The 57,201-nt window shown below is 67.1% G+C and carries 54 protein-coding genes (2 of these 54 only partly in view); 38 read left to right on the plus strand and 16 right to left on the minus strand.

Annotated features, from left to right (window positions below):
* The 5 genes from brxC to mobF all read right to left on the minus strand — a co-directional run.
* Nucleotides 1-3,202, minus strand: the 5' portion of a protein-coding gene (gene brxC, locus CF8_RS11160) for a BREX system P-loop protein BrxC (protein WP_010833228.1). 281 nt of this gene lie to the left of the window's left edge; 3,202 of the gene's 3,483 nt are visible here — the first part of the coding sequence; its start codon is at nucleotides 3,200-3,202; its stop codon lies beyond the left edge, outside the window.
* A 4-nt stretch (nucleotides 3,203-3,206) separates the two neighbouring features.
* Complete coding sequence (locus CF8_RS11165; protein WP_232211492.1) at nucleotides 3,207-3,821, minus strand: DUF1788 domain-containing protein; 615 nt, start codon at nucleotides 3,819-3,821, stop codon at nucleotides 3,207-3,209.
* Nucleotides 3,818-4,483, minus strand: coding sequence for a DUF1819 family protein (locus CF8_RS11170; protein WP_232211493.1), 666 nt, complete (start codon nucleotides 4,481-4,483; stop codon nucleotides 3,818-3,820). Before CF8_RS11170 ends, CF8_RS11165 begins: the two co-directional genes overlap by 4 nt.
* 17 nt (nucleotides 4,484-4,500) lie before the next feature.
* A complete protein-coding gene (locus CF8_RS11175) occupies nucleotides 4,501-4,701 on the minus strand; it encodes a helix-turn-helix domain-containing protein (RefSeq protein WP_036490779.1) in 201 nt (66 codons plus the stop codon).
* 559 nt (nucleotides 4,702-5,260) lie between these two features.
* Nucleotides 5,261-8,788 carry a MobF family relaxase gene (gene mobF, locus CF8_RS11185; RefSeq protein ID WP_010833232.1) on the minus strand — a complete coding sequence of 1,176 codons (3,528 nt, stop codon included), beginning with the start codon at nucleotides 8,786-8,788 and terminating at the stop codon, nucleotides 5,261-5,263.
* Between the two features lie 335 nt (nucleotides 8,789-9,123).
* Between mobF and CF8_RS11190 the strand changes: the two genes are divergently transcribed.
* The 9 genes from CF8_RS11190 (at nucleotide 9,124) to CF8_RS11230 (ending at nucleotide 16,031) form a co-directional block, all read left to right on the plus strand.
* The gene (locus tag CF8_RS11190; protein ID WP_084622854.1) at nucleotides 9,124-9,744 is read left to right on the plus strand and encodes a hypothetical protein; all 621 of its coding nucleotides are present in this window, start codon (nucleotides 9,124-9,126) and stop codon (nucleotides 9,742-9,744) included.
* Complete coding sequence (locus CF8_RS11195; RefSeq protein ID WP_036490783.1) at nucleotides 9,729-10,688, plus strand: hypothetical protein; 960 nt, start codon at nucleotides 9,729-9,731, stop codon at nucleotides 10,686-10,688. Before CF8_RS11190 ends, CF8_RS11195 begins: the two co-directional genes overlap by 16 nt.
* 145 nt (nucleotides 10,689-10,833) lie before the next feature.
* On the plus strand, nucleotides 10,834-11,391 hold the full coding sequence (locus CF8_RS11200; RefSeq protein ID WP_010833236.1) for an SAF domain-containing protein: 558 nt from the start codon (nucleotides 10,834-10,836) through the stop codon (nucleotides 11,389-11,391).
* Nucleotides 11,391-12,155: a hypothetical protein gene (locus CF8_RS11205; RefSeq protein WP_036490788.1), complete on the plus strand. Its 765-nt coding sequence runs from the start codon at nucleotides 11,391-11,393 to the stop codon at nucleotides 12,153-12,155. Before CF8_RS11200 ends, CF8_RS11205 begins: the two co-directional genes overlap by 1 nt.
* A 266-nt stretch (nucleotides 12,156-12,421) precedes the next feature.
* A complete protein-coding gene (locus CF8_RS11210; protein WP_232211494.1) occupies nucleotides 12,422-13,624 on the plus strand; it encodes a CpaF family protein in 1,203 nt (400 codons plus the stop codon).
* Nucleotides 13,621-14,478 carry a type II secretion system F family protein gene (locus tag CF8_RS11215; RefSeq protein WP_010833239.1) on the plus strand — a complete coding sequence of 286 codons (858 nt, stop codon included), beginning with the start codon at nucleotides 13,621-13,623 and terminating at the stop codon, nucleotides 14,476-14,478. The genes CF8_RS11210 and CF8_RS11215 overlap by 4 nt, the downstream gene beginning before the upstream one ends.
* Nucleotides 14,475-15,377: a type II secretion system F family protein gene (locus CF8_RS11220; protein WP_010833240.1), complete on the plus strand. Its 903-nt coding sequence runs from the start codon at nucleotides 14,475-14,477 to the stop codon at nucleotides 15,375-15,377. Before CF8_RS11215 ends, CF8_RS11220 begins: the two co-directional genes overlap by 4 nt.
* A 32-nt stretch (nucleotides 15,378-15,409) precedes the next feature.
* The gene (locus CF8_RS11225; protein WP_036490790.1) at nucleotides 15,410-15,604 is read left to right on the plus strand and encodes a hypothetical protein; all 195 of its coding nucleotides are present in this window, start codon (nucleotides 15,410-15,412) and stop codon (nucleotides 15,602-15,604) included.
* Nucleotides 15,573-16,031, plus strand: a complete 459-nt coding sequence (locus CF8_RS11230) for a TadE family protein (protein ID WP_051204199.1) — start codon at nucleotides 15,573-15,575, stop codon at nucleotides 16,029-16,031. Before CF8_RS11225 ends, CF8_RS11230 begins: the two co-directional genes overlap by 32 nt.
* Before the next feature lie 40 nt (nucleotides 16,032-16,071).
* Here the strand turns inward: CF8_RS11230 and CF8_RS11235 are convergent, their stop codons facing one another.
* The 3 genes from CF8_RS11235 to CF8_RS11245 form a co-directional block, all read right to left on the minus strand.
* Nucleotides 16,072-17,499, minus strand: coding sequence for a site-specific integrase (locus tag CF8_RS11235; protein WP_010833242.1), 1,428 nt, complete (start codon nucleotides 17,497-17,499; stop codon nucleotides 16,072-16,074).
* Nucleotides 17,500-17,855: 356 nt separating this feature from the next.
* The gene (locus CF8_RS11240; protein WP_010833243.1) at nucleotides 17,856-18,188 is read right to left on the minus strand and encodes a helix-turn-helix domain-containing protein; all 333 of its coding nucleotides are present in this window, start codon (nucleotides 18,186-18,188) and stop codon (nucleotides 17,856-17,858) included.
* A 4-nt stretch (nucleotides 18,189-18,192) separates the two neighbouring features.
* The gene (locus tag CF8_RS11245) at nucleotides 18,193-19,281 is read right to left on the minus strand and encodes a tyrosine-type recombinase/integrase (protein WP_010833244.1); all 1,089 of its coding nucleotides are present in this window, start codon (nucleotides 19,279-19,281) and stop codon (nucleotides 18,193-18,195) included.
* Between the two features lie 170 nt (nucleotides 19,282-19,451).
* On the opposite strand from CF8_RS11245, the gene CF8_RS11250 reads away from it, so the two are divergent.
* The 4 genes from CF8_RS11250 to CF8_RS11265 are packed head-to-tail and all read left to right on the plus strand — an operon-like array spanning nucleotide 19,452 to nucleotide 23,979.
* Nucleotides 19,452-19,874 (plus strand): TadE/TadG family type IV pilus assembly protein, encoded by a 423-nt coding sequence (locus CF8_RS11250; protein ID WP_010833245.1) that lies wholly within the window; start codon nucleotides 19,452-19,454, stop codon nucleotides 19,872-19,874.
* Complete coding sequence (locus CF8_RS11255; RefSeq protein WP_010833246.1) at nucleotides 19,871-20,290, plus strand: TadE/TadG family type IV pilus assembly protein; 420 nt, start codon at nucleotides 19,871-19,873, stop codon at nucleotides 20,288-20,290. Before CF8_RS11250 ends, CF8_RS11255 begins: the two co-directional genes overlap by 4 nt.
* On the plus strand, nucleotides 20,287-23,301 hold the full coding sequence (locus CF8_RS11260) for a LysM peptidoglycan-binding domain-containing protein (protein WP_084622855.1): 3,015 nt from the start codon (nucleotides 20,287-20,289) through the stop codon (nucleotides 23,299-23,301). The genes CF8_RS11255 and CF8_RS11260 overlap by 4 nt, the downstream gene beginning before the upstream one ends.
* Nucleotides 23,302-23,340: 39 nt before the next feature.
* Nucleotides 23,341-23,979 carry an endonuclease/exonuclease/phosphatase family protein gene (locus CF8_RS11265; protein ID WP_010833248.1) on the plus strand — a complete coding sequence of 213 codons (639 nt, stop codon included), beginning with the start codon at nucleotides 23,341-23,343 and terminating at the stop codon, nucleotides 23,977-23,979.
* 68 nt (nucleotides 23,980-24,047) lie between these two features.
* On the opposite strand, the gene CF8_RS23470 is transcribed toward CF8_RS11265, so the two are convergent.
* Entirely contained in the window at nucleotides 24,048-24,179 is a 132-nt protein-coding gene (locus CF8_RS23470) for a hypothetical protein (RefSeq protein WP_269634791.1), read from the minus strand.
* Nucleotides 24,180-24,184: 5 nt separating this feature from the next.
* On the minus strand, nucleotides 24,185-24,430 hold the full coding sequence (locus CF8_RS11270) for a hypothetical protein (RefSeq protein ID WP_010833249.1): 246 nt from the start codon (nucleotides 24,428-24,430) through the stop codon (nucleotides 24,185-24,187).
* A 150-nt stretch (nucleotides 24,431-24,580) separates the two neighbouring features.
* Between CF8_RS11270 and CF8_RS11275 the strand changes: the two genes are divergently transcribed.
* From CF8_RS11275 to CF8_RS11305, 6 genes are all read left to right on the plus strand, one after another.
* Nucleotides 24,581-25,489, plus strand: coding sequence for a bifunctional DNA primase/polymerase (locus CF8_RS11275; protein WP_051204200.1), 909 nt, complete (start codon nucleotides 24,581-24,583; stop codon nucleotides 25,487-25,489).
* Nucleotides 25,490-25,820: 331 nt separating this feature from the next.
* Nucleotides 25,821-26,669: a hypothetical protein gene (locus tag CF8_RS11285; RefSeq protein ID WP_010833252.1), complete on the plus strand. Its 849-nt coding sequence runs from the start codon at nucleotides 25,821-25,823 to the stop codon at nucleotides 26,667-26,669.
* Entirely contained in the window at nucleotides 26,662-27,639 is a 978-nt protein-coding gene (locus tag CF8_RS11290) for a ParB/RepB/Spo0J family partition protein (protein WP_010833253.1), read from the plus strand. Before CF8_RS11285 ends, CF8_RS11290 begins: the two co-directional genes overlap by 8 nt.
* A gap of 45 nt (nucleotides 27,640-27,684) precedes the next feature.
* Entirely contained in the window at nucleotides 27,685-28,350 is a 666-nt protein-coding gene (locus CF8_RS11295) for a hypothetical protein (RefSeq protein ID WP_010833254.1), read from the plus strand.
* Nucleotides 28,351-28,357: 7 nt separating this feature from the next.
* Complete coding sequence (locus CF8_RS20935; RefSeq protein WP_010833255.1) at nucleotides 28,358-29,476, plus strand: C40 family peptidase; 1,119 nt, start codon at nucleotides 28,358-28,360, stop codon at nucleotides 29,474-29,476.
* Nucleotides 29,477-29,561: 85 nt separating this feature from the next.
* Nucleotides 29,562-30,377 (plus strand): hypothetical protein, encoded by an 816-nt coding sequence (locus tag CF8_RS11305; RefSeq protein ID WP_010833256.1) that lies wholly within the window; start codon nucleotides 29,562-29,564, stop codon nucleotides 30,375-30,377.
* A gap of 13 nt (nucleotides 30,378-30,390) precedes the next feature.
* On the opposite strand, the gene CF8_RS22535 is transcribed toward CF8_RS11305, so the two are convergent.
* The gene (locus CF8_RS22535) at nucleotides 30,391-31,560 is read right to left on the minus strand and encodes a hypothetical protein (RefSeq protein ID WP_198016823.1); all 1,170 of its coding nucleotides are present in this window, start codon (nucleotides 31,558-31,560) and stop codon (nucleotides 30,391-30,393) included.
* Between the two features lie 94 nt (nucleotides 31,561-31,654).
* Between CF8_RS22535 and CF8_RS11315 the strand changes: the two genes are divergently transcribed.
* From CF8_RS11315 to CF8_RS11330, 4 genes are read left to right on the plus strand one after another with little or no spacing between them, the layout of a single operon-like run.
* Nucleotides 31,655-31,945 carry a DUF6112 family protein gene (locus tag CF8_RS11315; protein ID WP_198016825.1) on the plus strand — a complete coding sequence of 97 codons (291 nt, stop codon included), beginning with the start codon at nucleotides 31,655-31,657 and terminating at the stop codon, nucleotides 31,943-31,945.
* A 34-nt stretch (nucleotides 31,946-31,979) separates the two neighbouring features.
* Nucleotides 31,980-32,285: a DUF6112 family protein gene (locus tag CF8_RS11320; RefSeq protein WP_010833258.1), complete on the plus strand. Its 306-nt coding sequence runs from the start codon at nucleotides 31,980-31,982 to the stop codon at nucleotides 32,283-32,285.
* Nucleotides 32,286-32,296: 11 nt separating this feature from the next.
* Nucleotides 32,297-33,589 (plus strand): type IV secretion system protein, encoded by a 1,293-nt coding sequence (locus CF8_RS11325; protein ID WP_036492927.1) that lies wholly within the window; start codon nucleotides 32,297-32,299, stop codon nucleotides 33,587-33,589.
* A gap of 6 nt (nucleotides 33,590-33,595) precedes the next feature.
* Nucleotides 33,596-35,044 (plus strand): SCO6880 family protein, encoded by a 1,449-nt coding sequence (locus CF8_RS11330; RefSeq protein WP_010833260.1) that lies wholly within the window; start codon nucleotides 33,596-33,598, stop codon nucleotides 35,042-35,044.
* Nucleotides 35,045-35,109: 65 nt separating this feature from the next.
* On the opposite strand, the gene CF8_RS11335 is transcribed toward CF8_RS11330, so the two are convergent.
* Entirely contained in the window at nucleotides 35,110-36,405 is a 1,296-nt protein-coding gene (locus tag CF8_RS11335) for a DUF6884 domain-containing protein (RefSeq protein ID WP_198016827.1), read from the minus strand.
* Between the two features lie 91 nt (nucleotides 36,406-36,496).
* Between CF8_RS11335 and CF8_RS11340 the strand changes: the two genes are divergently transcribed.
* The 5 genes from CF8_RS11340 to CF8_RS11365 all read left to right on the plus strand — a co-directional run bounded on the left by CF8_RS11340 (nucleotide 36,497) and on the right by CF8_RS11365 (nucleotide 41,646).
* Entirely contained in the window at nucleotides 36,497-36,904 is a 408-nt protein-coding gene (locus tag CF8_RS11340) for a hypothetical protein (protein WP_010833262.1), read from the plus strand.
* Nucleotides 36,905-37,005: 101 nt separating this feature from the next.
* On the plus strand, nucleotides 37,006-38,397 hold the full coding sequence (locus tag CF8_RS11345) for an ATP-binding protein (RefSeq protein ID WP_010833263.1): 1,392 nt from the start codon (nucleotides 37,006-37,008) through the stop codon (nucleotides 38,395-38,397).
* Nucleotides 38,394-39,473: an ArdC-like ssDNA-binding domain-containing protein gene (locus tag CF8_RS22540; RefSeq protein ID WP_010833264.1), complete on the plus strand. Its 1,080-nt coding sequence runs from the start codon at nucleotides 38,394-38,396 to the stop codon at nucleotides 39,471-39,473. Before CF8_RS11345 ends, CF8_RS22540 begins: the two co-directional genes overlap by 4 nt.
* On the plus strand, nucleotides 39,470-39,934 hold the full coding sequence (locus CF8_RS20945; RefSeq protein ID WP_010833265.1) for a hypothetical protein: 465 nt from the start codon (nucleotides 39,470-39,472) through the stop codon (nucleotides 39,932-39,934). The genes CF8_RS22540 and CF8_RS20945 overlap by 4 nt, the downstream gene beginning before the upstream one ends.
* Nucleotides 39,935-39,966: 32 nt before the next feature.
* On the plus strand, nucleotides 39,967-41,646 hold the full coding sequence (locus CF8_RS11365; protein ID WP_232211496.1) for a type IV secretory system conjugative DNA transfer family protein: 1,680 nt from the start codon (nucleotides 39,967-39,969) through the stop codon (nucleotides 41,644-41,646).
* Between the two features lie 153 nt (nucleotides 41,647-41,799).
* Here the strand turns inward: CF8_RS11365 and CF8_RS11370 are convergent, their stop codons facing one another.
* Nucleotides 41,800-42,552, minus strand: a complete 753-nt coding sequence (locus CF8_RS11370) for a DUF4238 domain-containing protein (protein ID WP_156887210.1) — start codon at nucleotides 42,550-42,552, stop codon at nucleotides 41,800-41,802.
* A gap of 257 nt (nucleotides 42,553-42,809) precedes the next feature.
* Between CF8_RS11370 and CF8_RS11375 the strand changes: the two genes are divergently transcribed.
* From CF8_RS11375 to CF8_RS11385, 3 genes are all read left to right on the plus strand, one after another.
* Nucleotides 42,810-43,481, plus strand: coding sequence for a hypothetical protein (locus CF8_RS11375; RefSeq protein WP_036490799.1), 672 nt, complete (start codon nucleotides 42,810-42,812; stop codon nucleotides 43,479-43,481).
* Nucleotides 43,478-45,463 (plus strand): ATP-binding protein, encoded by a 1,986-nt coding sequence (locus CF8_RS11380; RefSeq protein ID WP_010833269.1) that lies wholly within the window; start codon nucleotides 43,478-43,480, stop codon nucleotides 45,461-45,463. The genes CF8_RS11375 and CF8_RS11380 overlap by 4 nt, the downstream gene beginning before the upstream one ends.
* A gap of 119 nt (nucleotides 45,464-45,582) precedes the next feature.
* Nucleotides 45,583-47,592, plus strand: coding sequence for a hypothetical protein (locus CF8_RS11385; protein WP_010833270.1), 2,010 nt, complete (start codon nucleotides 45,583-45,585; stop codon nucleotides 47,590-47,592).
* A gap of 123 nt (nucleotides 47,593-47,715) precedes the next feature.
* Here CF8_RS11385 and CF8_RS11390 read toward each other — a convergent pair whose 3' ends face one another.
* The gene (locus CF8_RS11390) at nucleotides 47,716-48,894 is read right to left on the minus strand and encodes an IS110 family transposase (protein ID WP_010833271.1); all 1,179 of its coding nucleotides are present in this window, start codon (nucleotides 48,892-48,894) and stop codon (nucleotides 47,716-47,718) included.
* Between the two features lie 325 nt (nucleotides 48,895-49,219).
* On the opposite strand from CF8_RS11390, the gene CF8_RS11395 reads away from it, so the two are divergent.
* From CF8_RS11395 to CF8_RS11420, 6 genes are all read left to right on the plus strand, one after another.
* Nucleotides 49,220-49,639: a single-stranded DNA-binding protein gene (locus CF8_RS11395; protein ID WP_010833272.1), complete on the plus strand. Its 420-nt coding sequence runs from the start codon at nucleotides 49,220-49,222 to the stop codon at nucleotides 49,637-49,639.
* 19 nt (nucleotides 49,640-49,658) lie between these two features.
* The gene (locus tag CF8_RS11400) at nucleotides 49,659-50,180 is read left to right on the plus strand and encodes a hypothetical protein (protein WP_232211497.1); all 522 of its coding nucleotides are present in this window, start codon (nucleotides 49,659-49,661) and stop codon (nucleotides 50,178-50,180) included.
* A gap of 117 nt (nucleotides 50,181-50,297) precedes the next feature.
* Nucleotides 50,298-50,597: a hypothetical protein gene (locus tag CF8_RS11405; RefSeq protein WP_036490803.1), complete on the plus strand. Its 300-nt coding sequence runs from the start codon at nucleotides 50,298-50,300 to the stop codon at nucleotides 50,595-50,597.
* The gene (locus CF8_RS11410; RefSeq protein ID WP_010833275.1) at nucleotides 50,597-51,913 is read left to right on the plus strand and encodes a hypothetical protein; all 1,317 of its coding nucleotides are present in this window, start codon (nucleotides 50,597-50,599) and stop codon (nucleotides 51,911-51,913) included. The genes CF8_RS11405 and CF8_RS11410 overlap by 1 nt, the downstream gene beginning before the upstream one ends.
* A 60-nt stretch (nucleotides 51,914-51,973) precedes the next feature.
* Nucleotides 51,974-52,306 (plus strand): helix-turn-helix transcriptional regulator, encoded by a 333-nt coding sequence (locus CF8_RS20950; protein WP_010833276.1) that lies wholly within the window; start codon nucleotides 51,974-51,976, stop codon nucleotides 52,304-52,306.
* A gap of 27 nt (nucleotides 52,307-52,333) precedes the next feature.
* The gene (locus CF8_RS11420) at nucleotides 52,334-53,575 is read left to right on the plus strand and encodes a tyrosine-type recombinase/integrase (protein WP_010833277.1); all 1,242 of its coding nucleotides are present in this window, start codon (nucleotides 52,334-52,336) and stop codon (nucleotides 53,573-53,575) included.
* Between the two features lie 207 nt (nucleotides 53,576-53,782).
* Here CF8_RS11420 and CF8_RS11425 read toward each other — a convergent pair whose 3' ends face one another.
* Nucleotides 53,783-54,931 carry a class I SAM-dependent RNA methyltransferase gene (locus CF8_RS11425; protein ID WP_010833278.1) on the minus strand — a complete coding sequence of 383 codons (1,149 nt, stop codon included), beginning with the start codon at nucleotides 54,929-54,931 and terminating at the stop codon, nucleotides 53,783-53,785.
* Nucleotides 54,928-56,988, minus strand: a complete 2,061-nt coding sequence (locus CF8_RS11430; RefSeq protein ID WP_010833279.1) for an APC family permease — start codon at nucleotides 56,986-56,988, stop codon at nucleotides 54,928-54,930. The genes CF8_RS11425 and CF8_RS11430 overlap by 4 nt, the downstream gene beginning before the upstream one ends.
* A 19-nt stretch (nucleotides 56,989-57,007) precedes the next feature.
* Here CF8_RS11430 and CF8_RS11435 point away from each other — a divergent pair, with 19 nt between their 5' ends.
* Nucleotides 57,008-57,201, plus strand: the 5' end (the start) of a protein-coding gene (locus CF8_RS11435) for a potassium channel family protein (protein WP_408635562.1). It continues 490 nt past the right edge of the window; the window shows 194 of its 684 coding nt (coding positions 1-194); its start codon is at nucleotides 57,008-57,010; its stop codon lies off the right edge, out of view.

Genomic DNA, 57,201 nt, shown 5'->3' on the forward strand with positions numbered 1-57,201 from the left:
GGATCTGGTCGATGCGCCGGATCACGCTCTCTTGTGCGTCTGAGGTGGCGTTGGCGTAGTAGGCGCTGGCGAGCACCTCGGCCTTGCGTCCCTCGATCGCTGCGATCACCTCGGCGCGCTTGTCGGAGACGACGTCGTCGATCTGCCTTCGCAACGTGTCGGCTGCAGCTTTGAGCTGGTTCATCTTGTTGCCGCGGAAGGCGTTGCTGTCGGAGAGGAGGGTCTTGACCGGGTCGGCGCTGCCTGCGGGGAGGTAGCCGAGGTTCCCGGTGTTGCCGCTCAGGAGGACCTGCGCCTCATCGAAGATCTTCGCCTGCTGGCCGTTGAGGAAGGACTTGATCGGATCGACCAAGTCCTCCTTGGCCTCGATCAACTCGTCGGCCTTGTCGAAGTCGCCGAGATACCAGTCGGCGGGCTTGCCGATGACCTGGTCGAGCAGGGTGACGACGCCAGAGAGCTGGCTGACGAAAGGGTAGCGGCTGGCGCTCACGAGAGCGTTGAGTTCGTCGCGCTTGGCCGCGAGCTTGTCCTTGCCAAATCGGGCCAACTCGGTCGGGTCGCTCGGCACGGCGCCCTCGTCGAAGAAGTCCGTGCAGAACTTCTTGAAGGCGGCGACCTTCGTCGCGTCGTACGCCTTCTGCGGCGCGACTACCGTGTGCTGCTGTTTGCCCGTGTTGCGGATCAGGGCGGCTGCCTCGGTGCGCACGACCGGGTTCGCATCGACAGTCAGTGCGACCTTGCCGTTGCCGACTAGCCAGCCCAGCACGACCTCGATTGAGCCGAGGTCCCAGCCGTAGGGCTTGGACTCGAAGCGGTCAGCGATCTTCTTGACTGTGACCTGCTCTCCCAGACCGGTCTGCGAGATGATCCACGACTCCATCTCGGCGCCGGGTGAGCTGAGCAAGGTGAGGTTCCCCGCGCCGAACATGCCCTGGTCGTTCTGGACGGCGCCAGCGACCTGTTGCTCGGGATAGATCTTCCCGCCGAGCAGGCCGAGGTTCATGTAGGTCCGGTTGACGAGCTCCTGGAACCCGTCGGAGACCCGCGTAACTGCGTCCTGTGAGGTGGACGTGATCTCGGCGGCGTTGATGATCAGCTGGGCCTTGCCGACGGCTTGGCGGAGGCGCTCGATCAGCTCCTTCTCGCGCTCGGCGTTGAGCAGCTGCTTGGACTGGAGGATCGCTTGCATGGAGGGCGTGGCACCCGAGTTGGTGCGCTGCTTGGTGTACTTCTCCGTCTTGAGGAGCAGGCGCAGGTCGGCCAGCAACCGCTTGTCACGGCCGAGGAAGACCCGCAGCTCGTCCTTGCCCATGCTCTGAGCGGCGATCTCGGTGTCGGTGTAGTTCGTCTCAGGCGTGACGAAATGAATGGTCAGCTCGCGCTGGTTGCCCTGGACGATGTCGTCGAGCTTGTAGCCGAAGGGGAAGTCCTGGCCATTCTTCGCGTACTTGAGCTTGTTCGTCTTGAGGATGTCGGACGACAGGTACCTGAACAGCTTGTTTGAGACCTCGGACGAGTCGACGTCGACCGACTTGATCTCCTTCTCGATCTCCTGTTCCTCGTTGGTGAGGTACTCGTACAAGTTGCCGTTGCGCTGGACGTACGACTGCGTCTCCAGCAGGTTGAGCGCCTCCTGCACCTGCTTGCCCAGGGCATTGAGGTCGAGACCGAAACGGTCGTAGACGAGCACGGTGAGGTTGCGGGGCGTGGCCTTGAAGGTGTCGACGTACTTGACAAGGAAGAGCGCCTTCAGAAGGCGGTTGGCGAGGACCGTGACGTCGGACCCCGGGTCGGGAAGGTGCTTCTCGGCTTGGAGGATGGCGCTCTGAGCTGCGGACTTCAGTGCTGCGCTGATCCCGGCGAACATTTGGTCGAACGTGGCGAGGTAGCCAACCTGCTCCGCACCGATGCGCTTGGCGACCTCCTGAACCACACCAAGCATGGACCGCTCACCGACAGAGCTGTTCTTGCCCTCGAACATGTTGTGGTCCGAGAGACCCTCGATCGCGGCCTGGAACAACGGGATCTGATAGGTCACGAACGGATAGGTGCTGATGAAGCGGCCGCCATCAACGTAGTTGCGGTATGTCTTCGCACCGTCGACGAAGTCGAAGATCGTCTTGAAGTTCGCACCCTCCTTAACGTGGATTGCCATCAACTCGGCCGCACCTGCGTCGTTCTTCTCAAGAAGACGCTTGCTGATGACCTCCTCGACGTCCTGGCTGGTGAGCTTCACCTTCGCGCTGAACCGTGCCTGGATCTTGGAGAAGTCATTTCCCTGCTGCCTGGTCCGGTCGCCGACGACCTTGTCCATGTCCTCCTGCGAGGTCACGAAGACCCACGCCTGTCCCCTGCACTTGGTGTTGAGGGACTCGGCAATCGTCTGGAGGTTCAGCATGAGCTTCACATCGTCGGCGATGAACTGCCCGACCTCGTCGACGAAGAAGTTGAGGCGGAAGCCGGGTTCCTGCCTGTCGATCCACGCCTTCACGGCGGTGGCGAAGTCCTCGATGGAGACGGCGTACGACTTCTGGTATTGAGCGATGATGCCGGGGTTGGCCTCCCCGTTGACATCGGCGAACGCCTTGTCGACGTTGTGACCTTCGAGGGCGGTCTGTTCACGACCCTTCGCCCAGTCGATTCCGGCGTGCTTCTGGAAGGCAGCCATGAAAGCGTCGTACTGGCCGCGCTTGTCGAGATCCTCCTCGAAGCGGGCGACGGCTCCGTCGTTGCCGAAGTAGCCGCGGCTCTCGTCGAAGACCTTGACGAAGACCTTCAGCAACGCGTCCGTCTGATCCTTGGCGATCAGCGTGGCCTTCTGGTCGATGTTGAAGAGCAGACTCTTTGCCGGGATGGCGGCAGCCTTCTTCAGCGAGGCGATCAGCATCGCGTCATCGGTTTTGCCCAAGAAGCTCTCGCTCACCTCATCGCGCGGGAAGGCCTGACCTTCGACGTCGCCGAGGAGGTGGGCAAGCATCTTCAGGAGGTGCGACTTGCCGGAGCCGAAGAAGCCCGAGATCCACACGCCGTTGGCGTTCGTGTAGTTGGTGTACTCCTCCAGCAACGGGGCCACGCCCTTGGCCGCGTCATTGGTGAACACGTACTCCTCGACCTCGATGCCGAGGTGGTCGACGTCGTCGGCCTTGACGACACCCTCGATCGATCGGGTGACGTCCTTGAGGAAGATCTCGTTGAGTCTCATCGGGTCATGCTTCCTGATCGAGGATGCGCTTCGCGCGATAGAAGGAGTCGTCCTTGAGCTGTCCGAACAGAACAAGTGATGATCCCTGTGTGGCCGACACTTCGTAACGTCCCGGGAAGAACATCAGCATCGGTTTGTCAGAGACGACGGTTTGCAGGTTGTTGAGCACGGTGTGCGACCGAACGAACGGGAACACCTCGCCGATGCCCGTGAGGAAGAGGATCTGGAACGACTCGGCCTCGATGCGCGACTTGATGGCCGGCGCCAGATGCATCTGGGGGTCCAGCATGTTCTGGAGCATCTTGAGGAAGTCGGGCTTGTCCATCGTCGGCTCGGCTGCGAGCACGCGATCCCAGACGTCGCGTTCCTTGAGCAGGTCAACGCAGAGGTTGTAGAGGTTGATCTCGAAGACCTTGATACCCAAGTCGGTATCGAGCTTGGTCTTGATGCGCTTCTTCGCTTGTGCGACGTCGAGCGCCCACGACGGGTCGTAGTCGTAGATGAAGTGGGCGACCTCGTTGCCCAAGCCCTCCATTTTGAGGAAGCGCTCGCTGCTGAGCACCTTGAACAGGTGCTCCTCCTGCTGAGTCAGCGTCGATCTTGGCTGCACGGCTCTCACGCCACTCTCGTCGGGAAGAAGCGGATGTCGCTCGGCGTGCGCTGGTTCAGGCACTCCGCGACGCGGGCTGAGAGAAGCGCAGGCTCGATGTGGCCCTGCTTGGTCAGCAAACCGGCCTCGACCGCCATCCGAAACATGATCTGCCGAAGCTTCTTGTAGGTGGCGTCGGTGACTTGGCCAAGTTCGTCATGCCACATCGCCTTTGCGCGGTAGAAGGAGTCGTACTCCTCATGTGAAACCGTGCCCGCCAAGATGAGAAAACGCTCTCGAAGTACCTCCTCAGCGAACTCCCCGACCAGGTCGTAGCGACGACACGCGGCGGCCCACATCAGATGACCGCGATCCGTCGACGTACCCTCGGAGACAATCTCGAGTTCAGCATCGCTGAGGACCTGAAGTCGAGGAATGAGGGCGCGCAGGCGTCGCTCGCTGGAAGTGGCGACCCGGTGCTGGAGCAAGTTGGCGTCCCTTGCGTGCTCACGCGTCGCGTCCCAGTCGTGCTCGCGAAGGTAGATCGGAGCCACGAGGGCGGCCTCCGTCGCGAGCAAAGCGCCAGAGGTGAACGACAGGGCGTAGCGGCCTGCGCGCGGTGTTCCCGTCGTCATGTGCACCCCCTCGTAGTCATGAGCAAAGTTGGTCAGGATATCGGAGCCGTCCGACAAGACAGCATGCCGGCGAGTCAGGAAGGAGGCCCTGGCTCATCAGGGACCGCCGCACCCCCGCTGCGGACCCACGCGTCGACCTCGCTCGTCTGGAACTTCCATAGGCGGCCAACCTTGTGAGCCGGCATCGCCTTGTCGGCGATCCACGCGTAAACCGTGTCCTTCGTGACGCCCAAGTGCGCAGCGATGTCGTCGGCGGACAACCAAGGTTCGGACATGGCGACGTAGCCTTCCAGTTCAGCGAGACCGGTTCTAGCCCGGTATGACCGACCCTAGTGGAGGATGTTGCCGGTTTAGTGGGGTTTCGTGACACGATCCTGGAGATGATCGGCCGAGACAACCCTCGCGTGACGAATACGACGCGGCCGTACTGCCTCGCGCAGCATTCGAAGGATCTCCGCGATGGCCAGGAGCGCGAACTTGATTGCGTCCCAGAAGGCGACGAGGACAATCAGGTTCAGCCAAGCGGGTCCACCGGTCGCCGCCCATGTCGCGAGGAGGTGAGCCCCGACGACCAGCGCCGTTGCCAGTGACACGAGTCGAAGCGCAGTTCCAAGGCGCGGGGGCTCCATTCGAACGCGGGCCGCCAGGACGTTCGAGGGCGCATGGAGTTGAAGAACGCGGTGAACGGCCGTGACAAGTACAACGACGGGGACCATCAGGAGCAGAAACATCGTGGACCTCCCTGGACAGGACTGACCACCCCGTCGTACGACTGTCGCCACGCCAACGCGCGAGCTGAATGCAGTCATGTGGAGATTCGTGACGGATGGACCCCTATGGCATCGAGATGGCTTCGACACCAAATGTCGCCGACCGGGCCTCCGAGTACTCGACGGAAGCGAACCTCGCTGCCTCTCGCGCCGCACGTTGCGCACGCAAGCGCTCCGCGCGTTGCGAGTCGCTCTGCGCTCCCCCGCCGACTGGCAGGTCTGATGTGATCCCGTGTCGGTCGCGATAGGCAGCCACGGTGGTTGCGGCTCCGAGCCAGAGATCGCGGGCAGGGCTTGTCGACGGAGGCGCCCCGAGCCGGCGTACCCACGGCTTGCGGGTTCGCACGGCTTCCTCAACGACGGCTCGCGCTCGCGCTTCCATGAGGTGCTTGCGATCGGCGATGGCCTGGCGATCTTCCTCGCGCATCGATCCGAGAGGTTCTGGGATCAGTCCGGCGATCAGGCGGGGCCGCAGCCTGTTGCCGCGCGGGCTCCTTTCCGCCAGCTTCCCCAAGCGATACCTGATCACCGCAGCGATGTCGTCGGCATCGTCCAGAGCGTGTTGGGCAACGACTCTCGGCACGAGTCGTTCGAGGTCATGGTGGTACGCCTCAGCACGTCGTAGTGCGGCGGCGAGCGGCCCGAAGGCGGATGACTCGACCACCGCGGAGTGCTGCTCTGCTGTCAGTCCCGATCGGCTCAGCATATCGACGAAGCGATCGTGCTGAGCCTCGGCGGCGATCGTCTCGAGCTCAGCGGCGAGGCGGTCGATGCCACTGTGGAGCTCGTACTCTGCCTCGATCGTCTGCGTGGCCGAGAGGTCGGCGCCGCTGTGCTGGAGGACGCCGTACAGCACGGTCCTCGCGGTGACATCGTCCGCCTCAGGCCTGGAGTGACTGTCGTCGGGCTGGTCGAGGGCGACGTACACGATGTTGGAGTCGCGGCCGCGGGTCATTGACACGTAGAGGTTCTCCCTCGTCGTCGACGAAGTCACCACGACGTGCGCCGTGTCGACGGTGATGCCCTGGGCACGGTGAGCGGTCACGGCGTACCCGAGGTCGACGTGTTCCGCGACGTACTCCGCTGGGAGCACGGTGCGTCCTCCACGGCCCGGTCCCATGCGCTTGGCCACCACGGCTCCGTCGCGCCGGAGGTCGGTGACCTTCCAGCGGTCGCCGTTCTTGACCCACCCACCGCGCATCGTGCGGATGCATCGATCGTTCTGGCGCGTGATGACGATGTCCCCGACCGAGGCTCGGCAGCCGTCGACCAGGGCGACCTCGTGCTGGTCGACCGCGCCGTCCAAAAGCAGCCGCTCGGCCCGGGCGCGTTCGTTGAGCGCGCGGACGTCCCGAGCCGACTCGGTCACCAGGATGCTGGCACGGCCGGCGGCGCAGTCCGCTCGCCAGGCGACGTACGCGGCATCGACCATCTCGTCCGTGACGCCCTCGCGGATGCGCTTGTGACGGCCGTAGGCCGAGATGGCCTGGACGTCGCCGCGGCTCAGCGCGAGGGACGCGTCCTTCTCCCACTCGTTGGTGAAGCGGTGGATCTCGACCAGTTCCGGTGCGTCCGCACGCCGGTCGACGAGGAGCGCGAATGCCCCACCGGCGTCGACGGACTGGAGTTGGCGGGGATCGCCGACGAGCAGCACCTTGGCGCCCGCGCCCGCGGCGATCCCGGTGAGACGATCGAGTGTCACCGTGTCGGCGAGGGTCGCCTCGTCAACGATCACCAACTGACCGCGCCGGAGTTCAGTGCGGCCGTGGTCGTACTCGTGGAGCCACTTCGCCGTGTTCTCGCACGCGACACCGAGGTCGTCGGCCAACGCCTGGGAAGCGGCAGCGGACGGCGCCAGACCGACCACGCTCCCCCGCCCGCGCTCCGCGGTCCACGCTGCTCGGAGCGCTCGCATCGTAGTGGTCTTGCCTGCTCCTGCGGGGCCGACCAGTACGTCGACCAGGCGGCCCGACTGGCAGATGCTCTCCACCGCACAACGCTGTTGCGCGCTCAGCCGGACCTTTCCAGTCGCGGCCGCTCGCGCCGCAAAACTCGCGGCCACTGTCGGCGCGGTCACCTCCTCGGCGCGAGCCAACAGGCGCGCTTCGGCATCCAAGACCGCGGCCGAGGAGTACTTCTCGCCGTGCCGCGGACGGAACCGGCTCGTGCCATCCTCCCTCTGGAATCGGATCGGGCTGGTCGCGAGCTCCGGCGGGGTCAGGACGACGGACCGCAACTGCGCCGCGTCGACGACCAGCCCGACGACAGCCTCACGGTCCCCGCTCGTCGCGAACCTCAGATCCATGGTCTGCTTCGACGCTTCGGCCATCAGGTTCCAGTGCGTCCACACCGCCCGCTTCACAGACACCGCCGCGACCACGTCGGCGCTGATCGCCTCGATCGCAGCCAGCGGCACGTCGTCGGCAGTCAGCGGGTTCCCGCCGTGGCCAATTACGTCGCGAGACCATGCCGACGGCTCGGTCCCCAACCGCTCGGCGGCGCGCTGTCGCCAGTCGGCTGTCAGGTCAGCGAGCGATCGGACCTCCTTTGGCGGGCGTGTGGCCAGCGTCGCCTGGGCTCGGAGTTCGACGACGGTCTTCGCTGACGGCGTGCGTCCGTGGCGGGCGGCGTACTCGTCGATGAGCTCGTCCTTCTTGAGTTCGATCTGGCGGGTGCGACTGGAGAACTCGGTGATCAGGTCGTCGCAGACGCCAGCGATCTCCCATCGAGCGTTCCGGTCGGGTCCCCGCTGCCGCAACTCCCACTCGATGCCGAGGTCGCGCGACAGGCGATCCGCGAGCAGCGCGTCGTAGTGCACCGACAGGCCGGTTCGGGAGGCGAATACCGGGCGTCCGTCGAGACTGCGCCAGCGGCCGTCCATGACGGTGAGCACCTTGTTGGCGATGACGACGTGCGTGTGGAGCTGCGGATCGCCGGCTCGCGAATCGAAGTGGTCGTAGGCAACGGCCGCAACGCCCGCCACGTCGACCTGGGCCACGGCGCCGTCTCTGTCGGAGATGCCTGCCCGGGTAGCAGCGACCTCTCGCTCGAACAGGTCGATCACGTCGGCGACCGCCCCGTGGTGGGCGGCGACGATCCGCTCCTGGGTGACGGCGTCGGCCACACCCCAGAGCACGGAGACCGACTTCGGGACGTTGAAGGTAAGGTCGAATCCGGCGACCGCTCGACGCATCCCGGCCGCGGTCTCCTCGGCCTCGATCCGGGTGGTTTCGGCCGCGCAGTCCTCCTGAGTCATCTCCGGGTCGAGCGCGGCGACGCGCTCCTCGATCCGGTCAGCGAGCCGCTTGTACGACGGATACGCCCGGCCGCGTTGTTCTCCCGTGACGGGGTCGCGGCCCATGCCGACGAGCAGGGCGAGCTGCTCCTCAGTCACCTGCATGCCCGGCCGGATCTGGCCGGCACCGAAGGCTCCGACGCCGGATCCGAGCCAGCGGCCCGGCGGCGTACCGACCTCGGAGTAGTAGCGGGTCAGGGGCGTCGACATCGCGCGCTGGCCATCACCGGCCGCGACGCTGCGCAGCAGGTACTGGTAGCCGCTGCCCGCGGACATCCGGCGCATCGAGACCGTCACGGCCGTTTCCGTCCCACAGCGCTCAGGTGCGCGTCCTTCTCCACAGCCCCCTCGATCTGCACACCGTGTGAAGGCGAGTGGGGGTGGGGTGGAGACACGGAGGACGGAGCAGGGGGACGAGGGGGAAGGACGGATGAGGAGGTGGGATAGGGCAGGGGATGCGAGATCGGTGGAGCGGATTGGAGAAGGAGAGGCACCTGAGGATGGGAGGGCCTGTGGAAATTGGGGCGGGCCGAAATCAGGAATCGTGGCTACGATGAGGCGCAGACGGCGCTCGGGATCCGTCCGCAGCGGCGTCCGCCTCCTCAGTCACCTGTAGGAGGAACAGGAACCGCATGACGAAACGACTCGGGCTGATCTCCTGGGCGACCGGCACACTGATGTTGGCCGCAGTCTCCGCATGCGGCGGCAGCGACACCGATCCCCCGGCGACCGCCGAGCCGTCGTCGTCGTCGTCGAGCTCACCGACGACGAGCGCCTCGCCGAGTTCTCCGTCTGACGCGGCGAGCGCCGATGCCACCGAGGCGGTACGGACCTACTTCACGGTGGTCGACCAGCTCCGCAGCGATCCTGCGACCCACCTGAAGAAGCTGAAGTCCGTCGCGACTAGCGCGCAGCTCAACGCCGTCGAGACCCTCATAGGCCGACAGCGCGACGAGGGCCAGCGGCAGACCGGCACCACATCGATCAACGAACTCCAGGTCCAGTCGGTCAATCTCGACAACTCGGACCCGAAGGCCGGCAAGGTCCCGACGGTCGTCATCGACGTCTGCTGGGACGTCAGCAAGGTCGACGTGCTCGACAAGAGCGGTAAGTCGATCCTCTCCCCTGACCGCCCGGACACCGGGTGGACGCGTTACACCGTCGCGAACTACGAGTATGCCGCCGATCCGACCAGTGGCTGGCGTGTGGCGACGGGCCAGGACCTCAAGAAGACGCCATGCGCGGCATCCTGATTCGCCTCCTCCTGACTGCGCTGTCCGCCGCCGGCTTCTCCGTCCTTGTCCACGCCCCGTCATACGCGGACACCGTGTGCTCGCAGACCGACCCAGCGACGGGCGAGTGCCTCATCTGGATCGAGGTGCCGGGCACGCCGGGTACGCCAGGTGAGCCAGGTGACGACGGGCCGCAGGACACCGGCAACGGAGCGGCCTGCTACTGGGATGGCACGAGCCAAGGCATCACGAAACCTCCGCCCGGTCCGGTGCCCTGCTCATCGCCCGCGGGCTACTGGTCGAACAGCTATCACTGCTACATCAGTCCGGTTGAGCCCCAGCCGCCGGCGGGCGACCCGAGTTGGCAGGGTCACGAGCCCGGTGACGGGGCGGTGTACAACTGCTATCAGCCGCAGACTGGTCTGCTCATCACCGTCTGGTCGCAGGACCCGCCCCCGGACTCCGGCACGGGACCAACGCCGCGCGAGGTGGCACAGATCGCGATCGAGCAGATGCATCTGTCTGCCATCAACATCGGCATCGCGCCCGAGCCGGGTCCGGACAGCATCGGACTGGTCGGCATGCCGGTCTGGATGTGGGCCAAGAACCCGAACGCCCACACCGTCGGCCCTATCACCGAGAGCGCCTCTGCCGGCGGCATCACGGTCACGGCGACCGCGACGGTCCTCGACATCACCTGGGACATGGGCGACGGCACCGAGGTCGTCTGCAATACGGCGGGCACGCCGTACAAGCCGGAGTTCGGGCGGAAGGACTCCCCCGACTGCGGCCACACCTACCGGAAGTCGAGCGCCGGCCAGACGGATGACGCCTACACCGTCACCGCGACCTCGAGCTGGGTCATCACCTGGTCGGGCGCGGGCCAGACCGGGACGATCCGCCTCGACGGCCTCAACCGCTCGACCCAGATCCGGATTGGCGAAGCCCAGGTGCTCGTGAACTGACGAGAACTGCGCGGGAGGGACCAACGTGACCACGACTGCCCGAGAGGACCGGAAGCCCGGCCCCCACGCCGGTGCGCCGAATATCGGCCCACCGATCACTCCCCCGCCCAAGCTGCGAAGGCGCCCTGGTCTCGTCGTCGCCGCGGTGGTCATCACCGCGCTCGGCTGCCTGCTCGGCGCGTGGGCCTGGAACGCGACGACCAGCACCGAGGAAGTGCTGGCTGCTACGAACACCATCCATCGCGGCGAGTTGATCACTGCCGACGACATCCAACGCATCCGGATCAGCGGCGATTCGGCTCTGGAACCGCTCCCGGCCTCGGCGTACGACGAGATCATTGGTCAGCGCGCTGCGCTCGACATCTCTGCGGGCGGGCTGATCACGACCGAGTCGACGACAGATGCGCCAATGCCACCGGAGGGCCAGTCGATCGTCGGGATCTCGCTGACCCCGGCACAGATCCCAAGACTCCCCATGTACGGCGGCGACAAGGTCCGGATCATCGTCACCCCGGCCGCGAACGGCGACGCTCCGACCGGCACACCACAGTTCACTGAGGCGGAGGTTGTGGACACTGCCATCGACGACACCACAGGCAACACCGTCGTCAACGTCCTGGTGCCCTACGCCGACGCGAGCGTGCTCGCAGCCCGTGCCGCGACCGGCAACGTAGCGCTGATCCTCGACTCAGGGGCCGAGTGATGGCGATCGTCTGCCTGACCTCGGCATCCGGCTCCCCCGGCGTCACCACCACTGCGGTCGGCATCGCGTTCTCCTGGCCACGGCCGGCGCTCCTCGTCGAGGCCGACCCCACCGGAGGATCTGGCGTCCTTCCGGGATTCCTGCGCGGCACGACGCCGTACGACGCCGGGTTGATCGAGCTCGCGCTCTCACCGCTGGGCACGGCGGACGCGCTGCGAGACGTCGTACGGCCGCTGACCCCGAACGTCTCTCTCGTGGCCGGCATCCGATCGCATGCTCAGGCCACGGCGCTGCGCGATGTCTGGGAACCACTGGTCGCGGCACTCCGCGACCTGGACGACAGCGGCCAGGACGTCATCGTCGACGGTGGCCGGCTCGGCCTCGTGGGCTCGCCGACCCCGTTGCTCGACGCCGCCGACGTGACTCTGCTGGTCACCCGCGCCACGCTTCCGTCCATCGCGGCCGCTCGGTCGTGGGTGGAGGCCGTCCGGCAGCCCGCGACCGGATGGCGACACCCCGGCTTGCTTCTTGTCGCTGAAGGCCAGCCGTACCGGGCCTCCGAGATCGCCAAGGTACTCGGCATGCCCGTCGTCGCCGATTTGCCGGACGACCCAGCCGCCGCCGCTGTCTACCACCGCGGCGCAGCGCCCCCGAAGCACTTCGAGACCGGCCCCTACATCCGTGGACTTCAGGCAACGGTCCAATCCATCCAGGCACACATCGCTCGCGGTCGGTTCGCGCTGGTCGAGGAGGCGCGGGCATGACTGAGGCCTACCGATTCGCGAACGAGTACGGCGACCTGACGCACTTGCCGCTCTTCAGTCAGACTGCCAACGGCGTCACACCAGCAACCCGCGATTTCGACCCCACGGTGGCGTCGCCGCCGGCAGCCCCGTCCGACGTCGATTGGGCCTTGGTCTCGACGTTGCGTGCTCAGGCATCGGAGCAACTGAGTCAAGCCGTGCAGTCGGGTCGCGCCCGTCTGGACAAGGAGGCGCAACAGGAACTCGGCCGGTCGATCGTTCTGGACTTGATCGAATCTGCGATGGCCGAGGCCGTCGACGCCGGTCAAGGGTCGTGGTCCCCCGCGAAGCAGCAGGCCACCGCCCAGGCCGTGTTCGACTCGCTGTTCCGGCTCGGCCGTCTACAGCCATTGGTCGACGACGACCGGATCGAGAACATCGTCATCGTCGGTCACGACAACGTGCAGCTTGAGCTGGTCGACGGGACGCTCGTACCCGGACCGCCGGTCGCCGACTCCGATCAGGAGCTGATCGACTTCCTCGTCTTCCTTGCATCGCGCAGCGAGGTGAACGCTCGTTCGTTCTCCGAGGCCCAGCCGAGCCTGCACATGAGGCTCGACGGCGGATCGCGCCTGGCCGCGGTCGCTTGGGTCACGACCCGTCCCTCGGTCGTGATCCGACGTCACCGGTTGATGCGGGTGACGCTGAACGACCTCGTCGCCCGCGACATGATGACGCCGGTCGTCGCCTCGTTCCTGCGAGCCGCGGTGCGCGCTCGGTGCTCGATCGTCGTCGCCGGCGCGCAAGGTGCCGGGAAGACCACGCTCGTCCGGGCCCTCTGCGCCGAGATCGACGAGCTCGAGGCGATCGGGACCTTCGAGACCGAGTACGAGCTGCATCTCCACGAGCTCGGCCGGCACAAGGTGGTCATTCCGTGGGAGGCCCGGCCGGGATCGGGTGAGCGGGGTGCTGACGGGCGCCAGTCGGGCGCGTTCACCCTCGACGAGGCACTGGTCGACTCCTTCCGCTTCAACCTCTCGCGACAGATCGTGGGCGAGGTCCGTGGCAAGGAGATCTGGGCGATGATCAAGGCGATGGAGTCGGGCACCGGATCCATCTCCACCACGCATGCGGCCGATGCTGTGGCGGCCGTACGCAAACTCGTGACCTGCGCGATGGAGGCGGGCCCGCACGTCACTCGAGGACTCGCGACGAGCAAGCTCGCAGCGACCGTCGATCTCATCGTCCAACTGAGCATGGAGACCAAGGCCGCGCCCGGCGGTGCCCAGCGGACGCGGCGGGTCGCCGAGGTCATCGCGCTGTCGCCCGGCGAGAAGGAGCCCGGTTACGCGACCACTCACGTGTTCCGCGCAGACGCCAGCGGCATCGCAGCTCCCGACGTCCTTCCCGACGAATACCGCCGGCTCGCTCAGCACGGATTCGACCTGGCGGCGTACCTCGCCAGCCAACCGCTGGGAGCGCGGCCATGACCACGATCCTTCCGGCCATCGCTGGTGGACTCGTCGCCCTCGGGCTCCTTGGCATCATCGTCGGCCTACGTCTGGCAGCCGTGCCACCGCGCGAGTCCACCCGACCGCGTCGCCGGCGAGGACCCACTCGGCGCACCCGCCTCCTGCTTCTTGCCGGTGCCGCGCTCGGTCTTGTCGGCTGGCTCATCACCGGCTGGATCCTGGCGCTCGTGATCGCCCCGATCGCCGTCATCGGACTGCCGATCCTGCTCAGTGCCCCACCGGCCGCGACGCAGATCGCGCGCCTCGAAGCCATGGAGGAATGGACTCGATCGCTGTCCGGGGTGCTCACCGTCGGTATCGGCCTGGAGCAGGCACTGGTCGCAACGCTGCGATCGACACCCGCGCCGATCGCCGATGAGGTCCAACGGCTGGTGAATCGGCTCCGGGCACGGTGGGACACCGAGAAGGCGCTCCGCGCATTCGCCGACGAACTCGACGACGCCACCGGCGACCTGATCGCAGCGAACCTGATCCTGGGGGCCCGTCGGCGCGGGGCCGGGCTGGCGAGCGTCCTTGAAGGACTCGCTGAGTCGGTCGGCGCCGATGTGCGCGCTCGCCGACAGGTCGAGGCAGATCGGGCCAAGCCGCGGGCAACGGCGCGGTGGGTCAGCGTGATCAGCGCGAGTGTGCTTGTCGTACTCGCGCTGTCCGGGACGTACGTCGAGCCGTACCGCACCCCGGTCGGCCAGGTGCTCCTCGTACTGCTCCTGTCGGCGTACGTCGCCACGCTGATCTGGATGCGGCGCATGGCCGCAGGCAAGCCGCTCCCCCGGTTCCTGGCGACCCGCGCAGTCGCGGAGGTGACGCGATGATCACCGGGCTGCAGTTGGCGATCCTCTCGGGAGGCCTCGTCGGCCTGGGCGCCGTACTCCTCGTCGCGCGCCTGCTGCCTGTCGAACCTGATCTCGCCGACGCGCTGGAGCGGGTGTCCTCGACGCGATCTCGCAACGCGACGGCCGCCGACTCCGCTCAGTCCAGCAAGGAGCGGCTCGGCCTGTGGGGCCTGCGCGTCCTGCCTGCCGGTCTGTGGGTTCGTACGCCGACTCGCGAACTCGCATTGCTCCGGATCCCGGTCGCGCAGTTCTACGGCGAGAAGCTGATGTTCGCTGGACTCGGCCTGCTGATCCCGCCGGTGCTCGTCACGCTGTTCAACGCCTTCGGGCTGAGCATCTCGTTCCAGCTCCCAGCCGTCGCGTCGCTCGGACTGGCCGCTGTCATGTTCTTCATCCCGAACTACAACGCGCTCGACGACGCGAAGAAGGCACGGCTCGAGTTCGCCCGGGCGCTCGGCGCTTACATCGACCTCGTGGCGCTGGAGCGCAACAACGGCATCGGACAGCGCCAGGCGATGGAGGCCGCCGCCGGAGTCGGCGACTCGTGGGTGTTCACCCGGCTCTCCGAAGAACTCACCCGATCGCGCTGGTCCGGGCTGCCGCCTTGGGACGCGCTGCACACCTTGGCTGAGGAACTCGGACTGCCCGAGCTCGACGACTTCGCCGCCATCATGCGCCTCTCGGGCGAGGAAGGAGCAGGTGTGTACGCGACCCTGCGCGCCCGATCGGCCGCGATGCGCACGGCGATGCTTAACGACGAACTCGCTCAGGCCAACGCCGTCGGCGAGCGCATGTCGATGCCCGGCTCGCTGCTCGGCGTCATCTTCATGGCGCTGCTCGTCGCGCCCTCATTGCTTCGCATGTTCACGAACTCGTGACCACGGAAGGACACATCCACAGGAGGAAGCCCATGTTGAAGGTTCTGGTCCTGCTGCAGATCGCAGCACTCATCAAGTACGACGACCTGCGCGCATCCCGCCGCAGCGAACGCGGCTCGGTGACGATGGAGCACGTCCTCTGGGCGGTCGCCGTCATCGGCATCGTGGGGATCGTGGTCCTCGCGGTCACGAACTATGTCACCTCAGAAGCGGGCAAGATCAAGTAGCCGCCGCCGGCGACGCGGCGAGCGGGGCTCGGTCTCGATCGAGCTCGTCGTACTGCTGCCCGCACTCTTCGCAGTCATGTTCCTGGGCATGCAGGCCGCCCTCTACTACCACGCGAAGACGGTCGCGATCGCAGCCGCGCAGCAGGGCGCCCGAGCCGCCGGCACCGAGCAGGGCAGGGAGTCCGACGGTGTCGGTGCTGCCAACGACTTCCTCAACGAAGCCGGCGGAGACGACGTACTGACCGGGACCTCCACGAGCGCGAACCGGACAGCCACCACTGCCACCGTGACGGTCAGCGGCTTCAGCCTGAGCGTTATCCCGGGCTGGAATGTCCGCATCACGCAGAGCGCGAGCGTGCCGGTCGAGAAGGTAACGGCGACCTCCGGTGGGTTCACGATTTCTGAAGGTGCGCGCCGTGGGAACTGACGTGTTCACCCTGTCACGGGCAGCGGTTCGGACCTTAGGTTCACGAACCTGGTGTGTCCGGGATCGGTTCGAGCCCGTCGAGCTCCGGGTTGGGCAAGTAGCGAAGGGCTCCTTCGACGGTGAGGCCGAAGAGGTCGCAGATGCGGCGTACGTCACCGCCGGTGACGAGTGCTTCGTGGAGGATGCGGTCTTCGCGGAGGGTCTGGATCGGAATGCCGATCTTGAGGCCGAACCAGCGGCCGCCGACGCGTTCGGTCCGGGTGGCGTTGCGGTGGTTGAGGAAGACGTGCGGGTTGGCGGTGCTGGGCCAGCGTCGGGTGCGGTAGTCGAGCCAGGCGGCGAGCCGGACGCGGACCGGGTCGGCCAGCAGGATCGTCCGGTTGGCGACCTTGAGCCTGCCGTCGGCGAGGTCGACCAGGTGCATGTTGCGCAGTTCGCCGGATCGCAGGCCGTGGAAGATGGCCAGCGCGGTGAGCGCGGCGCAGGCTGGGTCGGGCGAGTGCAGCGCTTCGCGGACGTGCGCGGCGTGGGCGGGCATCGGGTCGCGGCGCTCGTGGCCGCCGGTGTGCACCCGTGCGATGGGGTTGATGAAGAGCACCTTGCGGGCTTTGAGCACGGTGAGGATCGAACGCAGTCCGCTGCCCATGGTGGAGCGGGGGTTACCGGCGGGCGGGAGGACTGTGCGGACATCGTCGACGGTGATCTCGCGCAGCGAGGTGTGGCCTTGGGTGGCCCAGTGTGCGAGTGCGGGCATGGCCCAGCGCAGGTTGAGCCGGGTGGTCTGCTCGCTGCGCGGTTGGCGACGCGGCGGGGTGGTCGACCCGTTGAGCATGACGTCGAACCACTCGGCGACCTCCTCGAGCATCGGGCTGGGGAGCCCGGCTGTGGTGGTGGCGAACCAGGCGCGGATCGCGGGTTGGCGGTCGTCGAGCATGAGCGCCGCGGCGGTGGCGACGTCGATGACCGGGATGGCGGTCATCCCGATCGTGTGCAGGAGGATCGCGTCGGTGGCGAGCAGCATGGCGCCGGGGGTGTCTTGCATGAGCTGGAGGACCCGCATGGAGTGCCGGGTGCGGTGGGTGGTCGAGCTTGGCCAGCCGTGGCGCTGGGCGTGATCGAGGACGGCCTGGTCGAGGAACGCCGCCATCTGCTCATGGGGCGGGTCACCGAAGGGGCCCTTGCGGTGCGCGGCCGCCAGGTCGCGGGTCATGTCGAACAGGGCGTGCTGGACTTCCTCGACGGGGTAGAACTCGACGGCGTTCTTGGTCCGGGGCTTGGGTTTTCGGGTCGAGGGCTCGTACCGGCGGACCTTGCCTTTGCGGTCCTCGCCGTGGCGCCAGCGGGTGCTGCCCCACGGCATGTTGGCGAGGTAGAGCTGTTGTCCGCCGGCGCTGGCTTCCTCGATGGTCATCCCGAGGTGGATCACGGCCTGTCGGTCGCACAGGTTGCAGAGCTGGTCGCCGCTCACGGGCAGGTTCCCGCGATGGCAGAGCCGGCAGGTCCCGCGCGATCTCTTGGCGTCCCAGGAGAGGCATCGCCAGCATTTCCACTTGTACTTGCGGATCACGCCCCAGGCCAGGCAGTCCTTGCAGCTGTCGAAGCGTTGAGGCGCGTAGTGGTGGCAGCGATCGCACCGACCTTGGGAGTAGTAGCTGCCCGTGCCACCGCATCCGAGGCAGGCTGGTGGATCGAACGGACCGCCGGGCAGGCACTGGTAGCAGTAGTCGACCCGGGGACGGGTCCACGCACGCGGGCGGACGCCGCAGCCGCGGCACGGCTTGGGCTGGCCGCCGTGGGGAACCGCAGCGGGGCTCGCGTCCCAGCTCACGCGGGCGGCACGGTCCGGTTGCGTCCGAGTCGAGGTGTCACCGTCGTCGACGGGTGGGCGTCGGTGGGCTGGCTGCCGTCGGCCGTCATCGAGGTACGTCGGGCGGCGACCTTGTCAGGTTCGCGGATCAGCAGTTGCGAGGGCTCGCAGTCCAGCACGGAGCAGATCACGTCGAGGTCGTCGAGTCTGATCGTGGTGGGGGTGCCGGTCCACAGGGCCGACATCTTCCCGGCGCTGACTTCCAGGCCTGCCTCAGCCAGCTGGCGTCGCAGCTCGGTCGACTTCCAGATGCCTCGTTCGGCGGCGGTCATCCGCAGGTTCCAACGCATCGGCTCAGTTCTCCTTCAAATCGAAGCGGTCAGCAACGCGGGCGTTGGCCACAGCCCACGCCTGCTCGATGTGGTTGTCGTGGACGTGGACGTAGATCGTCGTGGTCTTCAGCCACTCGTGGCCCAAGAGCTCCTGGACGGCCTTCAGCGCGACGCCGCGCTCGTAGAGCGAGGAGGCGCAGTAGTGCCGCAGCACGTGCGGAGTCAGACGGCTGTCCCAGTCGGGAAGCCATCGCTGGACCGCGCCAGCCAGTCCGGACCGCAGCGCGTCGGCCCCAGCGCGGGTCGGTCGGCCAGTGACGCGGTCGTGGCGTTCGCTGGGCAGCAGTGGCGCGTCGGGGTCCTCCCAGTCGTCGCCGAACTGGTGCCGGACGTCGCGCAGCCACCACTCGAGCAAGTCGCCGACACCGTTGATCCCGGGAACCAGCCGAGTCTTCGGGCCCCGGCCGCGAGCGCCCTTGCCGAACCTCACGTGCAGCTTCCCGTGGTCGCCAAGGTCGGGTCGCCAATCGCGCAGGTCGAGTTGGACGGTCTCGTTGAGGCGGAGTCCGACGCGTCGCCACAGCGAAGCCGCGAGGTAGTCCCGGGCGGCGGGCAGGTACTTGCGCTGGTCGGGCAGGGAGTCGCGCCATTGCGTGAAGAGCTGCTCGACCTCCTGATCAGCGGGAGGGACCCGGACCGCACGGGTCCAGGTGCTGGCCGGCTTGTTGAACTCATCGATCGGCTGGCCGACCACGACTCCGGTCAGCGCGTGGATGTCGCCCTGGTAGCGGGTGATCGTGAAGTCGAAGAAGCGAGCCAGGCTGCTCGCCTTGCCTTCCACCGTCTTGCGGACCAGGCCACGATCTCGGCGCAGCGTCGTCAGCCAGCAGTCCGCGTCCTGAGCGGTTGCCGTCCAGACCGGGCGGCCGAGGAAGCGGATGAACTCGATCACCGTCGCTCGTTCGGCCGTGATGTACGGGTCGGTCAGGCCGGCGCCAACCATCGCGAGCGCGAACTGGTCGACGATCTCCTGCTCGAACTCCTCGACGTCAGCATCCGAGGCCAGCTTCCGCGGCGAGGAGATCGTCCGCACGACAGCCAGCGACACCACGGCACCTCCTGCTCACGAATCGACCAGTCATCCCGAACATATCGCCAAACCTTCAGGAATCACGAGAGTTTGTCAGAAAGTTTTGAGATGCTCCGACATGGTTCTGACCAGCCTCCTCGGCACCAACACGGACTTCAGGCACCCCACGAACTGAAGACAGTGGGGACACCGTGATCCGCCGGGACGAACGGGGCTCGGCCGCGATCGAGGCGGCGATCGGCGTGCCAGCCTTCGCCCTGTTCGTCGGCCTCATCATCTTCGGGGGTCGTACGGCGACCACCCATGAGGCGCTTCAGTCCGCAGCTGCCGATGCCGCCCGGTCGGCCTCACTCGCACGCGACGCGGACGTCGCCCGAGCCGATGCACGCGAGGCAGCGACATCCAGCATCACCAACCAGAAGATCGGCTGCTCGGCCGTCGATGTCGCCGTCGACACGAGCGACTTCAACAAGCAGCCGGGCGTCCCGGGTTCCGTGAATGTGACTGTGTCCTGCCGCCTCGACCTGTCAGATCTCGCAATTCCCGGAGTACCTGGATCCCGCGTCATGCGGGCGACCATGTCCAGCCCGCTTGATACGTGGCGCGAACGATGAACCGCCGAGACGAGCGTGGATCCGTCACTGTCTGGCTGGCCCTGTCCAGTTTCGTGATGATCTTCCTCGTCGGCCTCGCGGTCGACCTCGGAGGACAGGTCCACGCTCACGAGCGAGCCCACGACGTCGCCGCCCAAGCCGCGAGGGCTGGCGGCGAGGAGGTCGAGGGCGGCTCCGCCATCCAGGGCCACGATCTCGTGATCAACCCCGCCGCCGCACGCACTGCCGCGCAGCGCTACCTCGAAGCAGCAGGAGTCACCGGCACTGTAACGATCACCGCCGGCACCACGATCACCGTGACCGTGAACGACTCCTACGACCCGCAGTTCCTCAGTCTCATCGGCATCAACCGCCTCGACGTCACCGGCACCGCGACCGCACGACTCGTCCGCACCCTCGGAGGTAGCGAGCAATGAACAGAGCCAACTCCAGGGTGCGAGGCCTCCTGGCCACCCTCGCGCTCGTCGGATTCATGGTCGGCGTACCCGTCGTGTTGGTCTCTATCGATGCGCTCCCCGACCCGAGCGCGTTCACGTGGTCCCGACTGACGTCTCAGGACGACGGCACACTGGCTCTGCAGGTCATCACCGGGACCTGCTGGATCGCGTGGGCGGTCTTCACGTGCCAGCTCATTGCCTCCATCGTGTCGCAGGTTCGCGGCATCCGTACGCCGCGCCTTCCGGGTCTAGCTGTGCCGCAGCTCGCCGCCGACCGCCTGGTCGCCGCCGCGGCGCTGCTGTTCATCGCAGTGCCGGCCGTCAGTGCTGTGTTGCCTCAGCCCCGCGCGCACGCGGCAGTCGCGGCGCCGTTGCCCGAGGACCCGGCGGCTGCCGTCGACATCGCGTCGCCGGTAGGAACCCGAGCAGAGGACCGCGTCCAGGCGGTGCAGACCGAAACCGAGCGCTACACGGTCAAGCGCGGTGACAGCCTCTGGAAGATCGCCGAAGAGCGACTGGGTGACGGCACGCGGTACGTCGAGCTCGTCGCCCTCAACGAGGCCGTCCTCGACGGTCGTCCGGACTTCCTACTGCCCGGAACCGTGCTCAAGGTCCCCCGCGCGGACGACTCCACCAACGGCTCATACGTCGTCCAGCCCGGTGACACCCTCTCCGAGATCTCCGAGGACCAACTGGGCGACGCCGACGCGTACCCGTCGATCTTCCGCGCATCGCGCGACACCGTTCAGCCGAACGGTGCCCACCTCTCCGACCCGGATCTCATCCTCCCCGGCTGGAAGCTCACCATCCCGGGAGAGTCCGATCCGGCTGAGCCGCAGAAGCCGAAGCACGCTCAGGACCTACCTCTCCACGAGACGACTCCTCCCACCGATGGCGCGACTCCCCCCGCCCCCGAAGCAGCCGATCCGGCACCCGAGGAGGCTGCCCCTGAATCGGCCGAGGACGAGACCACCCCGAGCTGGCTGCTCCCGGGCTTGGCCGGCGCAGGAGCACTCCTGGCGGGCTCGCTCTGGCTGGTGCTGCGGCAGCACCGGCGCACCCAGCTGCGCTACCGCCGACCAGGCAGGATCATCGCGCCACCACCAGAGGAGTTGCGCCGGGTCGAGAAGTCGGTGCAGGTGAGCGGCTCTGCCACCGCCCATCCGATCGAAGAACTCGATGCGGCACTCCGGGGCCTCATCCCTGCACCGCGTCTGCTCTCCGTCCGACTCTCACCGAGCCGGATCGTGCTGACGCTCGCGGAGCCGGCTGAGCTCCCCAGGCCATGGACTGGGGAAGGCGTTGCATGGCGTCTCTCGGTCGCCGAAGCCACGACTCCTCCCCCAGATGCGCTGTCGCCGTACCCCATGCTGGTCAGCGTCGGGCAGGCCGACGACGGAGCGCTCGTCCTGCTCAACATGGAGGAGCTTCGTGCGGTGGCGCTCACCGGTGACGGCGATCGCAGCGCCGCGCTGGCTCGCCATCTCATGGCCGAACTGGTCGTCAACCCTTGGGCCTCGCCGGTGCACATCGAAGCACTGGGCATCGGCAGAGAGCTCGCCGCCATCAACCGCGACTTCGTCCACGTCCACGACCCCGGAGACGCCACGTTCCTCGACGCCCTGGCCGACGACCTCGGGGCTGCCAGCCCGACCGGCGAGCCCGACGAGTTTCACGCGGCGATCGTTGCCGCCGGCGACAGTGGGCCTGGCCTGGCTCGATTGGCGGGAGGCATCGTCGGATTCACGGGACGCTCCGGCGTGGTTCTGGTGACCGTCGGAAACGAAGCCGCCCCGCCGTACGTCGACGTCAACGTCTCACCTGAGGGGCGTCTTCGGATCCCGTCCCTCGACCTCGATCTCGCTGCATCGGGGCTCACCCCTGCCGAGGCGGAGGCCTGTGCCGCGCTGATCGACCTCACTACGGAGGCCCAGGTTGTGCCGATCCCCCGTCCCACCGACGAGGGAACCGTGTCGGACTGCGGTGGTGCGCTCGTCAACGAGCTGACCGAGCCGCGCCCAGAGGAACAACCGGCGGGCACCTCGTCGCTTCTGCCGCTCGACACCCACGTGTACGCCGACCGGGCGGCCACAACCGTGGATGACGTCGAGGCCCTCGCCCCCAACGCAAAGGATGAAGCCGCGCTGGCCGTGCGAGCCGCCGACCCGGACCTCGACGAAGACCTTGCCCGCTGGGATTCACCGGTACCCGTCGCACCGAAGGTCACGCTGCTCGGACCGATCACGGTCAGGACCCTCGGCGATGCGAAAGCGACGGCGCACCGACGGCCCTACTACGTCGAGTTCCTGGCCTATCTCGCTCTCCACCCCAACGGAGTCACCGCCGAGAAGCTCGCCGAGGACCTCTGCATTCGCCCTCAGAAGGCGCGGTCCGACTTGAGCATCATCCGGAAGTGGCTCGGGCAGAGCCGGACAGGCAATCCGTATCTCCCGCGGGCCCAGCAGACCCACCGGGACGGCGTCCCGGCGACGTACGCCCTCGACGGCGTCCTCTGCGATCTCGACCTGTTCAGGCGTCTGCGCGCTCGCGGCCAGAGCCGCGGCGCCGAGGGGATGGCGGATCTCGTCTCCGCGCTGCACCTTGTCAGCGGTGAACCATTCACCGACCTGCGCAAGGACGGCTGGGGCTGGCTCCTCGAGGGCGACCGCCTCGACCACATCATGACGGCCGCGATCGTCGACGTCGGACACATCGTCACCACCCATGCCCTGGCTGTCGGCGACCTCGGCTTGGCCGACTTCGCGTCGAACGTCGCACTCGCCGCGTCGCCGTACGACGAGGTCGCCGCTCTGGACCGCGTCGCGGTCGACCGAGCCATGGGAGACGTTGAAGGAGCCGATGCGCGGCTGCGGCACGAGGTCTTCAACCGTAGCGACGACGACTACGGGCCGGTCGAACTCCCGCCCCGGTCCGCTGAAGTCGTCGGAGAGAAGCCGCGCTTGCCAGCCTTCAGTCGCCGAACTGGCTGATTCGACCCGAGAAGACCTGCTGTAAGCCAGACTCCCGACGTGCGGATCGCGACCTGGAATCTCGAAGGCAAGTGGACGCCGCGGCATCGCTGGCTGATCAGGTCCCTGCAGGCGGACCTGCTCCTGCTGACCGAGGTGCTCGCCACGGTCGAGATCCCTGGGCTCAACATCCATCTCACCGAAGGTGAGATGCAGCCGGGGCGTCGTTGGGCCGCGGTCGCGGCTGAAGCACCTATGCGACCCCTGCCTGATCCGCACGGAGCCACCGCGCTCGCCGAGATCGACGGCCTTCGGGTCGCCTCGTCGATCCTGCCGTGGCGGAACGGTGGCGGCGCTCCGCCCTGGACCGGCCGAGACCAGGGCTCGAGGACAGCTGCCGCTGTCACGAGCATCCGGGCGGCCGCGCCCGTCGTTTGGGGCGGCGACTGGAATCACGAGCTGACCGGTCGGCTGTTCACGGGGTCCAAGGATGGCCGGACGTCGATTCTCGGGGCTCTCGACCAGCTCGGTCTCAGCGCACCTACAGGTGTGTCGCCCCACCGTCTCGATGGTGCCCGCAGCATCGACCACGTCGCCGTACCGGCCTTCTGGAGCGTCGTGGCCGTCGAGCGCGTCAGCGCGATCGTCGACGGCGTCGAACTCTCAGGTCACGACGCCTACATCGTTGAGGCCGAGTGATCGTCACGTTGCGCACGACCGGTTCGGTCCGGACGGCACAAGCTTGGATCTGACACGCGCACCTTGATTCACTCGCGCTCGGCTTCCTCGATCTCGCGTTGAAGTGCGAGCACGTCTTCCGGGGTAGAGCAGTCCGCGAACAATTCCGCGTACGGGTCGTCTTCTACGGGTTCGAGGCCGTCGTCGTTGAACTTCCCCATGGTGGCTACTTGAGGATCCAAACCTTCGTGCTGCGCGGGTGGTCCCGGCGAACCCTGCCTTGCGACTCGAGCTCCTTCACGGCGCGAGTCCGCACCGACTTCGCCTGGGCGGCCGTCATCTTGAACCGGTCCATCAGCCACGGGTGTAGCGGGGCGTGCGTCACGAGCGGGCCGGTCTCCTCGTCCCTGCCCGCGTTGCTGCGCAGGTGGTCGTAGACCGACTCCACGTAGTCACTGATCCCTTCGGGCACGAGTCCGAGGGTAGTCCGTTCACACCTGCAGCGCGGCCGATCGCCGCGACTTAGGGATACCTGCTGACCTGCGCAAACGCAGGTATCCCCCTCCCGAATCCGGGCAGGTATCCCGAAATCGTGGATACCTGACGGCGCATCGTCGTGGGCATGTTCGACGCCAACAACCCGGTCCCGACGTGGTCGGTCTCTACGATGCGACGCGTCGCAGAGGAACCGACACTCGCGGCCGCCGCAGTGCGCTACGCCAACCTCGGCATCCCGGTGTTCCCGTGCGCGCCCGGCGGGAAGCAGCCGCTGACTCCGAACGGCTTCCACGACGCAACCTCGGTCGCCCGAGTGGTCCACGCGTGGTGGCAGCGCACACCTGACGCGAACATCGGACTTCCGACCGGCGCTCCCGCCGGCGTGCTCGTCGTCGATATCGACGTCCACGCGGCAGGCAGCGGGTTCGCCTCCTTCGAGCGAGCCCGCGCCGAGGGGTTAGGCGACGCGTGGGGGTGGTTGGTTCGTACTCCGTCCGGCGGGCTGCACGCGTACTACCCGAATGCCCGCAGCGAGGAACAGCGCAGCTGGCAGGTCCCGTCGGCGCATGTCGACTTCCGTGGCGACGGCGGCTACGTGATCGCTCCCCCGTCACGGATCTCCGTCGACGGCGTCATGCGGTCGTACGACGTCATCGCCGTCGCCACCCATGCCGCGAAGCCGGTCGATGCGGTCGAGCTCCGCCGGTTCCTGGAGCCGCCCCGACCGACGCGGGTTCTGCCTCCGCCCGCCATGCCCACGACTGGGTGCCGCCCCGACGCGCTCGCGCGAACAGTGGCGCTGAGTCCTGAGGGCGGTCGTAACCACGCGCTCTTCTGGGCGTCGTGCCGCATGGCCGAGAACGGGCTCAGCCATGCCGACGCCATGAGCTGGCTGATGCCGGCCGCGCAGCACGCCGGGCTCCCGGACCGCGAGATCGAGACCACGGTCAACTCCGCGTTCCGCATCGCCTCCCGGCTCGGCCCCGGGAGCCGCCCGGGCCCTACCCCAGCGAGTGAAGGGATCCACCTATGAACACGCACGCCGAATACCGCCGCCACAGCTACCGGTCACCGGAGCAGCCGGCCAGCACGGTCGACCCAGCTGCCAGCGAGCTCGCACGCCATGGCGATCCGTCCCTCCAGCACGAACAGCCGGCGCTGGAGCGGACGCAGAAGCGGGTCGCCTGGATGCGCCCAACCGAGCTCGGTTCGTACGTCGGCCCGATGGTCGGCCGCGGGATCGACCTCCAAGCCGAGCTCGTACGACGAGCGCGACGTACGCCGACAACCGCCACTCGGACGCTCCGCCACTCCGCACCGAACCGCCCGACGACGTCCGCAGCGAGCCCGGAAGGACTGGGACTGTGAGCGCCTCGTTCGCCACCCCCGAGGGCCTTCGAGCCGTCCTTGAGCGCCTCCACGACCGCGAGAGGGTCGGCTACTGGGGATGGCGGCAGGACCGTGAGGCCGAGCGACTCATGCAGTTCACGATCCGCAAGTACCGATCACTCGCACGCACCCACCACTGCGAGCCGGAAGACTCGGCGTACGCCGCCTTCGAGGCCATGCGAACGCGTGCCGTCAGGTGCGCCGACGACCCGTGGGCGGTCATCACCCGTGCCGTCCAGGTCAGCCTCATCGCCGAGGAACGCGCAGCAGGTCTGCTCTGCTCGACAGCGCAGGCGCGGCGCCGCGAGGTCATGCGTAATCACGACGCCCGTCGTTTCGGCGAGGACGAGACCGGCTTCCTCGAACTCCTTGCCGAGAGCCGCGGCCCGTCACCCGTCGATGCCGCCGCGGCGCCGCCGCCGCTGAAGCCCGGGGAAACCTCCCCGACGAAGGCGTTCGAGGCGCTCAACCTGGTGATCAGCATGTTCGTCGCCCTGGGCTGGCCGATCAACAGCGCCACCTGCACGCTCGACTACATCGCCACACGGCTCATAGAGGCGGGCAACCGGCACGTCGCTCACTCCTACCTCCGGCGGGATCAGGCCGGTCGCGCCGCGCTCGACCTGGACCGCGAGTCATGGGCGACGGTGCTGCGGATCGTGCTCGGCAACCCCGACAAGGCCGCCGCCGCGACGCGCGCCGGCGTCGGCGTACTCGCCATGCTGGTCTGCGACTGGAAGGTCGTCGACCTGCTCGCAGACGACGGGCTCGTCGTGGAGATCCGCGACACCGCCCCGAAGGTAGCTAGGAGGATCGATGCCTGACAAGGGCCACATCGAGCTCGAGCGCCAGATCGACTCGATCACCGTCGGCGTACGCCACCGCAAGGACCCCGGCGAGCTGACCGCGCTGATGAAGTCGATCGAGGAAGTCGGCCTCCTCCAGCCCGTCACCGTCACTCCCGACGGCGTCCTGATCTGCGGCTGGCGACGCCTGGAAGCGCTGCGCCGACTCGGCCGGCGCACCTTGAGTGTGTGGGTCCGCTCCGGCATCTCCGACCAGCTCTCGCACCTGCTCGCCCAGCAGGACGAGAACGAGCAGCGCAAGCCACTCTCGCCGGTGGAGACCGCCCGGCTCTACGCCGAGATCAAGATGCTCGAGAGGGAGGAAGCGCAGCGCCGCATGGCCGCCACGCAGTTCGGCGGGGGAAGTCGCCATGGCGAAGCCTCCGGCTCCGGCGATTCGCCGGAGCCGTGCGGTGACTCTCGGACACGCGCTGCCCAACTGGCGACCGGTGGGAACTCTTACCATCGACTGGAGCAGATCAACTGGATCGAGTCGATCACGGAGGACGGGACGCTGAGCGAATCAGTACGCGAGTTCGCCTCCAACATGCTCAGCGAGATCGAGGATGGTGCACCTGTCTCGCCGGCGTACAAGCGCGTCAAGGCCGCCGTCGAGCTGGCCAGCAAGCCGCCCCCACCCACCAACGAAGAACAGGACGAGGTCACCCGGCTCGCCGCCGAAGCGCTCAAGCGCGTCCAGGAGGAGGAGAACGCCAAGCGGCTGCGGGCGCTCCGGAACAAGACCAAGCGCGCACCCCGTCATCACAGCCCGCGGTCGTTCACCCTGATGTGGTCCGAACTCGAGGGCTGGACCGACTTGTACGACGTCAACGAGCTCGCCGGCGCACTCAAGGACGACGATTGGGCACGCTTCGAGCGGGTCGTCACCGAGACAATCGACCTGCGCGACCGACTCCGCGAAGCCCGTACGACGGCCGCGTCGGCCTGACCGACGTACCTCCCGGGTGTCCACCACCTCGACCTCGGAGCCTCGATGCGCAACCTCACCTGGCGCCAGATCGCCGTCATCCTCGGCTGTGTCCTCACCTTCGCGACCCTTGTTGTCGGCGTCTACGGACTCGTGCGTGATCCCGCGGCCACCGAGCCGACCCAGCATCCTCGGCCGCCCGAGGAGGTCGCGGCGATCCCGGACGCGGCAGCTCCGGTGGTCACGCTCGAAGAGCGCGCCCTCCCCCACACGACCGACCCGATCGCCTACGCACGCGCCGTCGCGACCTCGCTGTTCGACTGGGACACCAGCCTCGGCTTCCTGCCGACCGACTACACCGCCGCTGTCCTGGCCGACGCCGATCCGTCCGGCGAAGAAACGCCCGGCCTGATCGCCGATGTCGCCACCTACCTGCCGACCGTCGACCAATGGCTCAACCTCGGCGCAATGGAAGTACGGCAGACGATCGAGGTCGACGACGCGTACGTCCCCGCGTCCTGGACCGCCGCGGTCCAGCAAGCCCACGGCCACCTCCGACCGGGCACGACGGCCGTCACCGTCACCGGAACCCGGCACCGGAGAGGCGTGTGGAACGGCCAGCCCGCCGAGTCGTCGCACCCGGCCGCGTTCACGATCTTCGTCGCCTGCGAGCCCTCGTTCGACCGCTGCCACGTCCTGCGGCTCTCGCAGCTCGACAACCCACTCAGGTGACGCGGCCATGGGCATCAAGGTGCTCGCCGTCAGCGCCACGGCCGCCGTACTCCTCGCACCCGGCGCAGCCGTCCTCGGCGTCGCCACCCTGATCAGCCCCGCCGCCGCGGGATCGGGCAGCTGCATGTGGGACGGTCAGTCGACCGAGAGCCTCGGCGTCAGCGGCCCCGTGCCGGACAGCCTCAGCGCGACCAACACCAACGGTGAGACCGTCACTCTCAACCAACAGCAGCTCACCCGCGCCGCGACAATCATCGCCACCGGCCAGAGCGAGAACATCCCGGCCCGCGGCCAGATGATCGCGGTCATGACTGCCCTGACCGAGTCGTCGCTGCGTGTCCTGTCGAACACCGGCGCCTACCCCGACTCCGGCAACATCCCGAACGACGGCGACGGCAGCGACCACGACTCCGTCGGCCTCTTCCAGCAACGCCCGGCCGCGGGATGGGGCAGCGTCGAGAACCTGATGGACCCCGTCTGGTCATCCCGAGCCTTCTACGGCGGTCCCAGCGGCCCGAACCACGGCTCGCCGCGTGGCCTGCTCGACATCGACGGCTGGGCATCGATTGAGCCGGGGGCTGCCGCCCAGGCCGTCCAGGTCTCGGCCTATCCCGACCGGTACGCCGTCAACCAGCCGATCGCGGAGAAGGTCCTCACCAGCTTGAGCGGTGTGTCGTTGTCCAGCGAGCTGGCATGCGCCCAGCCCGCAGGCGACGCACCACTCAACCTCCCGCCCGGGTTCGCCGGCGACTTCATCAAGGCCGCCGCGTCACAACTCGGCAAGCCGTACGTCTGGGGCGGCGGCGACTTCAACGGCCCCACCGCCGGGGGCTTCGACTGCTCCGGACTCGTTCTGTACGCCGCGTACCAAGCCTCTGGTGGACGAATCCGACTCCCCCACTACTCAGGCGACCAGATCCGCGCCGGCACGGGCATCCCGTTCGGGCAGAAGATGCCCGGCGACCTGATCTTCTTCAGCTACCCCGGAGCCGGTGGCCCGCACCACGTCGCGATCTACGTCGGCGGCGACCGGATCCTGCACGCACCGCGGACCGGTGACGTCGTGCGCCACGGGACGATTGGAGAGTTCGCGGGCGAGGTCATGACCGTCCGCCGGCTCGGCTAGTTGCGCACACCTGCCGGCTGTCATCGTCATCAAGGTGGCCCGGCGCCAGAGGTCTCCGGGGACTGCCGGGTGGCATCCTGACCGCATGGAGCAGGCTCGCCGGTTCGCGGTGCACGGCTTGGAGACCCACGTGGAGGCCTGGAGCGCCGTGCGGTTGCCTTTCGAACCGAAAGGCTGGCTAAGCGAGTACCGGCGCGACCTCCGCACGGCGCTGCGTTCCATGAGGGCAAGCCAAGCGGGCGTCCTCTACGCGGAGTACGCCACACCAGATCAGAGGTTCGCCGACCTCGAGAACGTGCTCCTCTACAACCTTGGAAGCGGCTGCTTCAACCATCTCGCTCGCCAAGGCCTGAGCTGCCGAAGGATAGCCAGCCGCGATGACCTTCACCATGTTCGATACACCAGCATCGAGCCGGAGGACGCGCCCAGGCCCGGCGGCCAACTTCTCGCTTCAGTTCGGTTGATCGATCTACCCCCAGGATCAACACCAGCGCATTGGTGGTCCGCGTTCCGCGAGCAACTCAAGGTGCACGGAGAAATCGGCACTTTGTATGGGGGCGAGCTTGGGATCACCGCCGAGCTCGGATCGAGTTGGAGTCGCCGCGACATCGCCCCATCGGTGAAGACACTGCTCGACGGGTTGATCAGCGCCCTGCACGTCCACGACTGGTCGAATCGTGAACACCTGGTGGCTGCTCTGGACGAAATCGGCGACGGCGAACGTCTGTGGGACCTCCTCAACGATCCCGCAATGGCGTTCCTGGGTCCACGACGCTTGGTCCGCCCTCACGGTCGGAGCATCGCGTGGAATCCGGCCGACGAACGCTGCGGGTTCTTCCAATTCACGAGGTCCGCGCAGGCCGACGCCGTGACCGTCAGAATCCACGCGCTGTCGCGCTGAGGTTGCTGCGTTGTCAGGTCTGCAGACTGAGTCGGAGCGCAGCTTGCAACGTTGGGGCGACGACGTTTGCGACGTATGGAGCATCCGGTCGATCGCCCCACCTAATGGTCCCGTGAGCCGAGGGGTGGGAGAAGCGGCAAACGACCACGCGGCGCCCATCAAGGATGGCCTCGTACAGGTGCTCCGTGTGCACTCGTTCTGGGGCAAGAACACCGGTCGCCCACTTTGCGACCTTGGTGCCCTGCAGGAGCACGATCGTAGGCTCAAGTATCGACAGCGTGGCGGAAAAGTGGGCGCCGCAGTTTCGGGCCATGGTGCCGGTCGGTCGCCCCTGGCTACCTCCGGGCGGGCCCGCTGAGCAGAGCAGCCGGTTGACCAGGGTAAACCCGTCAAAGAGATGGAAGCGTCGACCCTTCGTGGGAAGCACGAACTCGCCCTCGTAGTCGGTCCCGAGACCGGTTCCCAAGAGCAGCCTCAGCGCGGTCGTCGTGCCTCGCATATGGGGATTGCGTCCCGGGTATCCGTCCTGCGCGTAGTAGCGGTGCGCCAACCCCGACCCGTTCAGGACCTGCTGATACCGCGCTTCCATGGTGACCCCGCTGAGGTACCTGGCCGCCGATGGACCCTTGGCGAGACCGGACTCTTGACCCACGACTGCGATGCGTAAGGGCGCTCCGTCAAGAGTCAGGTCGTACCGCCGGCCGACGTGACTCATGATGCCTTCCCTGAAGGCATCGCCCTGGTGACGCGAATTGCGGCACTGCTGGTAGCTCGGACAGACGAACTGGCCATCTGACAGGAGGTTGCTTTCGACGTACCTGCTCAGCCTCGCGATGCGCCTTCTCGTTGCCTGGAGATCCACGCTGACCTGCCGGTCCCGCGGCTCGGTACGGCGGCTACCCGCGGTCCTCGCGAGCAGTAGCGGGACGAGTCGATCTCTCCAGGTCGGTACGTGAATGTGCCCGCTCGACATGCCTCCGTGCGCGAACTGCTCGCGATACACGGACTCCTGCGTTTCCCGGCGAATGTCGACACCCGCCAAGTCCTCGATGAGGGTGACGAGCAGGTTCTCCACGCCGTCGTCCGTGGGCGGGACAGGGGTTTGGTCGAGAGCCTCTCGGAGTGCCTGCCAGAGGTACCGATCACCGCGCAGCCCCCACTGCTCGGGCTCGGGAATGAACAAGGACCCCATCCTCACGTCGTCAGACTACGGGAGCGAGCGGAGGCGATCGGGGGGATGGAGAGCCCCGGTGCTTCGGTCAACGCACCTGATGATCATGACCCTGATGCTGCTGACTTTCACGGACGTCGGTCCGAACTTCGGCGCCGTAGGCGGAGCGGGTGACCTTCGCACCATCGTCGGTGCGCTCCTCACATACGGCCTGATCGTCGCCGTACTCATGCTCGTCGTCTCGGCGACGACCTGGGCCCTCGCGTCTAACTCAGGCAGCTGGCACACCGCTCAGAAGGCCAAGCTCGGCTGCTTCGTCGCCATCGGTGGCGCCACCCTCAGCGGCGCCGCGCTCACCTGGGCCAACTGGCTGCTGGACATCGGGCCGCACCTCTAACACGTCCGCCCGTCCGACGTCAGGAGTCCCTCCGATGAACCTTCCCGCAGCAGCCCTCCTGCTTCCCCTCGACATCGAGATCCACCCGAACTCGAACGGGCTCCCCGGCATCGGCGAGCTCAAGCAGATCGTCGGCGCCGCGATGACGGTCGGGTTGATCCTCGCCGTACTCGCCCTCATCATCTCCGCGATCGTCTGGGCGCTCGGCGCGAACTCGAGCAACCCGCACCTCGCGGGCCGCGGCAAGCTCGGCGTACTCGTCGCGCTCGGAGCTGCGATCGTCTGCGGCGCTTCGGTGACGCTCGTGAACTTCTTCTGGAACGTCGGCCAGCAGGTCTGAGGGAGATGGTCATGGGTGTCTGCGATGTGCCGGTGATCCACGAGGTCTGCAACGCGGCCGGGGACGCGGCCGGTGCGGTGGTGACAGCTCCGTTCGACTGGCTCGCGCAGGGCATGGGCGGCGCTGCCGAGTGGATGTTCACGTCCGTCTGGAAGGTCATCGACTCCACGACGTACGTCGACGTGACCAGCGGCGAGTACACCAAGGTCTACAACATCATGTTCGGCGTCGGGGTCTTCGTGATGCTCGGCTTCTTCATGCTCCAGGTCATCGGCGGCATGATCCGCCGCGAGCCAGCCGCGCTGTCGAGAGCGGCGCTCGGGCTCGCGAAGTCGATCCTCGGATCCTTCGTCGCCCTCGCGCTGCTCGCGACCGCGCTCGAGATCACAGACCAGTTGTGCATCGGGATCGTCAATGCCGCCGGCACCAACATGAACGAGATGGGCGACAAGGTCGCCGTACTCGCCGCCGGACTCGGCACCATCAACCTCGCAGCACCCGGCGCCGGTGCGATCCTGACGATCTTTCTCGCCAGCCTCGCCATCATCGGCGCCATGGTCGTGTGGACCAGCCTCCTGATCCGCAAGGCGCTCCTGCTCATCGCGATCGTATTCGCCCCCATCGCTCTCGCCGGATCGAGCTGGGATCACACCCGCAGTTGGGTGAGCCGCTGGGCGACATTCGTGATCGCGATGATCCTGTCGAAGGTCGTCCTCGTGGTGATCTTCCTGCTCGCGACCGCGCAGGTGTCTGCGCCGATCGACGCGGACCTGGAGTCGGTCAGTCAGCCGATGGCCGGCGTGGTGCTGATGCTGATGGGCGGGTTCGCGCCATACCTGACGTACAAGGCGATCGCGTTCATGGGCTTCGACATGTACCACGCGATGTCGGCTGAGCAAGAGGCCAAGGGTGCTCTCAACCGGCCGATGCCGATTCCACTCTCCTGGCGCACGGACAGCGAGCCGGCCAAGGTCTTGGGCGACAGCGGCGGCGGTGGGGGTGGCGGTACGACGTCCGGCAGCTCGCCCGCGACAGCGGGACCGTTGGCTGGCGGACCATCGAGCGGCGCGGGCGGCGGTGGCGCCGGGGCCGGTGGTGCCTCCGGACGTGCAGCGGCAGCAGGCGGAGCGGTCGCTGCCGGAGTGGTGGTTGCGAAGGAGGCCGCAGCGGCTGGCCCTCGGCTCGGCAACTTCGTTGCTGCGCAGGCGACCGGACAGGCAGAGGCGCACGAGTCCGCCGCGCCCTCGGCCGTCCCGCCGCCGGTCGCGGACTCGACGCTGGTCGACACCGCTGGGAAGAAGTGATCGGCTGTGGCCACGACGACCGGCGAACAGGAACTGACCCCGATCAAGTTCTCGCGCCTGACCAAGCGCGGCGTACTGCTCGGCCTCTCCGGGCCTCAGCTCCTGATGGCCGGCCTCGCGTCGGGCACCTTGATCATCGGCTTGTACGTCGGCGCCATAGTGATGACCTTCCCGATCATCTTGCTCTTCGTCGCGCTGGCCTTCGTCGGCGTCGGCGGACGCAAGCTCATCGAGTGGGCGCCGATCGGCGCGCGGTGGCTCTGGCGATCCACCGGCGGCCAGCTCCTCTATCGCCGCCGGATCGCGAAGCCGCGCCCCGCGGGCACGCTGGCGCTGCCGGGTGATGCGGCTCGGCTGCGCCAGTGGGTCGACCCCGAGACCGCCGCCGTCATGATCCACGACCCACACGCAGGTATCCTGACCGCGATCGTCGGTGTCTCCCACCCCGCGTTTGTACTGCTCGACCCAGCTGAGCAAGAGCGCCGCGTTGTCTCTTGGGGCCGCGTCCTCGCGACTGCATGCCGCTCCGGGCGAATCGCCTCCGTCCAGGTGATGGAGCGGACCCTGCCCGACTCCGGCAAGGGCCTGGCGGACTGGTGGGAGCAGCACGGCAACCGCTCAGGCACCTGGGCGTCGACGACGTACGGCGAGCTCGTCGACCGCGCCGGCCCGGCCGGCGAGCGCCATGCCTCGACCGTGTCCATCTCGCTCGACATGAAGGTGGCCGGACGAGCGATACGGGCCGCCGGCGGAGGCAAGCGAGGTGCCGCCGCCGTACTCCGGCAAGAGATGACGACCACGCTCGCCGCCCTCCGATCCGCAGACCTCTCCCCCGGCGAATGGCTCACACCCGGCGACCTTGCGCTGATCCTGCGGTCGGCGTACGACCCCGCCGTCGCGGGCGCACTCGAGCGCCAAGGCGACATCGGCCGAGACCTCGCCACCGCGGGACCCGTCGCAGTCACCGAATCGTGGGGCTCCTTGCGCAGCGACTCCGCGCACCACTGCGTGCTCTGGATCAGCGAGTGGCCCCGATCCCTCGTCTACCCCGGCTTCCTCGCACCCCTGCTGCTTTCCTCCGGCGTGCGCCGGACGTTCACGCTGCTCTACACGCCGATGCGCACCGACCGCGCGGCCCGCGACATCCGCAAGAAGAAGACCGAGTACATCTCGGATGCCGCCCAGCGGCAGAAGATCGGGCAGATCGAGGATGCCCAGCAGACCGCCGAGTACCAGGACGTCCTCCAACAAGAAGCCGACCTCACTGCCGGCCACGGCGTTCTGCGAGCGACGGGGTTCGTCGCCGTCAGCGCGAGCGATCCTGGCGAGCTGGAGCGGGCTATCGCCGCGATCGAGCAGGCCGCGATTCAGGCCTCGTGCGAAACACGTCGCTTATGGGGGCAGCAGGCCCAGGCGTTCGCGGCTGCTGCGCTTCCGCTCAGCCGAGCGATCTGAGGCTCAGAGACACTCTTCGGTTGCCTGTGCCAGTCCGAGGGATATGTCGAGTCGGTCGTGCCGGATCAAGTACTGCCGTACTTCTTCCGCAACACAGAGAGCTGTTGGCGAAGCGGGGTCTTCGGAACCTTGGCCAGATTGAGCGGCGGGTCCAGCTCGGTGAGGATCTCGGATTCCAAGCGATCGAGGGTGTCGACATCAGCAATAGGAATCGGGATCACTCGAAGATGCGCATGCATCCACCGGGTCAGCTGCTTCTCGTCGATCGTCGGCTGGCCGTGGGACTCAGCGAGGATCGACCCGAGACTGCGTCGCAGGGTGGAGAACTCATGCCTTTTGCCCAGGTGCATGGTGGCGATGCGGCCCCAGAGTGTGTTTGAGGACGCCGCGCCGCCGCTTCGAGTCGCGCCAGCGAGGCCGGCATAGATGAGGCCAGGTTGGATGCGGTGCCCGAGCCCGCGAGTGAGGTCGTCGGCTCCAGCATCGTCGATCCACCAGCTGTACATCCCGGGCACGCGAAGGTCGGTACCGCCGCCCGCGATGATGTCGGCGAGCGGCGTTGCTGTCTCCCCGTCTTGGAGCTGCGAGATCACCGTGGTCCCGCTCGATCCGCCGACGGCATCGTTCTTGAGGTACCAGGACAAGCGCCGGCCGAATGACAGGCCCTTGAGCTGGTCGAGCACCTGGGCGCCACGCGTTCGGAGCGCTTGCTCTACCGCCTCGACGTAGGCAGCTCCGGCGTGGACGTCGATGAGCACGCCCGACAGCGAGCCCAACGCATGCTCCAATTGCTCGGCCACCTTGTCTCCCCACAATCGCCGGTACTCGCGAGAGGTGTCTGGGAGGTATCGCTCGTACGGTTCAAGCCAGTCATCGGGGCGGACCAGGCCGTGCTCAGCCGAGAGGATGAACCAGGGACGACCGCTGGCTTCGGCGTAGGTCCGCATCTTCACGAAGTAGTCCGATACGTAGAGGTCCCTGGCGGCCGCTCCATGGCTCAGCTTGCTCTTCACGCACCCGACGAGGACGACGTCAACCGATCGACCAAGCGCAAGAGCGGCTTGGGCGGTGGACCGCGTCGCCGCTTCTGTTCCGCCTCGAGGCGTGCGAGCAGCCGAAGCCCCTGTGCCTCCACCGATCGTGAAACCGAGATTCTGCAGCCACCGACGCGAAGACTGCGACTGGAAGCGCTGTCGATCGGACACACCGGTCGCTAAAGAGATGACCTGCTTGACGGGCCAGCGAACGCCGTCGATCTCAACCCAATACTCGCGAACATCCTCGGGCACGCGGCCAGCGACCCTCGCCCGGACCAACTCCGGTGTCAGTTCGAAGGACTCGCCGTCCAGTGTGATGCGCATGTCCATTGATATCGCGACGATCCGACAGATGCCGGGCGGACCGTCCCGCGCACCTCATCGATGAGAACCCATCGATGAGGGGAGACCCACCATGTCGAGCTTCAACGACCCCGTCGCCGACGCCGACGAACTCCGCGAAGCAGTCCGCGGCCTCGCCCATGCCACACGCTCCATCGAGGACCCCACCTCGATCTACTCCGTGCTTGGCTCCATCAGCTCAGCCCTCGCATCGCTGAGCCAGTCGCTCCATCAACTGGGTGACCTCCACGACGGGCCGTCACGCAAGCAGGCGTGGATGAACGGCGACCCGAATGCAGGACGCGCTGCGTCGTACAAGGTCTCCTGGGAGCTGCATCGCGCGGCCGAGATGATCCATCAGGTCGCCGAATGTGTCGACCGGGCACACGAGGTCGAGGCGACCATCGCCTACGACATCGCGGACTATCCGTCCCTCGCTCCGGTCCACCAGCCGCTGCAGGATCGCGGGTTGTCCTTGTGACCGGGTGGCAGGACGGCCGACTTCATTCGGCGGTACTCGTCTCTCCGGGGCGCGAGCGTCGGGGGGACCGAAAGCTGCGCAAGGCGGCCGCCCGAGCCCGGATGTCGGAGGACCGCGAGGCGCGTCGTACCGAGGCCAAGCGAAAGGCCGACGCGCTCACCGCCGAGAAGCGCTCGACCGTCACCCTTCCCCGGGCTGGAGAGTCTGGCCCTGCAGCGCTCCGCACACCCGGCCGGTTCCGGCTCCCGCGGCATCAGGACACCTCGGCCACCCTCGCCGGCGCGTACCCGTTCCTCGCCGAAGGCGGCCTCGGCAGCGAAGGCGTCTTCGTCGGCCAGGACCTCTACTCCGGAAGCTCGTTCGTCTACGACCCGTGGATCCTCTACGCCCGCGGCCTCATCACCGCACCGAACCTAGTGCTCGCCGGCATCGTCGGCTCCGGCAAGTCATGCCTCGCCAAGAGCCTCTACACCCGCTCGATCCCGTTCGGCCGCCGCGTCTACGTCCCCGGTGACCCCAAGGGTGAGCACACCGCCGTCGCCGAAGCGGTCGGCGGACGCGCCATCGCCCTGGGCCACGGCATGCCCAACCGGCTCAACCCGCTGGACGAGGGACACCGCCCCTCCGGCTACGACGATGCGCAGTGGGCGAGCCAGATCGCATCCCGTCGCCGTGACCTCGTCGGAGCTCTGGCCGAGACCGTGCTCGAACGCCGCCTCACCCCACTCGAGCACACCGCCGTCGACATCGCCATTGACCGCACCGTCCAAGGTGCCGACGTACCCGTCCTCCCCATGGTCGTCGACCGACTCCTCGCCCCCGACCCCGCCGACGATCCCGACAGCCGGCTCACCGAGGACGGACGTCTCGTCGGCCACGCACTGCGTCGCCTCGTCGCGGGCGACCTCGCCGGGCTCTTCGACGGACCCTCCACGGTCACCTTCGACCCGAGCCTGCCGATGATCTCCCTCGACCTGTCCCGCGTCACCGAGAACGCCACCCTCATCTCGGTCCTGATGACGTGCGCGTCGGCGTGGATGGAATCCGCGCTCCTCGACCCCAACGGGGGCCAGCGCTGGGTCGTGTACGACGAGGCCTGGCGGCTCATGTCCCACCCCGCACTCCTGCGACGGATGGACGCCCACTGGCGGCTCGCGCGGCACTACGGCATCGCGAACATGCTGATCTTCCACAAGCTCACCGACCTCGACAACGTCGGCGACTCCGGCTCCGCCATGCGCGCCCTCGCCTCGTCGCTGCTCGCGAACGCCGAGACCCGGATCGTCTACCGCCAGGAAGCCGACCAACTCGGCGCGACCTCGGCCGCGCTCGGCCTCACCGGCACCGAGCAGTCACTGATCCCCACCCTCGGCACCGGCCAGGGACTGTGGCGGATCAAGAGCCGCTCCTTCGTCGTCCAGCACCAGATGCACCCCGCCGAGCTCGAGCTCTTCGACACCACCGGACGCATGACAGAAGGCACGGCGTCATGACCACTCAAGTTCGAGGTCGAGCGGCACGCGAGGCCAAGCTCGAAGCCCTCCAGGAACAGCTGTCCGAATCTGTCGCCGCGCTCGTGACCGGTGAGGACTGGAAGCGCGCGCTGACCTTCGCGGCCCAGTTCCGCGGACGCAGCTTCGGAAACTCGATGCTGATCGCGGCACAGCACTTCGCGGCGTACAACGAGGGCAGGGTGCCCGAACCCACCCCGACGTACGTCGCCGGCTTCCACCAGTGGCTCTCGCTCGGACGCAGCGTCGCGAAGGGCCAGCACGGGTACGGCATCCTCGCCCCGGTCACCGGCCGGTTCGCCTCGTTCACGCCGGACGACCCGAACTCCTGGAGGCGTCTGGCCCGAAGCGAGAAGCCGATGTCAGGCGAGTTCGCCCGCACCCGCATGATCGGCGTCAAGCCGACCTACGTCTGGGACATCTCCCAGACCACCGGCGACCCCGTGCCAGAACTCCCCCGCCCGACGCTGCTCCAGGGACAGGCACCGGATGGACTGTGGGACGGCCTCGCCGACCAGATCACCGCGGCCGGCTTCGAACTCCGTCTCGTCTCCTCCGCCGCGGCGATCGGCGGCGCCAACGGCCTGACCGACTTCCTCTCCCGCGAGGTCTCCGTCCGCATGGATATGGACGAGGCAGCCCAGGTGAAGACGCTCGCCCACGAACTCGGTCACGTCCTGCTGCACGCTCCCCCTGAGAACGCCCTGTCGACCGAGGTAGCTGCTGACGCGACCTTGCACCGCGGGATCGCCGAGGTGGAAGCCGAATCGGTCGCGCTCATGGTCGGCGCCGCGCACGGACTCGACACCTCCTCCTACACGGTCCCTTACGTGTCGACCTGGGCGGCGAGCGTGCCGGGCAAGAACCCGGTCGAGGTCATCCAGTCAACCGCCGAACGCGTCCGCGCCACTGCCCTCGGCATCCTCGACCAGGTCGACACCCAGCAGGTCGGCGACGGCAACCCGCCTGGGCTCGACCGAGAAGCCCTCAGCAACCGGACCGGGACGGCTCCTGTCGTCACCGACGTACGGCGCGACGGTTCGGTGCTCGGGCTATGAAGATCCCCGTCGTCCTGAGCGTCGTCCACGTCGCGATCGACGCCGACGGCGTGATGGCGGTCGACGTCGACGGTGTCCCCCGCGACTCTGGACAGAGCAGAACTCGCGGCGACCTTCGAGCCGTCATCGACGAGATCACCTCAGACCTCGGCGCCCCGGTGCGAGTCGAGGTACGCGAGGCCGACGGATCGACGTACTCCGACATCGCAACTCCCCCAGAATCCCCGGCACCAGCGGCGGCGGAGCCGTCACCCACCACCTCAACTCCGTCGCTCGCAGGCGCCGGGTTCCAACCGGGCGAGGAGGTCGCGCTGGCCTACGTCGTCGTACGCCAGAACGCCGACGCCGCAGGCAACGCTTCACTCAACCTCCCGCCCGCGCTGCTCGCCGCAACCCGCGGCGGGCTCGTGCTCCTCGGGATGAGCTCACGGACAGTCACCCCGTTCGAGGCCCCGGCATGAACCCAGCCGCACGCAGTGCGAACGACGAGCTCGTGAACCTGGCACTCATCGGGCTCCTGACGGCCTTCGCTCTGGCGCTTGTGCTGCGCGCCGCTGCAACGGTGGCCGCGGTCACGACCGGTGCGGCCACGCCCGGCAGCGGGATCGCGAGCGGCCTGCGTGTCCTCACCGACCCAGGGCGGCCGGCGCGAGCGTTCGAAGCCCCTGGGTTGTCAGCGATCGCGTATTGGACCGTGGTGGCGCTGTTCATCGGCGTCCTCGCGGCCCTCGCCTGGACCTTGTGGCGACTGGTCGCCCGCCTCCGGCACCGGACAGCTCGAGATCCTCACCGGATCCAGGGCACCGCAACCGCACGGGACATCGACGCGACGGCGTCGAAGAAGGCCCTCGTACGACGCGCCGCCACCCTCCGTCCCTCGATCCAGCAGCCAAGGGCGAGCGACGTCGGCTACCTGATCGGACGCTGCTGTGGCCGGGAGATCTGGGCATCGGTCGAGGACTCCATCCTCGTTATCGGTCCGCCGCGATCCGGCAAGGGACTGCACCTCGTCATCAACGCCATCCTCGACGCCCCCGGCGCAGTCGTCACCACCTCCACGCGGCCCGACAACATCGCCGCCACCATCGACACCCGGAACGAACGTGGGCCGGTCGCAGTGTTCGACCCACAGCACCTGACCACGGGATTGCGTGCGGCCAGCGGCAGCGGTGTCCGCTGGTCGCCGATCCGCGGCTGTGAGCAGCCGTTGACCGCGATGATCCGGGCATCAGGCCTCGCGTCTTCGACCGGACTCTCCTCCGGCGGCACGGAGTCCGGCGGATTCTGGGAGGGCAAGGCCCGCTCCGCGCTCCAAGCGCTCCTCCATGCCGCCGCGCTGGAGCGCCTCCCGACTCGAGCCCTCTTCGAGTGGTCGCTCTCCGCCTCAGCAGCAACCGACGCCGTCGCCATCCTCGCCAGCCACCCTTACGCCGCCGGCGGCTGGTCGGACTCGCTCGAAGGCATGATCAGGTCCGACCCACGGACTCGCGACTCCATCTGGATGGCCGTCGCCCAAGCCCTCTCCTGCCTCGCCGACCCCGCCGTACTGGACGCCGTAAGCCCCGAGCCCGGCGAGGAGTTCGACCCACGCGACTTCCTTACGCAGAACGGCACGCTCTACCTGCTCGCCACCGGTGCCGGCGCTGGAGCCTCGTGGCCACTCGTCGCCGCGTTCATGGAAGACCTCACAGAGGTCGCCCGCCACCTCGCCGCGGCATCGCCAAGAGCCCGTCTGGACCCTCCCGTGCTCATGGCGCTCGACGAGATCGGGAACCTAGCGCCGCTTCCATCCCTTCCGGTTCTGATGGCCGAGGGCGGCGGGACTGGCATCACCACGATGCCCGTCTTGCAGTCACTCGCCCAGGCCCGCAACAAGTGGGGCGACCATGCCGCCACCACCATCTGGGACGCCTCGATCGTCAAGGTCATCCTCGGCGGCGCCTCAGCCTCGAAGGACCTCCAGGAACTGTCCGTCCTGATCGGCGAACGTGACGAACGGAGCGACACAGTCAGCATCGGCGACTACGGCGCCCGTTCCCTCCAGCGCTCCACGCGACGCGTGGCCGTGATGCCTCCGGAACGCATCCGAACCCTGCCCTTCGGCACAGGGCTCGTCCTGCTGCGTAGCGCCCCGCCCATCGTCACGAGTCTTCGTACCTGGACCAATCGATAGTCGGGCCAACTTCACTCCAGAATGACCCTGTCAACTGAGACGGCGTTGTTTTGGCGACACCTCTTGGTCCGAGAACGGCCTAGGACTGGGCACTTCGTGGTTATGTGATCCACTCTCGGCTCTCGGCTCTCGGCTCTCGGCTCTCGGCTCGCGCTACGTGGCGCGCCTAGCGGCGATGACCGCTGCCTGCTCGAGGTTCAGGCTGCCCGTCTTCCCGACGATCCACCGTTGGCAATTCATCGCGAGCCGCGTCCTGAAGGGCACACCGTTCGGCAGCTCGTCTCCAATTAGGAGCAGCTGTGTCGGCGACAACGGGAAGGTGACGACCGAGACGCTGTTGGCACCGGTCTCAGAGCTGGACCCCCAGAGCATGACCGCACCGTCGCCAGTAGGGATGTCGTCGACCTCCCACACCGTCCAATCCAACTGATCCAAGCCCAGGTCGGTGAGTCTCGGACCGGGCTCCTGGTTCTGGGTGAGCAGCATCATGTCGCCAAGCCTGAGCTCCACATCGTTGGCCGAACCGTCGGTCATCACCGCCACCGCGGGAACCCTCACCTCCGCTCGATCGGAGTACCGCCCTCGGTATCGGTGCATCTCAAGGAACTCGACTAGGCGAGTCCTCTCGCCGACGGTCAACTCGAGTCCTTCTCGCATCTTGCGGATTGCAGGGATGCCTGCGCTCTCAATGCGCGCGTACCTGCCTTCGAGGTCGTAGCTGAGCAAGGCTGGCTCATAGACGTAGTTGACGACCGTCGCCTTCTTGTAGGACTTGTGATACCCGATCCCCTTCTCCAGGTCGAGCACAGCGATGACGTTCTTGTCATCAGCCCACGCGCTGATGTACCCACTGGACACCATGTGAGCGCCCCTCACTTGGTTTCTCGCAGGCCGGTTCGCAGTCATGACCACAGCGTAGAGCCGAGCACTACGACCAGGCCCGTGGTAACCGCAACCGCCATGCAGTCCAATTCCTGACCGCCTACGTCGTCGAGGTCTAACGCTGCGTTCGATGCGCCCACAATGATGCGACTCATGGCGAACGCGTAGAACCGGTCCGGTCCAAATAGCCCCGGATGGGCGGCTGGCTCTGATTACATGGGTACCTACTCGGAGGTCCCTGAGCGTGGGCTGGCGAGTGTCGTTGATCTCGGAGGAAGCGGATGGCTGGCCCCACCACGCGGATGCAGGACGCAGTGCGCCTGCTGATGCTGATCAACGAGGCGGCTGATTCGGTGTCGGCTGAGCACATCACTGATGACCCGAGGTTGCATACCGCGGTCGGGGTCGTTCGCACTCAGGTGCGGCTGCAGAAGCTTGACTTCTGGGTTCGGAATCCCGACTACCTGGCGAACGAGTTGTTGAACGACTACGTGAACGGGGACCAGGACCCGGCGTTGCTGCAGATGGCTGGCGAGATCCTCGACAGCGAAGAGCCAGAGCTGCGGCGCTACCCGATGCTTCGGTACTTGTTCGGGGCTTACGAGGACCTTGAGGACGCGTTGGCGGTACTCAGTCAGGCGGATCTGGTGGTGCGACGCAAGAAGGGCCGGCCGGGCCACGTGGTTCAGACGAACTATTTCTTGCTCCAAGCGGGCCGCGACGTGGTGTCCCGCATCCGGGCGGATTACGAGGACCTGTCTTGGTATTCGTTCCGGTCTGCACTGGTTGTGCAGCTGGCAAGTGGTCAGGGTGCGACGGAGTTGAAGGACAGGCAGTACATCCAGGAGGAGTACTTGCAGACGGCAAACGGGGTCCGCATCCCATCCATCGCGGAGCGGGCACGCAAACGGCTGGCGGACATTCGTGCGGGGCTGGAGGATGAATCGGCGTGAGTGTTCCAAGCCCGAGTGAACTGACCGAGAAGATTGCGTCGAAGGCTGGCGTCGATGTTGACGTGGTTGGGACGGTGTTGAAGGCGAATGCGGTGTCGTTGGTGCCGGTGCCACCGGCTCAGCGTCGGTTGGATGTGCGGCGCCTCTCGTTCTCGGGCGAGCGGTCGCGGACACAGTGGGACGGCCCGTTCAAGGCGGTGTTCGAGTTCTCGGACGGCGTCACTGCGCTGATCACGAACGAGAATCTTCGGGGCAAGTCATCTGTGCTGGAGCTGATCACGTGGGCTCTGCGTGGGAGTCCGCGCAACCTGCGTGCAGACGTGCGGTTGTGGTTCGAGCGCATCGTGTTGGAGTACTCGGTCAACGGGGTTCCTATGGCGGTTGTGCTGACGAAGGCGGAGACGGGGTTCGTTGCCGACATACTTCGCGCGTCGGACCCTGACGTGCTGTCCGCGTTCCTGGCAGGCGAAGCACCTATCGACTCGGTGAGTTACATCAAGACCGGGCTGTCGGAGGCGGAGTTCAAAGAGCAGCAGGACCAGTTGATGCTGACCTTGTTGAGCCTGGAACCCATCACGAACTTTCAGAAGCGTCCGAACAGCGACCAAGGTGCTGCACAGGACAACACATGGCCTGCGTATTTCGGTGGCATCTACTTGCCGCGAGCCGGTTCCGAAATTCTCTTTGGCGATGTTGTGTTCGCTGCGTTGCCGGCACGAATTCTTCAGCTGTTCTGCAACGTGCCCCTGATGAGCACTCAGATACGCCTCGCCACGTTGGGAAAGGTCGTTCGACAAGACGAGACGAATCAGAACCGCCGTCTTACCGAAGACGCGGCCGCGCGGGCTGGTGAGCGGGAGGCATTGGTTGCGGAGCTCGCTGACTTTGAGACGAAGTTCGCTGCGTTGCCTTCCGAAGGTGACCGGACCTACGAGGTCGTCGCTGCGGAACTCCGTGAGGCCGAGCTCCGGCTGGACGAACTTGCTGCGGTGAGCCGTTCAGCTAGCGCTACGTTCGATGAGGCGAAGGCCGCCCGTCAGGCTGAGGAGCTTCGGGCCAACGGCGACCGGGAGACCGAGCTTGCCGAACTGTTGTTCCAAGGGTTGAACCCGAAGCACTGTCCGCGGTGTGAGCAGAAATTCGAGAAGGCCCGGGCGGTTCGCGAGGAGAGCGACCACGAGTGTTCGGTATGCACCAAGCCGTTCCCGCCGACCGGTGCGGACACCGGTGATGAGGGCGAGCCCGAGGACGCCGGTGACGCGTTAGAGGCCGTGAAGGAGGCCGAGGAAGCCGCGTCGATTTCAGCGGAGGCCGCCGCGGACGATGTCACCGAGATGCGTCGAACGGTGGAGCGCCTGGCTCGAGAACTTGCGAGCGCGAGCCGTGCAGACGAGTTCACGAATAGGCTGGCGCTGCGGCTCGAGGAGGCCCGACTCAAGGGTCGACTGGAGAGTATGCCGGAGCGGGGTGAGGAGCTGCCGCCGTCGGAGTCACTTCTCGTCATCGAGGCGGCAAACCAGGTCTTGACCGCGGTCACGGGCGACGCGGCGAAGGAGATGTTCGTCGACCTGAACGCCGAGATTCTGGCGCTGGGGCGGAAGTTCAACATCACGAACTTGGAGAAGGTTGACCTGCAGCGCAACGGCGGGATGCAGGTAACGACCGCTGGTGCAGAGGTTCCGTTCAGGAAGGTGTCGGGCGGCGAGCGGCTACGTCTCCGGGTCGCGGTCATCATCGCCCTGCTACGTGTTGGTGCTCGCTCGGGCGTCGGTTCTCACCCCGGGCTGATCTTGCTGGACTCGCCCGGCTCGGATGAGTTGACCGTGCACGACGAGGCGACGTTGCTCGAAGAGCTGGACTCTTTGAAGGACGAGCTGCCGGGCCTGCAGGTCGTCATCGCGTCCGCGGAACCCGCGGCCGTTGTGGACCACCTACCTACAGACAGCATCTACTCCAACTTGGAGGGCGGTCCGCTGTGGTGAGCGACCATGTCGGTGGCTTGCCGCACGATCGCCTCCGGGGCCCGAGGTGGCTGGCGAGAGGTGTCGTGCGAACGCGGTAGGTATGAGTTTGGGTAGCGAGTGGGCGAGGAGGTTAGGTCATGTCGTTGATGGAAGCCCTTGGCGTGCTTGCGGTACCTAACACCTCGGACGCAGCCGAGTTGACCGCGTTCGGTGATGCTCTCTTCGCCCGCGTCGACAAGGCCGATCTGGACGATGCGTCAGAGGTCTCGGCGGCCCTCACGGTTCTGGCACCGGAGTTCGCTTCGTTGGCCGAAGCTGCCGCCCGCGCTGGTGATACCCACGCTGGAGAGCTGTTCGCCGCGCTCGCCGAGGCTCTTCCCGGGCTGCAGAACGTCATGTTCATGGACACAGCGGACGTCGCGCTGTCCTCGCCGAACTTCCTTGCAGCGCATGGGAAGCCGTTGGCTGGTGCGTTGGCTGAACGTGCGGAAGCGACCCGCACTACCCAGGGCCTGCAGGCATACGCGTATCTAGAGGTGTTGACACGCCTCGGCCTGACCGAGGCGACTGGGAAGTTCCGCGCAATGGCGTTCATGGCATCGGTGACCCTGGGCGACTCCGCGGACCTATTGGAGCGCCTTCCACGCCTTGTCGGACTGGCGATGGACCAGTGGCGCGAGGACACGCTTGGGGGGGTGCTCATGACGCTGCTGGAGCATCCCGACGCTCAGGCGGATGCGTTGTTCGAACTTGGACAGCAGACGCTCCGGTCAGCGTTGGAAGCCAACTCGGTCGAGTCTGTGATGCAGGGCCTGGGGGACGCTCGTGCTCGATTCGCTGAGGTGGAGGCTGCGGAGGAAGCGCGTGACGACGCAACCATCTATCGCGCCGCGCTGGACGTGGTAGTCGCATTCAGTGCAGCTCCGACTGGTGTCCAGGCTGATCCGGTGGAGGCTGTGACGGCCCTATCGGAGGCGTTGGGTCGCCGAGCGGCGTTCTCGACCAGAACTGCGATGGGCGGCTGGGCTTCTCCGCGGCGGCTGGCGGAGGCGGAGTGGTTCGCGTTGGCGAACACATTGCGCTCGGCGGTTCCCGAGTTGGGGAAGCCGGCGTGGCGCGAGCCTGCGGAGACCCTGTCGCAGGTTCTCGCTGCGTACCAGGCGGCCCGGTCGGTCTCTGTCATCTCGTCGGACGGCCTTCGGGTGGTTCTGGAGCCGCCCGTGCGTGCGGCGTTCATCGCGCAGAAGGGTCTGCTCGAGCATCTGCGAGCGGCTCTCGCTGCGGGGGATCTGCCTGAGGGCCAGGTCGAGGATGCGCAGGGACTCCTCGAGGCGGTTGACGCTGGTGGTGCTGCGGGTGGTGATGCGGTGGGAAAAGTGTGGAGCTCCGCGCCCGCGTTGGCCGCCGCGCTCGGCGTCGACGCGGACTATGAGGGCGCCGACGTCCTTGCGCGCGCGGTCGACGACCTGCCCGAGGTCGTCGCGTTCTTCAACCACGAAGCTGAAGAGCGGGCGCGTGCGCTTGCTCGTTCTGCGGACCCTGTCGTAGACAGCCTGCTTGGTACGGTCGCGGATAGTCTCGCGAACTGCGAGGACTTCATTGGGACAGTTCGGGAGGAGCTCATCGAGGTCGTGACTGCGGTCCTTCGGTTCGCCGCCGACCGTGTCAATGCGGGCCGCGAGAGCTGGAGGAAGGACATCGCCTACCTGTTCCCACCGGAGAAGGGCGACCCGCCGTTCGGCGAGGGCTTCCTGCAGAAGGACGTGTACAAGTGGCTCGGGAACTCGCCTATGCGGCCCTACACACGCCTGGAGGAGCGCGATGTCGCTGCTGGCCGTGCCGATGTCTCGGTCACGCGATCGCACAGGTTCGTGATAGAGGTGAAGCGGGAGTTGTCAGATGCCTCTCGAGCAGCGCTACACGCGGCATACGGTGGCCAAGCCGCGGCCTACTCCGCTGGTGGTCCGCGCGTCTCTCTTGTGCTGGTGCTCGACTTGACCGACCACTCTGACGGTGTGCCGTCGCTGACGAACTCGGTATGGGTCGACGAGGTGCTGGCTGGCGGGGAGACCCGGCACGTCATCACGGTAGTCGTGCGCGGCAATCGCCCAACGCCGAGGCAGACCATGACGGGCGCAGTCCTATAGTCCCTCGGTGCCGCGGGGTGGGAACTCTGCTGCATGACACGAAGGAATCCAGGTTCGTTCTTCGGGATGGTGTCCGCAACGTGTGGGCCACGGCTGGTGCGTCAAACCGGCTCCCTTCTGTTGTCAACCGGTCGGGCGTAACGTCTCTTCTGCGGGTCCGGGAAGTGACTGATCCGAAGTGTCGATGTGCGGGGGCAGGTCGACCGCGCTGGATTCTTGAGACGCCCCGCAGTGTCCTCCCGGGCCCGTGCCAGCGCTCCCTGCCGCCGCCGCTGCGGCGTCCTCGCGGAGTTGGCGGTAGATCGCATCAGAGATTCGGCGCTTGAGGCACCGGATGGCCTCGAGCGACTTCTTGCCCTCGGCTCGCTTGCGCCGGTAGTAGACCCGGCCGTCGGTGTCGAGTCGGATCTGGCTGATCGCGGCGATGTGGATCATGTGGTTGACCCGTCGGTTCCCGGCCCGGGAAAGGCGGTGTCGGTTCTGCTCACCCGACGAGGCGTCGAGTGGTGCCGTTCCTGTCCAGGACGCGAACCGGTTGCGGTCGGCGAACCGGGAGATGTCTCCGACGTCGGCCAAGATCCGGGCTGCGACCACGGGCCCGACGCCGTGAATGTCCATGAGTCGTGAGCCGCGAGCGAGCACGACCTGCTTCAACTCAGCCGTGGCCTTCTTGATCTTCACCTCGACCGCGACCAGCTCGGCGAGCTCCTCGGCGGCGATCCGCCGGCGGGTCTTGCCGGCGATGTCACGCGGGCGGACAGACGCGAGCATCGCCTTGGCCTGGCCGGTGGTGATGTCGCGTTTGGCCTGTCCAGGCAGGAGTTCAGCCAGCAGCGCCTGTAGCCGGTCGACGGTCTGGACCCGGCGCCTGGTGAGCGCTTCGCGGCGATCGCACAGCATCCGTAGCGCTTCGAGCTCGCCATCCAACTGCAACACCCGCAGGGTCTTCGTGCGGACCGCCACGACCGCGACCGAGTGGGCGTCCCGGGCGTCGGTCTTGCGATTGTGGCCGGTGTCGAAGAGCCGAACACGGGCTGCGAGCTTGGCTGGCACATCGAGGACCTGTTCACCGTCTTCAAGGAGTCGCTGCGCGAGTGGTCGGCCGGTCCCGTTGCTGCCCTCGACCGCCCATGTCCGCTCGGGCCAGGTCTTCGCGTACTTGAGCATCGCGGCGTACCCGGCCTTGTCGGTGGTGAACCGACCTGTGCCCAGCAGCTTCTCCTGATGATCGACGACCTCGATCGTGGCCGACAGCTTGTGGGGATCTACCCCGATGACCACGTGTTCGGCTTCCTGACCCATGTGCTGCTCCCGCCTGTGCTCGTTCCGGTGATGGACGGCGAGGTGGGCAGTGCTACTACGAGCAGGGCAGTCCCTTCTTGAGCCACGCCTCGTCACGATGACCGGCGGGCTGCAGACCGATAGCGAGCCACACCAGAACCGCCGGTGGGCAGCCGCAAAGAGAGCTGCCCGCCGATCACCTAGACCGAGTCTGGCCAGACGCCGGCCCTACGTGAATCGTCTAGTAGCCGCTTGTGACGGGCTGCGGGAGATCTCGGTTCCGCCGTCGCACCTACATCCTGACCACGGCGCTCAGCCAGAGCACCGACCAACATCAGGAGTAAGGATGTCCATCCCCACCCAGATGAGCCTCGTCGGCTTCGTCGCGTCAGCGCCGGAGCTCCACTTCACCAAGCAGGGCGCCGAGTGCTGCCGGCTGCGTGTCGGCGTCGAGCAGTGGCGCAAGGAGGTCGACGGGAGCTTCACCAAGCTCGATCCGACGTTCCACGACATGGTCTCCTTCGAGAGCACGGCCCGCGAGACCTACGCACGGTTCCGCAAGGGCGACTCCTTCGTGGCCAGCGGCTACATCCACGAATACGAGGTTGAGAGCCGAGACGGTGCGAGCGTGGTCAAGGAGGAGTTCGTCGCCAGGAAGATCGGCCACAACGTCAACAAGACCGACTACCTCGTGCCGCGCGGCCGCCACGCCGCCCCGGAGCGCTCGCTGACGCCAGTGCCCGAGCCGCCGCCCATCGCCATCTGAGCGGCCGTCGGTCATGGGCATGTACGACGAGGCCGACGCCGACTACCTCGGCGTCACCGACCTTCTCGAGCGTCCGCCGGAGTCGATCAACTGGAATCTCCTCGGCTCCGAGGACGCCGACCGCGAGTGGCATGACCTGGACGCCTGGGTGACCTGGCTGAAGGTCACCTTCGGGCTGCCACCGTCCATCGTTCCGCCCTACTGGCATCGCCACGACGAGCTCGTCTGGGAGCTCTCCGCCCTGCACACCCACTGGCTCAGCTGCTACCACGAGACCGCGAGTCCGTCGGCGCCGATCGCATGGATGCGTGACTTCGCGGACGCACGCAATCGGCTGCGGGACTGGGTCGCGATCTGCGGTACGCGCCTTGACCGCGATCGCCCGACCCGCCAGACCCTCTGGCCTGGCGAGAAGGGCGTGGAACTCGGCGGCGAGATCTCCATCGCCGACCGCCGGCGCGACTTCGAGGAGGTCGTCCGCGCCGATGTGCTGAGGCGGAAAGCCGCCGAAGCCGTGGCCAGGCGGTCCGTGCTCGCCTGAGCCGGATCCGCCTCAGGGGCACTGCCGGGCACCTTCATTCCACAGGTTTGGCGACCTCCAGCGACCCGACTCGACGAACTGGCGACGGTGGCATTCCACCCAGGAAAGGAGTTGATCGTGCTTCTCCCCCACGCACAGACGTTGGCGCAAGCGCGTTCCTACCTCGCTGCACTCTCCGATCGGGCCTCGACGATCGACGCCTCGTCGGCATATGAGCACGTTCTCATCGAACTCGATCGCGTCCACGGGGACGAATGCCCATCGGCCGACACCGAAGAGCTGGCCGAGGACCGAGCCATTCTGCTCGCCGTCGCGACGTCAGCGCTCGAGGAACTGGAGCAGTACGGCGTCGACCCGCTCACAGTCGAACTCATCATCGCGATGCTCGATGACGCATACGCCTTGGACGGCACCTAATGTACGGGGAGACCGGCGCGGCGATGCGCACAGAATTCGCGGCACTTCTCCGGCAGCACCGCATCCAGCAACGGCTGGTAGGCACGACAGCCGAGGAGCGCGAGGAACTCGGTGGTCTGATCCGGACCTACCGCCAAAGTGTCATCGTCTGGCTCGGCCAGGCCATGCGCGCCGCAAGCCCATTGGCCTTCTCCAACATGCCGCCGGCACAGCCGAATCCGTTCCGGGCAGTCGGCTCACGCGGCTCCCACCTGACCGCAGCCAGCGACCTGGCGCGGGCGATCGACATCGCAAGACAGCAGTCGAGCGCGCGCCCCGCGTCGACGGATGCACTGGCCACGTCCAACGCCAACCCGATGGTGGACCGATGGCGCCTCGCCGCCCGCGCAGCGGCCCTCGCCGAACACGACACCAGCGAGCAGGTGTCCGCGCAGATGACCGCACCCCAAGCCCAGGCTCTGGTCGGCGACGTCGCCGCGCTGACTCAAGCATTGGTCGTCCTGGACCAGCGATACAAGAACACACCCGGGTGGGAGCCGCTCGCCCAGAGTGCCCGCCTCGGCTGGGCTTCGCTGGCCGCAGCGCTGGACGTGACCCTCGGCCAACCTGACTACGCCGTCGATCATCTCGGCTGGCGCCCGAAGACGAAGGTCATCACCGGCCCGGTGCGTCCAGGGATCCTCGGCGTACTGCAGGCGCAGCACAACCTCGTGATCCGGATGAAGTCCGTGCCCAACGCGACCAACCTTCGCCTGATCGTGGACTCCCAACGCCTCGTCTCCGCGCACCTCGCGCCGTACGCCGCCCGCATCGACGAACGCCTCGCCGAGCGATGGACTGAACGCGCCGAGACCTACTCCGTCGTGCAGAAGGAGTTGCGTGAGATCGGCGGACTTCTCGGAAAGGGCGGACTGGCCGTGGCCGAAGGCGCGAATGCCGTTGCCCGGCTGAAAGCGCTCCCCCACGACACGATCGTCGAGCCACGCGTGCTCTCCGGATTCCAGTTGCTCTTCAGCCGACTCGACAACCGCATCGCCGACGTCATCGAAGACGGTGTCCAGCAGGGTGCCTTCTTCAAGCGCGTGACGCTCCCGCGCCTTGTGGGCGGGGGCGGGCAACTGGTCCGCCCGGTCCGCGAACGCTTCGTACCGGTCACGTCGGCGACCGATCTCGAAGTCGTGAAGACCGTCCGAGAGCGGCTGCGCCCCAAGGACGAACCGCCCACGGCCACCCCCGGACCGACGCGAGTCGACCTGCACTCCGCACTGATCCACCGACCGACCAGAGGAGGGGCCCTCGATGTCCCGAACATCTAACCCCCGCACCATCGGCGGCGCCCGACCACCTAAGCAGTTATGCCGACCGGAGGAGAGCAAATGTCCACCGACATGAGCATGTCAGACAGCGTCGTCTCGATGGTGCGAGACCCGTTCCTGAACACTGAGGAGGCGTGCGGCTACCTCGGCGTTCCCAAGGCGACGCTGTTGACCTGGCGGGTTCGCCGTCCTGGCTACGGCCCGCGCGCTGTCAAGGCCGGTGGCCGCCTCAAGTACCGCCTCTCGGAGCTTGACCGATGGCTGAGTGCCCATGAGGAGTCCTTCGCGGAGGACCCGGACAGCGACGAAGACCCTTCTCGCGAGGTTGTCCGTACCCGCCGCCGGGCCAGTCGCGTGCGAGGTGCAGCTCTCGGTCCGACCGACCCCGGATAGCTCGCCTGCGGACGAAGGAGAGAGGAAATGGCCAGACAACGGCTGATGGTCGGCACCTACGGCGAAATCAGCTGCTTCCGGTTGAAGAGCGGGTCGTGGCAGGCGCGCGCCCGCTACTGCGACGTCGACGGTGTCGTGCGGCAATACCGCAAGAACGGTGAGACCAAGACCAAGGCGAGGGCCAACCTCAAGGCGTTCTTCGTCGAGCACACCGGCACCTTCGGTGACGGCGCGCTCGCGCCCGACGACACCGTTCAAGACCTCCTCGACCTCTGGTTCAAGAAGGTGGAGCAGGCGGACGGAGGACCACGCGCGGAGACTCTGGGCTACTACCGTTCGCACGTCCGCTGGATCCTCGACCCCGACAAGACGGAGCATCCGCTCGGCGCTTACCAGCTCCGGCACGTGCGACCGGTGATCATCCAGGCCGCGCTAGACAGCGCCGGCGTCTCTCCCGACCTGCGCAAACGCATTCGCAGCGTCCTCGTGCGCGCGTTCAACATGGCGATCTTCCACGAGGCCATCAACGGCAACCCGGCCACGGCGGTCCCTTCGGTCCCTGTGCCACGAAACAAGAAGAAGCCTGTTCCCGTGAAGGACCTGGACGCCGTGCGCGCCGCCATCCGCGAGTGGGCCAACGCCGAGAAGCGGAACGGTCCGAAGAGCGTCGATCTGCCCGACATCGTGGAGATGCTCATCGCCACCGGCATGCGAATCGGCGAACTGCTCGCCCTTCGATGGTCCGACATCGAGCTGACGCCGCCCGAACGGCGGGACGACGACGGGTGGTTCCCGTGGTTGATGGTGAACGGCCAGATCACCTCGAAAGGCAAGCGGGTCGACTACGGCAAGACCCACGCCGCGATCCGCCCCATCGCGCTCCCGGACTGGGCTGCGGCGCTGCTACGCCGACGCAAGGTTGCCCAGACACCCAACGACCTCGACGCAGTGTTCATCACCCGGAACGGCACCTGGCACTTCCCAACCAACGTCCAGGGCCGGCTGTGGCATATCCGCCATCTCGCCGACTACGCAGACCTCGCCGCGCTCCAGGATGTCTCACCCCACTCGTTCCGCCGAACGGTGGCAACCGAGATCGACGAGGTCTACGACGCCGAGGCCGCCATGAACCAGCTGGGCCACACTTCCAAGGTGGTCACGGAGCGGCACTACATCAACCGACGGCTCGTAGTGCCCGACTACCGGGCCGCCACCGACCGCCTTGCTCCTGGCCCCGAAACGAACGATGGGCCGACTCCCGGGCTCTGAGAGGCCTTCGGCGGCCCGAGGCGGCATCCCGGCCCGGGGACGCGCTCTGAGCCGTCTATGGGCCGTTCTGCGCGCCCTCAGGCCGTCACGACGGCATTTCCGACAGGGGCGAGCGAGGCGTCAAAACCGAGCCCGAGAACTCAAAGTGAGCCCAAAGTGAGCCTTAAGGCCTCTTCTCGGGACTCAAGCCCGAGAGCCCAGATCGCATCAGCGCAGGTCAGAGCCGATTTTCGTCAGCAATGCCACGCATTCGACGTGGTGCGTCATCGGGAAGAGGTCGAAGGCCCGGAGCCGCTCGAGGCGATAGCCGTGCTCGGCGAAGATCGCGACGTCGCGAGCCAGGGCAGCCGGGTCACAGGCGACGTAGGCGACGGCGCGGGGTGCGCGGTCGACGACCTGCTCGACGACGACCCGTTTGGCTCCCTCGCGGGGCGGGTCGAGGACGACGAGGTCGATGGGTTCGTCGTACGCCGCCGCGAGCACCTTCTCCACGGGGCCGCACTCGACGACGGCGCCCTGGTGGGAGGCGAGGTTCTCCTTCGAGTGCCGAGAAGCAGCCCGGTCAGCCTCGACGGCGATCACCCGGGTGCCGTCGCCGACGGCATCGGCCAGGAATCGGGCGAAGAGGCCCACCCCGGCGTAGAGGTCGAGGACCCGCTCCCCCGGCTGGGGATCGAGCATGGTGAGCACCGAGGACACCAGCGTGGAGGGGGCACCAGGGTGGACCTGCCAGAAGCCATCAGCCTCCACCAGGAAGTGGCGATCCAGCACGGACTCGGTCAGCGTTAGCCCGGGTGTCGGTTCACGGGCATCGACGGTCGCGATCAGGCAGTCGTCGACCGGCACGACCCGACGCGACCGGTGGGCCCGCAGCCCGCGCTGGCCGTCGGGGGTGTGCGCCCACTGCATGCGGGTCCGCCAGCGCAGGCCCTGCTCGTCCCCGGGGACCGGCTCGACCGTGACGTCGAGGTCGAGGCCGGCGAGGCGTCGCAGCTGCTCGGACACCACGGCTCCCTTGAGCGCGCGCTGGGCGGGCAGGGAGACGTGCTGGAAGTCGCAGCCCCCGCACAACCCCGGCCCGGCGACGGGGCAGGGCGCCTGCACCCGGTCGGGTGAGGGGTCGAGGACGCTGATCGCGTCACCGCGCCAGAAGCGGTCGCCGTCCGTGCCCTCAGTGATCTCCAGGACGACCTGCTCACCCGGCAGGCAGTGCCGCGTGAACACCACCCGTGACTCGGGCTCCGGGAGCCGGACGATGCAGTGGCCACCGTGGGCGACCGGGCCCACGACCGCCTCGAAGCGCTCGCCGACCCGCGAGCGACCGCGCTCCTTTCGGGGACGGGCGTGCCGGCTCACGGATCGATCCGGCGGTCGTGGTCGACGTCGCCCGTGTCGCGCATGACGCGACCCCGGCGCAGGTCGCCGGCCTGGACGCGCTTGTCCTCGCGGGACCCACGCTCCTGCGCGATCAGCGAGGACCGCAGCTGGTAGGGCACCGAGATGACCATGACACCGGGGGTGAACAGTAACCGGCCCTTGAGCCGCAGGGCGGTCTGGTTGTGCAGGATCTGCTCCCACCAGCGGCCCACGACGTACTCGGGGATGTAGACGGCGACGACCCCGCGCGGGTTGGACCGGCGGATCTCCTGGGCGTACTCGACGATCGGGCGCACGATCTCGCGGTACGGCGAGTGCAGCACCTTGAGCGGGGTGCCCAGGTTGCGCTCGTCCCAGTCCTCCAGCAGCTTGTTCGTCGCTGCGGCGTCGATCGAGACGTAGACACCCTCGAGCAGGTTGGGTCGGGTCGCCTTGGCGAACGCCAGAGCCCGCAGGGTCGGCTTGTGCAGCTTGGAGACGAGGACGATGGCGTGCACGCGCGTCGGCAGCAGCTTGTCCTGCTCGTCGGCGGCGAGCTCGGTCTCGACCATCGCGTAGTGGTTGCTGATGCCCTTCATGACGAGGAAGAACACGACCATCGCGATGATCGTGATCCAGGCACCCGACAGGAACTTGGTGACCAGGACGATCACCAGCACCACCGCGGTCATGCAGAGGCCGAACGTGTTGATCGCCCGCGACCGCATCATCCGCCGCCGCTCCACGGGGTCGTGGGTGAGCTTCAGGTGACGGGTCCAGTGCCGGATCATCCCGAGCTGGCTCAGGTTGAAGGAGACGAAGACACCCACGATGTAGAGCTGGATCAGCTTGGTCGTCTCGGCCTCGAAGACCACGATCAGCACGATCGACATGGCAGCGAGGAACACGATGCCGTTGCTGTAGGCGAGCCGGTCGCCTCGCGAGCCGAGCGAGCGCGGCGCCAGTCCGTCCTGGGCGAGGATCGAGCCGAGCACCGGGAAGCCGTTGAAGGCCGTGTTGGCCGCGAGGACCAAGATGATGCCGGTGACGGTGACGACGAAGTAGAACCCCGGCGGGAAGCCCTGGAAGACGCCGTTGGCGATCTGGGAGATGACCGGGTGCTGCTCGTAGTCGCCGGGCAGGGCACCGCCGGCGGCGGTCCGCAGCCGTTCGATCTCGTGCGGGTCGACGTACCGGATGCTCATCTGCTTGGCCAGGACGATGACGCTCATCATCATCGAGACGGCGATCAGCCCCAGGAGCAGCAGCGTGGTCGCGGCGTTCTTGCTCTTGGGCCGCTTGAAGGCGGGCACCCCGTTGGAGATCGCCTCGACCCCGGTCAGGGCGGCACACCCCGACGAGAAGGCGCGGGCCAGCAGGAACACCATCGCAACCTGCGTCAGCGGGCCGTCCCAGCCCTCCGCGGGTTCGATCTTGAGGTCGGCACTCTCTGCCATCGGCAGGTCGCCCAGCAGCAGCTGCACGAGGCCGTAGGCGCACATGCCGAGGATGGAGACCATGAAGAGATAGGTCGGTACGGCGAAGAAGGAACCGGACTCGCGCACGCCACGCAGGTTGAGCGCCGTCAGCACCACCACTGCCCCACTGGCCACCAGCGCCTCGTGCCCGATCAGCAGGGGAATCGCACCAGCGGCGTACTGCGACGCCGACGAGATGGACACCGCGACGGTGAGGACGTAGTCGACGAGCAGGGCGCTCGCGACCGTGATCCCCGCGTTGCGCCCCAGGTTGACGGTGGCGACCTCGTAGTCACCGCCACCGGAGGGATAGGCATGCACGGTCTGGCGATAGGACGTCACCACGGTCAGCATCACCAGGGCCACGACCAGGCCGATCTTCCAGCTCCAGGTGTAGGCCGACACGCCCACGACGCTGAGCATGATGAAGATTTCGTCGGGCGCGTAGGCGACCGAGGAGAGAGCGTCGCTGGCGAAGACCGGTAGCGCGATGCGCTTCGGCAACAGCGTCTCGCCGAGCTGGCTGCTGCGGAGCTTGCGCCCCAGCAGGATGCGCTTTGATACGTCGCCGACACTCACGAGGGGACAGCGTAGTCATCTGCGTTACGGTTCCCTCGTGCATGTCGTCATCATGGGCTGTGGCCGGGTCGGTTCGACCCTCGCCCGAAGCCTCGAGGATCGCAACCACACGGTGTCCGTCATCGACAGCGACCCCGATGCGTTCCGCCGGTTGGGTCCGTCGTTCAACGGGGACAAGATCACCGGTTACGGCTTCGACCAGGAGGTCCTGGA

The organism is Nocardioides sp. CF8, assembly GCF_000389985.1.
GTDB lineage: Bacteria > Actinomycetota > Actinomycetes > Propionibacteriales > Nocardioidaceae > Nocardioides > Nocardioides allogilvus.

Bases quoted from the DNA above. Each gene is read 5' to 3' on its own strand.
- CF8_RS11340 (WP_010833262.1), top strand. From the start codon at position 36,497: ATGTCGAGCTTCAACGACCCCGTCGCCGACGCCGACGAACTCCGCGAA.
- CF8_RS20950 (WP_010833276.1), top strand. From the start codon at position 51,974: ATGTCCACCGACATGAGCATGTCAGACAGCGTCGTCTCGATGGTGCGA.
- CF8_RS11215 (WP_010833239.1), top strand. From the start codon at position 13,621: ATGACCACGATCCTTCCGGCCATCGCTGGTGGACTCGTCGCCCTCGGG.
- CF8_RS11390 (WP_010833271.1), bottom strand. From the start codon at position 48,894: ATGGGTCAGGAAGCCGAACACGTGGTCATCGGGGTAGATCCCCACAAG.
- CF8_RS11345 (WP_010833263.1), top strand. From the start codon at position 37,006: ATGTCGGAGGACCGCGAGGCGCGTCGTACCGAGGCCAAGCGAAAGGCC.
- CF8_RS11275 (WP_051204200.1), top strand. From the start codon at position 24,581: ATGTTCGACGCCAACAACCCGGTCCCGACGTGGTCGGTCTCTACGATG.
- CF8_RS11295 (WP_010833254.1), top strand. From the start codon at position 27,685: ATGCGCAACCTCACCTGGCGCCAGATCGCCGTCATCCTCGGCTGTGTC.
- CF8_RS11190 (WP_084622854.1), top strand. From the start codon at position 9,124: ATGACGAAACGACTCGGGCTGATCTCCTGGGCGACCGGCACACTGATG.
- CF8_RS11230 (WP_051204199.1), top strand. From the start codon at position 15,573: ATGTCACCTCAGAAGCGGGCAAGATCAAGTAGCCGCCGCCGGCGACGC.
- CF8_RS11335 (WP_198016827.1), bottom strand. From the start codon at position 36,405: ATGCGCATCACACTGGACGGCGAGTCCTTCGAACTGACACCGGAGTTG.
- CF8_RS23470 (WP_269634791.1), bottom strand. From the start codon at position 24,179: ATGGGGAAGTTCAACGACGACGGCCTCGAACCCGTAGAAGACGACCCG.
- CF8_RS11395 (WP_010833272.1), top strand. From the start codon at position 49,220: ATGTCCATCCCCACCCAGATGAGCCTCGTCGGCTTCGTCGCGTCAGCG.
- CF8_RS22540 (WP_010833264.1), top strand. From the start codon at position 38,394: ATGACCACTCAAGTTCGAGGTCGAGCGGCACGCGAGGCCAAGCTCGAA.
- CF8_RS11370 (WP_156887210.1), bottom strand. From the start codon at position 42,552: ATGACTGCGAACCGGCCTGCGAGAAACCAAGTGAGGGGCGCTCACATG.
- CF8_RS11240 (WP_010833243.1), bottom strand. From the start codon at position 18,188: ATGCGTTGGAACCTGCGGATGACCGCCGCCGAACGAGGCATCTGGAAG.
- CF8_RS20935 (WP_010833255.1), top strand. From the start codon at position 28,358: ATGGGCATCAAGGTGCTCGCCGTCAGCGCCACGGCCGCCGTACTCCTC.
- CF8_RS11315 (WP_198016825.1), top strand. From the start codon at position 31,655: ATGACCCTGATGCTGCTGACTTTCACGGACGTCGGTCCGAACTTCGGC.
- CF8_RS11305 (WP_010833256.1), top strand. From the start codon at position 29,562: ATGGAGCAGGCTCGCCGGTTCGCGGTGCACGGCTTGGAGACCCACGTG.
- CF8_RS11400 (WP_232211497.1), top strand. From the start codon at position 49,659: ATGTACGACGAGGCCGACGCCGACTACCTCGGCGTCACCGACCTTCTC.
- CF8_RS11260 (WP_084622855.1), top strand. From the start codon at position 20,287: ATGAACAGAGCCAACTCCAGGGTGCGAGGCCTCCTGGCCACCCTCGCG.
- CF8_RS11320 (WP_010833258.1), top strand. From the start codon at position 31,980: ATGAACCTTCCCGCAGCAGCCCTCCTGCTTCCCCTCGACATCGAGATC.
- CF8_RS11385 (WP_010833270.1), top strand. From the start codon at position 45,583: ATGTCGTTGATGGAAGCCCTTGGCGTGCTTGCGGTACCTAACACCTCG.
- CF8_RS11290 (WP_010833253.1), top strand. From the start codon at position 26,662: ATGCCTGACAAGGGCCACATCGAGCTCGAGCGCCAGATCGACTCGATC.
- CF8_RS11420 (WP_010833277.1), top strand. From the start codon at position 52,334: ATGGCCAGACAACGGCTGATGGTCGGCACCTACGGCGAAATCAGCTGC.
- CF8_RS11375 (WP_036490799.1), top strand. From the start codon at position 42,810: ATGGCTGGCCCCACCACGCGGATGCAGGACGCAGTGCGCCTGCTGATG.
- CF8_RS11325 (WP_036492927.1), top strand. From the start codon at position 32,297: ATGGGTGTCTGCGATGTGCCGGTGATCCACGAGGTCTGCAACGCGGCC.
- CF8_RS11255 (WP_010833246.1), top strand. From the start codon at position 19,871: ATGAACCGCCGAGACGAGCGTGGATCCGTCACTGTCTGGCTGGCCCTG.
- CF8_RS11410 (WP_010833275.1), top strand. From the start codon at position 50,597: ATGTACGGGGAGACCGGCGCGGCGATGCGCACAGAATTCGCGGCACTT.
- CF8_RS11205 (WP_036490788.1), top strand. From the start codon at position 11,391: ATGGCGATCGTCTGCCTGACCTCGGCATCCGGCTCCCCCGGCGTCACC.
- CF8_RS11175 (WP_036490779.1), bottom strand. From the start codon at position 4,701: ATGTCCGAACCTTGGTTGTCCGCCGACGACATCGCTGCGCACTTGGGC.
- CF8_RS11220 (WP_010833240.1), top strand. From the start codon at position 14,475: ATGATCACCGGGCTGCAGTTGGCGATCCTCTCGGGAGGCCTCGTCGGC.
- CF8_RS11195 (WP_036490783.1), top strand. From the start codon at position 9,729: ATGCGCGGCATCCTGATTCGCCTCCTCCTGACTGCGCTGTCCGCCGCC.
- CF8_RS11225 (WP_036490790.1), top strand. From the start codon at position 15,410: ATGTTGAAGGTTCTGGTCCTGCTGCAGATCGCAGCACTCATCAAGTAC.
- CF8_RS20945 (WP_010833265.1), top strand. From the start codon at position 39,470: ATGAAGATCCCCGTCGTCCTGAGCGTCGTCCACGTCGCGATCGACGCC.